The 57671-nt window shown below is 36.5% G+C and carries 55 protein-coding genes (2 of these 55 running past the window's edge); 50 read left to right on the top strand and 5 right to left on the bottom strand.

The window, feature by feature from the left end:
- On the bottom strand, positions 1–68 hold the 5' portion of the coding sequence (locus KHA87_RS12965) for a YigZ family protein (RefSeq protein ID WP_213094584.1). 565 nt of this gene lie to the left of the window's left edge; 68 of the gene's 633 nt are visible here — the first part of the coding sequence; its start codon is at positions 66–68; its stop codon lies off the left edge, out of view.
- Between the two features lie 352 nt (positions 69–420).
- On the opposite strand from KHA87_RS12965, the gene KHA87_RS12960 reads away from it, so the two are divergent.
- The 35 genes from KHA87_RS12960 to KHA87_RS12790 all read left to right on the top strand — a co-directional run bounded on the left by KHA87_RS12960 (position 421) and on the right by KHA87_RS12790 (position 36562).
- On the top strand, positions 421–1566 hold the full coding sequence (locus KHA87_RS12960) for a sensor histidine kinase (RefSeq protein WP_213094583.1): 1146 nt from the start codon (positions 421–423) through the stop codon (positions 1564–1566).
- A gap of 27 nt (positions 1567–1593) precedes the next feature.
- On the top strand, positions 1594–2274 hold the full coding sequence (locus KHA87_RS12955) for a response regulator (protein WP_213094582.1): 681 nt from the start codon (positions 1594–1596) through the stop codon (positions 2272–2274).
- Positions 2275–2689: 415 nt separating this feature from the next.
- Positions 2690–3667 carry an HD-GYP domain-containing protein gene (locus KHA87_RS12950; RefSeq protein ID WP_213094581.1) on the top strand — a complete coding sequence of 326 codons (978 nt, stop codon included), beginning with the start codon at positions 2690–2692 and terminating at the stop codon, positions 3665–3667.
- Positions 3668–3930: 263 nt separating this feature from the next.
- Positions 3931–5334, top strand: a complete 1404-nt coding sequence (gene treP / locus KHA87_RS12945) for a PTS system trehalose-specific EIIBC component (RefSeq protein WP_213094580.1) — start codon at positions 3931–3933, stop codon at positions 5332–5334.
- Positions 5335–6417: 1083 nt separating this feature from the next.
- A complete protein-coding gene (treC, locus tag KHA87_RS12940; protein ID WP_213094579.1) occupies positions 6418–8085 on the top strand; it encodes an alpha,alpha-phosphotrehalase in 1668 nt (555 codons plus the stop codon).
- Between the two features lie 67 nt (positions 8086–8152).
- Entirely contained in the window at positions 8153–8869 is a 717-nt protein-coding gene (gene treR / locus KHA87_RS12935) for a trehalose operon repressor (protein ID WP_213094578.1), read from the top strand.
- Positions 8870–9055: 186 nt separating this feature from the next.
- Entirely contained in the window at positions 9056–9592 is a 537-nt protein-coding gene (locus tag KHA87_RS12930; protein WP_213094577.1) for a nuclear transport factor 2 family protein, read from the top strand.
- Positions 9593–9702: 110 nt separating this feature from the next.
- Positions 9703–10599, top strand: coding sequence for a phosphogluconate dehydrogenase (NAD(+)-dependent, decarboxylating) (gene gnd, locus KHA87_RS12925; protein WP_213094576.1), 897 nt, complete (start codon positions 9703–9705; stop codon positions 10597–10599).
- 558 nt (positions 10600–11157) lie between these two features.
- Positions 11158–12000, top strand: coding sequence for a DegV family protein (locus KHA87_RS12920; RefSeq protein WP_213095162.1), 843 nt, complete (start codon positions 11158–11160; stop codon positions 11998–12000).
- A gap of 59 nt (positions 12001–12059) precedes the next feature.
- Positions 12060–13421, top strand: coding sequence for an ATP-dependent helicase ComFA (locus KHA87_RS12915; protein ID WP_249310383.1), 1362 nt, complete (start codon positions 12060–12062; stop codon positions 13419–13421).
- A complete protein-coding gene (locus tag KHA87_RS12910; protein ID WP_213094575.1) occupies positions 13414–14115 on the top strand; it encodes a ComF family protein in 702 nt (233 codons plus the stop codon). The genes KHA87_RS12915 and KHA87_RS12910 overlap by 8 nt, the downstream gene beginning before the upstream one ends.
- A 57-nt stretch (positions 14116–14172) precedes the next feature.
- A complete protein-coding gene (locus KHA87_RS12905) occupies positions 14173–14571 on the top strand; it encodes a TIGR03826 family flagellar region protein (protein ID WP_213094574.1) in 399 nt (132 codons plus the stop codon).
- 83 nt (positions 14572–14654) lie between these two features.
- On the top strand, positions 14655–14918 hold the full coding sequence (flgM, locus tag KHA87_RS12900; protein WP_213094573.1) for a flagellar biosynthesis anti-sigma factor FlgM: 264 nt from the start codon (positions 14655–14657) through the stop codon (positions 14916–14918).
- Between the two features lie 15 nt (positions 14919–14933).
- Positions 14934–15413, top strand: coding sequence for a flagellar protein FlgN (locus KHA87_RS12895; protein ID WP_213094572.1), 480 nt, complete (start codon positions 14934–14936; stop codon positions 15411–15413).
- Positions 15414–15513: 100 nt separating this feature from the next.
- A complete protein-coding gene (flgK, locus tag KHA87_RS12890; RefSeq protein ID WP_213094571.1) occupies positions 15514–17124 on the top strand; it encodes a flagellar hook-associated protein FlgK in 1611 nt (536 codons plus the stop codon).
- A 20-nt stretch (positions 17125–17144) separates the two neighbouring features.
- On the top strand, positions 17145–18023 hold the full coding sequence (gene flgL, locus KHA87_RS12885; RefSeq protein WP_213095160.1) for a flagellar hook-associated protein FlgL: 879 nt from the start codon (positions 17145–17147) through the stop codon (positions 18021–18023).
- A 45-nt stretch (positions 18024–18068) separates the two neighbouring features.
- Positions 18069–18659, top strand: coding sequence for a DUF6470 family protein (locus tag KHA87_RS12880; protein ID WP_213094570.1), 591 nt, complete (start codon positions 18069–18071; stop codon positions 18657–18659).
- A gap of 11 nt (positions 18660–18670) precedes the next feature.
- Positions 18671–19108: a flagellar assembly protein FliW gene (gene fliW, locus KHA87_RS12875; protein ID WP_213094569.1), complete on the top strand. Its 438-nt coding sequence runs from the start codon at positions 18671–18673 to the stop codon at positions 19106–19108.
- Positions 19108–19335, top strand: a complete 228-nt coding sequence (gene csrA / locus KHA87_RS12870) for a carbon storage regulator CsrA (RefSeq protein ID WP_213094568.1) — start codon at positions 19108–19110, stop codon at positions 19333–19335. Before fliW ends, csrA begins: the two co-directional genes overlap by 1 nt.
- Positions 19336–19486: 151 nt before the next feature.
- Entirely contained in the window at positions 19487–20302 is an 816-nt protein-coding gene (locus tag KHA87_RS12865) for a flagellin N-terminal helical domain-containing protein (protein ID WP_213094567.1), read from the top strand.
- A 95-nt stretch (positions 20303–20397) separates the two neighbouring features.
- Entirely contained in the window at positions 20398–22320 is a 1923-nt protein-coding gene (locus tag KHA87_RS12860; RefSeq protein WP_213094566.1) for a tetratricopeptide repeat-containing glycosyltransferase family 2 protein, read from the top strand.
- Positions 22321–22358: 38 nt separating this feature from the next.
- Complete coding sequence (locus tag KHA87_RS12855) at positions 22359–23417, top strand: glycosyltransferase family 2 protein (protein WP_213094565.1); 1059 nt, start codon at positions 22359–22361, stop codon at positions 23415–23417.
- 99 nt (positions 23418–23516) lie between these two features.
- Positions 23517–24998 carry a hypothetical protein gene (locus KHA87_RS12850; RefSeq protein ID WP_213094564.1) on the top strand — a complete coding sequence of 494 codons (1482 nt, stop codon included), beginning with the start codon at positions 23517–23519 and terminating at the stop codon, positions 24996–24998.
- A gap of 145 nt (positions 24999–25143) precedes the next feature.
- Positions 25144–26115 carry a glycosyltransferase gene (locus KHA87_RS12845; protein WP_213094563.1) on the top strand — a complete coding sequence of 324 codons (972 nt, stop codon included), beginning with the start codon at positions 25144–25146 and terminating at the stop codon, positions 26113–26115.
- A 117-nt stretch (positions 26116–26232) separates the two neighbouring features.
- A complete protein-coding gene (locus KHA87_RS12840) occupies positions 26233–27375 on the top strand; it encodes an ATP-grasp domain-containing protein (protein ID WP_213094562.1) in 1143 nt (380 codons plus the stop codon).
- Positions 27359–28129: a class I SAM-dependent methyltransferase gene (locus KHA87_RS12835; RefSeq protein WP_213094561.1), complete on the top strand. Its 771-nt coding sequence runs from the start codon at positions 27359–27361 to the stop codon at positions 28127–28129. The genes KHA87_RS12840 and KHA87_RS12835 overlap by 17 nt, the downstream gene beginning before the upstream one ends.
- Before the next feature lie 6 nt (positions 28130–28135).
- Positions 28136–29071, top strand: coding sequence for a glycoside hydrolase family protein (locus tag KHA87_RS12830; protein ID WP_213094560.1), 936 nt, complete (start codon positions 28136–28138; stop codon positions 29069–29071).
- Between the two features lie 201 nt (positions 29072–29272).
- On the top strand, positions 29273–30406 hold the full coding sequence (locus KHA87_RS12825) for a DegT/DnrJ/EryC1/StrS family aminotransferase (protein WP_213094559.1): 1134 nt from the start codon (positions 29273–29275) through the stop codon (positions 30404–30406).
- A 34-nt stretch (positions 30407–30440) separates the two neighbouring features.
- Positions 30441–31334 (top strand): glucose-1-phosphate thymidylyltransferase RfbA, encoded by an 894-nt coding sequence (gene rfbA / locus KHA87_RS12820; RefSeq protein WP_213094558.1) that lies wholly within the window; start codon positions 30441–30443, stop codon positions 31332–31334.
- A 51-nt stretch (positions 31335–31385) separates the two neighbouring features.
- Positions 31386–32375, top strand: a complete 990-nt coding sequence (gene rfbB, locus KHA87_RS12815; RefSeq protein ID WP_213094557.1) for a dTDP-glucose 4,6-dehydratase — start codon at positions 31386–31388, stop codon at positions 32373–32375.
- A gap of 560 nt (positions 32376–32935) precedes the next feature.
- Positions 32936–33298, top strand: a complete 363-nt coding sequence (gene flaG, locus KHA87_RS12810; protein WP_213094556.1) for a flagellar protein FlaG — start codon at positions 32936–32938, stop codon at positions 33296–33298.
- 15 nt (positions 33299–33313) lie between these two features.
- Entirely contained in the window at positions 33314–35389 is a 2076-nt protein-coding gene (fliD, locus tag KHA87_RS12805) for a flagellar filament capping protein FliD (protein ID WP_213094555.1), read from the top strand.
- A gap of 19 nt (positions 35390–35408) precedes the next feature.
- A complete protein-coding gene (gene fliS / locus KHA87_RS12800; protein ID WP_213094554.1) occupies positions 35409–35813 on the top strand; it encodes a flagellar export chaperone FliS in 405 nt (134 codons plus the stop codon).
- Positions 35813–36160 (top strand): flagellar protein FliT, encoded by a 348-nt coding sequence (gene fliT / locus KHA87_RS12795; RefSeq protein ID WP_213094553.1) that lies wholly within the window; start codon positions 35813–35815, stop codon positions 36158–36160. Before fliS ends, fliT begins: the two co-directional genes overlap by 1 nt.
- Before the next feature lie 126 nt (positions 36161–36286).
- Complete coding sequence (locus KHA87_RS12790; protein WP_213094552.1) at positions 36287–36562, top strand: late competence development ComFB family protein; 276 nt, start codon at positions 36287–36289, stop codon at positions 36560–36562.
- Positions 36563–36724: 162 nt separating this feature from the next.
- On the opposite strand, the gene KHA87_RS12785 is transcribed toward KHA87_RS12790, so the two are convergent.
- Entirely contained in the window at positions 36725–38419 is a 1695-nt protein-coding gene (locus tag KHA87_RS12785) for a PAS domain S-box protein (RefSeq protein WP_213094551.1), read from the bottom strand.
- A gap of 361 nt (positions 38420–38780) precedes the next feature.
- Here KHA87_RS12785 and KHA87_RS12780 point away from each other — a divergent pair, with 361 nt between their 5' ends.
- Both KHA87_RS12780 and KHA87_RS12775 read left to right on the top strand, forming a co-directional pair.
- On the top strand, positions 38781–39092 hold the full coding sequence (locus KHA87_RS12780) for a hypothetical protein (RefSeq protein WP_213094550.1): 312 nt from the start codon (positions 38781–38783) through the stop codon (positions 39090–39092).
- A gap of 430 nt (positions 39093–39522) precedes the next feature.
- Complete coding sequence (locus tag KHA87_RS12775) at positions 39523–40521, top strand: phosphotransferase enzyme family protein (RefSeq protein WP_213094549.1); 999 nt, start codon at positions 39523–39525, stop codon at positions 40519–40521.
- Positions 40522–40605: 84 nt separating this feature from the next.
- Here the strand turns inward: KHA87_RS12775 and KHA87_RS12770 are convergent, their stop codons facing one another.
- Positions 40606–40872, bottom strand: a complete 267-nt coding sequence (locus tag KHA87_RS12770) for a hypothetical protein (RefSeq protein WP_249310382.1) — start codon at positions 40870–40872, stop codon at positions 40606–40608.
- 412 nt (positions 40873–41284) lie between these two features.
- Between KHA87_RS12770 and hpf the strand changes: the two genes are divergently transcribed.
- From hpf to KHA87_RS12705, 13 genes are all read left to right on the top strand, one after another.
- The gene (gene hpf / locus KHA87_RS12765; protein WP_283249448.1) at positions 41285–41839 is read left to right on the top strand and encodes a ribosome hibernation-promoting factor, HPF/YfiA family; all 555 of its coding nucleotides are present in this window, start codon (positions 41285–41287) and stop codon (positions 41837–41839) included.
- 128 nt (positions 41840–41967) lie between these two features.
- On the top strand, positions 41968–42417 hold the full coding sequence (locus tag KHA87_RS12760; RefSeq protein WP_213094548.1) for an Lrp/AsnC family transcriptional regulator: 450 nt from the start codon (positions 41968–41970) through the stop codon (positions 42415–42417).
- Positions 42418–42685: 268 nt separating this feature from the next.
- Positions 42686–44296, top strand: coding sequence for a gamma-glutamyltransferase family protein (locus KHA87_RS12755; protein ID WP_349305584.1), 1611 nt, complete (start codon positions 42686–42688; stop codon positions 44294–44296).
- 266 nt (positions 44297–44562) lie between these two features.
- Positions 44563–45123, top strand: a complete 561-nt coding sequence (locus KHA87_RS12750) for a chromate transporter (protein ID WP_213094546.1) — start codon at positions 44563–44565, stop codon at positions 45121–45123.
- On the top strand, positions 45120–45653 hold the full coding sequence (locus KHA87_RS12745) for a chromate transporter (protein ID WP_213094545.1): 534 nt from the start codon (positions 45120–45122) through the stop codon (positions 45651–45653). The genes KHA87_RS12750 and KHA87_RS12745 overlap by 4 nt, the downstream gene beginning before the upstream one ends.
- Positions 45654–45669: 16 nt before the next feature.
- Complete coding sequence (locus KHA87_RS12740) at positions 45670–46503, top strand: DUF1028 domain-containing protein (RefSeq protein WP_213094544.1); 834 nt, start codon at positions 45670–45672, stop codon at positions 46501–46503.
- A 564-nt stretch (positions 46504–47067) separates the two neighbouring features.
- On the top strand, positions 47068–49581 hold the full coding sequence (secA, locus tag KHA87_RS12735; RefSeq protein ID WP_213094543.1) for a preprotein translocase subunit SecA: 2514 nt from the start codon (positions 47068–47070) through the stop codon (positions 49579–49581).
- Between the two features lie 299 nt (positions 49582–49880).
- A protein-coding gene (gene prfB / locus KHA87_RS12730) for a peptide chain release factor 2 (RefSeq protein ID WP_213094542.1) occupies positions 49881–50982 on the top strand; the annotation gives its coding sequence in 2 pieces (ribosomal slippage) (positions 49881–49952 and positions 49954–50982; 1101 coding nt in all).
- A 188-nt stretch (positions 50983–51170) separates the two neighbouring features.
- On the top strand, positions 51171–52037 hold the full coding sequence (locus KHA87_RS12725; RefSeq protein ID WP_213094541.1) for a YitT family protein: 867 nt from the start codon (positions 51171–51173) through the stop codon (positions 52035–52037).
- A gap of 54 nt (positions 52038–52091) precedes the next feature.
- On the top strand, positions 52092–52436 hold the full coding sequence (gene cccB / locus KHA87_RS12720) for a cytochrome c551 (RefSeq protein ID WP_213094540.1): 345 nt from the start codon (positions 52092–52094) through the stop codon (positions 52434–52436).
- A gap of 448 nt (positions 52437–52884) precedes the next feature.
- Positions 52885–53571, top strand: coding sequence for a cell division ATP-binding protein FtsE (gene ftsE, locus KHA87_RS12715; protein ID WP_213094539.1), 687 nt, complete (start codon positions 52885–52887; stop codon positions 53569–53571).
- The gene (ftsX, locus tag KHA87_RS12710; RefSeq protein WP_213094538.1) at positions 53561–54445 is read left to right on the top strand and encodes a permease-like cell division protein FtsX; all 885 of its coding nucleotides are present in this window, start codon (positions 53561–53563) and stop codon (positions 54443–54445) included. The genes ftsE and ftsX overlap by 11 nt, the downstream gene beginning before the upstream one ends.
- Before the next feature lie 195 nt (positions 54446–54640).
- Positions 54641–55906 carry a murein hydrolase activator EnvC family protein gene (locus KHA87_RS12705; protein ID WP_213094537.1) on the top strand — a complete coding sequence of 422 codons (1266 nt, stop codon included), beginning with the start codon at positions 54641–54643 and terminating at the stop codon, positions 55904–55906.
- Between the two features lie 343 nt (positions 55907–56249).
- Here the strand turns inward: KHA87_RS12705 and KHA87_RS12700 are convergent, their stop codons facing one another.
- Complete coding sequence (locus tag KHA87_RS12700) at positions 56250–57266, bottom strand: FecCD family ABC transporter permease (protein WP_213094536.1); 1017 nt, start codon at positions 57264–57266, stop codon at positions 56250–56252.
- Positions 57263–57671, bottom strand: the end of a protein-coding gene (locus KHA87_RS12695) for a FecCD family ABC transporter permease (RefSeq protein ID WP_213094535.1). The gene runs 578 nt beyond the window's last position; the window shows 409 of its 987 coding nt (coding positions 579–987); its start codon lies off the right edge, out of view; the stop codon is at positions 57263–57265. The genes KHA87_RS12700 and KHA87_RS12695 overlap by 4 nt, the downstream gene beginning before the upstream one ends.

Raw genomic sequence — 57671 nt, 5'->3', positions numbered from 1 at the left:
AATCTTGACTTTTGGATTACTATTTCATGGCTTCCACGCTCTTTTATCGTAAAGTATTGCTTTAACATATGTATCCCTCCGAAATTGTCTATGTATATGGTAGCAAAAAATAGATGATATCTCCAAAAAATTGCAATAATGCTAATGAAAATGTAATAAAACAAATATATTTGTGATAGGTTATTTTGGTATAATATATAGAGAAAAATACTTTTTTTTACAATCGTAAAACTAGCAGGGAAATGTAGTATTTTAATCGAATATTATATATAGCATTTATGACTAGGTCATAGGACACAGAAAATAGATTAGGAGTTTTCTCCTGATTTTATTTTACTAATGATTCCAAATAGTTTTATTGGCTTGAATAGAGTTAAAATAATTTTAACCCAAAGGGAGAAAACCCTGGAGGTATGTTCCATGTCGTTAAAGAAAATTGATACGAAGGCTCTCGACGATATTCTTGAGAAAATGATTTCCACTGTTGACAGCAGTAAATCGGAGATTTTTCGAATTGGTGAACAATGCCGCCAAGATTATGACTCTCTTTCGCATGAATTAAAAGAGATAAAGGAAATGGTCGGCAAGATCATCGAAGAAGGCGATGACTTAGAGGGAAAGACGCGTTATTCGAGACGAAGGCTTTCCGAAGTCAGCATGAATTTTCGTGAATATTCCGAGGAACAAGTCCGTAATGCTTACGAAGTGGCTCACAACCTGCAAATGAAGCTCTCTATGAATCGTGAATTAGAGAAAAATTTGCGGAGAAGGCGAGATGAACTGGAACGAAGGCTCATTAATCTACAAGAAACGATTGAACGAGCAGATCTCTTAGTCTCGCAAACAAGCGTTGTATTAAACTATTTAACAAAGGATCTGAAGCAGATAGGCAGTGCATTGGAGGATGCAAAGGAAAAGCAGGATTTCGGCTTGCGGGTTATTGAAGCGCAAGAGGAGGAACGAAAACGTCTTTCCAGAGAAATACATGATGGTCCTGCTCAAATGCTTGCCAATATGCTAATAAGATCTGATTTAATTGAAAAAATTTACCGGGAAAGAGGTGCGCGGGAAGCAATTAATGAAGTGTCTGATTTAAAACGTATGGTTAGATCTTCATTATCTGAAGTCCGCCGCATCATTTATGATTTACGCCCGATGGCATTGGATGATTTAGGTCTAGTGCCTACCCTCAGAAAATATTTGGGTAGAACCGAAGAATATAACAATGGGGCACCTCATATTCAGTTTTTTAATGTCGGAGAGGAATTGAGGCTCGACTCGAATTATGAAGTAGCATTGTTCAGACTCGTTCAGGAATCTGTACAAAATGCATTGAAGCATGCCGACGCATCGGTAATCCAGGTAAAGTTGGAAATGAAGAAGGACCGCATTACTGTCATTATTAAAGACAATGGGAAAGGCTTTGATGTAAGAGCAAAGAAAGAGGGCTCTTTCGGCATTGTCGGCATGAAGGAAAGAATTGAACTTTTAGATGGTAATATCACCATTGATTCTAAAACAGGACTAGGCACTATCGTAACGATTCAAGTTCCTATTAAAGATTGATGTATCCGACAAAGGAGGCCAAGGCAAATGACTACAAAAATTGCTATAATTGATGATCACCAGTTATTTCGTGAAGGGGTAAAACGTATTTTAGAATTTGAAAAATCATTTGAAATTGTTGCTGAAGGTGATGACGGTGATTCAGCTCTAAAAATTATTGAAGAACACAAACCAGATGTGGTTCTGATGGATATAAATATGCCGAACAAAAACGGAATTGAAGCTACAAGACTGCTGGTAGAAACTTACCCTGATACTAAAGTAATCATTCTTTCCATTCATGATGATGAAAACTATGTTACACATGCTTTAAAAACAGGTGCAACAGGATATCTTTTAAAGGAAATGGATTCTGATGCTTTAATCGAAGCGGTAAAAGTAGTAGCAGACGGCGGATCCTACCTGCATCCAAAAATCACTCATAATCTAGTAACCGAATATCGCCGCCTGGCAAACAGACAAAACACCGGGAAAGGCTACCAACAGCCAGAGGTAGTAAGACCGCTTCATTTATTAACACCACGTGAGTGCGAGGTATTACAGCTGTTAGCCGATGGAAAAAGCAACCGTGTAATCGGAGAAGCTTTGTATATCAGCGAAAAAACAGTCAAAAACCACGTCTCCAATATCTTGCAAAAAATGAGCGCGAACGACCGTACTCAAGCCGTTGTAACAGCAATTAAAAATGGCTGGGTAGAGGTACGCTAATAATATAAGATTGGCCTTCTCCTGCGGGGGAGGGTTTTTCTTTTGGATTGAGGGAATCTCGCAGAAAAATGCTTTTGACTGAAATATTTGGAGAAGTGCTTGAATTAATTGGAGAAGTGCCTTAATTATTTAAAGAAGTGCTTGAATTATTTAAAGAAGTGCCTGAATTATATGGTAGAGCTTGCCTGAGTATGTCTTGTTTGGCAGGTTATATTTCAAAACCGCGGGATTAACTTAGAGTCACTTGATTAACCCGTAGAAATAAGACTGAATCACTTAAATTATTGTAAAAAATCTTACTTCTAATGGACGCGATTGTGGAGAATTTTTACACAACTTCCGTTTTTCTTACATTGGTTTTGGGCTTTAAATCATGTATACTGATAAAATAATTGCTGTAAAGAAGGTTTTTTTTATGCGTTTTATCCAAATAGAAGAATACGATCATCACACGATGCAGCTCGCAAGACCTATTTATGACAGAATGAAAAGGGTATTGCTTGCAGCTGGTCGGACAATCCACCCGAAATATTTAGAGCGGATCAAACAGATGAATATTTCCACCTTAATAGTAGAGGATGCGGAATCCCACGGAATTACGATGGAAGAGCTATTAGATATGCCTACTTGGATGGATGCGATTGAAGTCGTTCAAAAAGCATATGAACTGGCGAAGCAGAACAAACAACTGAATGTTTTTGACCTACAAGTAGCTATTAATAAAATTATTTTTGAAGTAACAAGGAGAAAAACAATCTTCTTAATTCCATCCTCCTCCGTTACGGAAGAGCTGAAACCATATGCGCATGCCGTTAATGTTACATTGCTTGCTTTGCAAACCTCCAAACAGCTTGGGTATACGAATTCGCAGCAACGCGATCTTGCGATGGGAACAATGCTGCATGATATTGGGAAAATGAGAACAAATGATATTTCCTTACATCCTGAACAAGGGTTTCAATTAATCCGCAAAAATCGGGAAATTAGTTTGTTATCTGCACATGTTGCATTCCAACACCATGAACATTTTGATGGGACGGGCTTACCACGCAAATTGTCTGGGGCGGACATTCTTGAATTTCCGCAAATATGTGCTGTTTCAGACTTCTATGAACATCTTACATCGAACGGTGAGGCGTTGCCTCATTTAGCATTGGAAATGATCATGGCAAAAAATAGCCTGGATTATAATCCAAAAGTGGTACAAGCATTTATCGACAGCGTTCCTTCCTACATACCAGGTACGAAGGTCCGATTAAGCAGTGGGGAAGAAGCAATAGTAATCCGGATTGAAAATAATCTTCATCGTCCTGTTGTCCGAATCAAAAATACCGGTGCTGAGGTAGATTTAAGCGAAAATGTATCCATATTAATAAGTGAAATATTACAGTAAAACTACCCTTGTCTATTGGACAGGGGTTTTTTAGTGAAAAAATCAGTTGACATACTTGTATATACAAGTTAAGATGATGACATACGATTTATCTTGTATATACAAGTTTAAAAAGGTAATTGTTATAGTGATATAATTTTTTTGTATTCTAAAACTCTATAAATACCTTATTTAGGGTAAAAAATGAAAGCGTATCCAGGATACCTTTAGAAGTAAATTTTTTTCTAAATAAATGAAAACGGTAACAGAAAGATGGGGAGAATATGTCAACTATTAAAGAATCCGCAGAAAAAATAGTTCACGCGGTTGGTGGCAAAGAAAATATTGCAGCTGCTACACATTGTGTAACGCGCTTGCGATTTGCCCTTGTAGATGAAGCCAAAGTGAATAAAGAAGAACTGGAAAACATTGATCATGTTAAGGGATCCTTTTCAGCAAATGGTCAGTTTCAAGTTGTTATAGGTCAAGGTACTGTAGATAAGGTTTACAACGAAATGGTGAACCTTACAGGAATCGGAGAGGCAACTAAACAAGAAATTAAAGATGCTGCAGCTAAAAATCTCAATCCACTGCAGCGGGCAATTAAAACCTTGGCGGATATTTTTATCCCGATATTGCCAGCTATTGTAACAGCCGGTTTGTTAATGGGGATTAATAATATATTAACGGGACAAGGTATTTTCTTTGATAAAAAGTCATTAGTCGATGTTTATCCGCAATGGAAGGACTTTGCCAGCATCATAAACTTAATTGCTAATACGTCCTTTACTTTTTTACCGGCATTAATCGGATGGTCGGCAGTGAAAAAATTCGGTGGAAATCCACTGCTTGGTATAGTCCTCGGATTGATGCTGGTCCATCCGGATTTACTCAATGCATGGGCTTACGGTTCTACAAAGGAAGTCCCGGTATGGCACTTATTTGGTCTTGATATTCAGAAAATCGGTTATCAGGGTCAAGTGTTACCAGTGCTTGTAGCATCATGGGTATTAGCGAAGCTCGAGATATTTTTGAAAAAACGTATTGCAGATGCATTTCAGTTATTACTTGTTGCACCAATCGCTTTATTAATTACCGGATTTTTATCCTTTATCGTAATTGGACCAGTTACATTTGTCATTGCGAATTGGATTACAGACGGAGTGGTTGGCATTTTCCATACTGCACCTGCACTTGGCGGCTTAATCTACGGATTGCTGTACGCACCGCTTGTTATCACAGGAATGCATCACACATTCCTCGCAGTCGATTTGCAATTAATCGGTAGCACCGGAACCACTTTCCTATGGCCAATGCTAGCGTTATCCAATATTGCTCAAGGCTCCGCAGCTTTAGGAATGATGTTTGCAACTCGTGATGAAAAATTGAAGGGACTATCATTTACATCTGCTGTCTCTGCCTACTTGGGAATTACCGAGCCTGCCATGTTCGGGGTGAACTTGCGTTTCCGTTTCGCGTTTATTGCGGCAATCATTGGATCTGCTATTGCAGGAATGTTCATTACACTTAATCATGTGCTAGCACCGTCTGTTGGTGTCGGCGGTCTCCCAGCATTTTTATCCATTAGAGCGCAAAACTGGGGATCATTCTTTATCGGAATGGCCATTGCAATCATAATACCTTTCGTATTAACGCTGGTCATCGGTAAATTACGCAAGAACAAATAATGCAATGAGAGACGATACCACCGGCAAGAAGGTGGTATCGTGTCTTGCTTTTGTGGTGGATGGGAAAACTAGGTTGTTGTTTAACTAAGAGGGACTTGCGGAAAAATTAGGATGGATTGCGGAACTTTAAAAGTAGCGCCGAAAAACTTAATTCAAACGCCGAAAAAAGTAGAAGCATTGCCGAAATAAAGAGGGAAGTAGCCGTATTTTAGCTGGAATGCCGAAAACCTCGGTATAAACGGCGGAAAAATAGGGTGAAACGCCGAAATAAGTGGAAGCAGTGCCGAAATAAAGTGGGAAACAGCCGAATAATAACGGGAATGCCGAAAACCTCAGTAAAAACGCCGAAAAAATAGGCTGAAACGCCGAAATAAGTGGAGCAGTCCGAAATAAAGAGGGAAACAGCCGAATTATAAAGGGAATGCCGAAAACTTCAGTAAAAACGCCGTAAAAATAAGGTAAAACGCCGAAATAAAGTGGAAAGCAGCCGAAATATAACGGGAAAGCCGAAAACTTCGGTATAAACGCCGAAAAAATAGGGTGAAACGCCGAAAAAATTGGAAGCAGTGCCGAAATAAAGAGGGAAACAGCCGAATTTTAGCGGGAATGCCGAAAACTTCAGTATAAACGCCGGAAAAATAGGGTGAAACGCCGAAAAAAGCGGAAGTATTGCCGAAATAAAGTGGGAAGCAGCCGAATTATAACGAGAATGCCGAAAACTTCAGTATAAACGGCGAAAAAATAGGCTGAAACGCCGAAAAAAGCGGAAGTAGTGCCGAAATAAAGTGGGAAACTGCCGAATTATAACGAGAACGCCGAAAACTTCAGTATAAACGCCGAAAAAAGCGGAAGTAGTGCCGAAATAAAGTGGGAAACTGCCGAATTATAACGAGAATGCCGAAAACCACAGTATAAACGCCGAAAAAGGTGGAAGCAGTGCTGAATTTAAATAACAAGATATCAAACTCTCAAAAAAAACAGTTCTAGAAACAAAAATAACCGGCAAATCTCAAAATAACCAAACTACCTACCTCATATACAAACATTAAGAATCAATCAAAAAATAAAAAGCGGTGATATAAGATGACACATCCTTGGTGGAAAAAGGCAACAGTATATCAGATTTACCCGAAAAGCTTTTATGATACTACCGGAAACGGTGTTGGGGATCTACAAGGGGTAATCCAAAAGCTAGATTATCTAAAAAAACTAGGTATTGATGTGATTTGGTTAACCCCGATTTACCAATCTCCACAGCGTGATAACGGTTATGATATTAGCGATTATTACAAAATCTACGAAGAGTTTGGCACAATGGAGGATTTTGAAGCACTCCTCAAAGAGGCACATCTGCGCGATTTCAAAATCATAATGGATATTGTCGTCAATCATACGTCCACTGAGCATGAATGGTTCAAGCATGCTAGCTCCTCTAAAAACAATCCATATCGTGATTTTTATATATGGAAGGATTCTAAGCCTGACGGCAGCGAGCCAACTAACTGGCAATCGAAATTTGGCGGTAGTGCCTGGAAGCTCGACGAAAAAACTGGACAATATTATTTGCATCTATTTGATGTCACTCAGGCAGATTTGAATTGGGAGAATGAAGAGCTTCGCAAAAAACTATATGAAATGATGCATTTCTGGTTTGATAAGGGGGTGGATGGATTCCGTTTGGACGTTATCAACTTGATATCGAAGGACCAGTGTTACCTAAACGATTCTACAGGAGATGGCCGCAAATATTACACTGATGGTCCAAGGGTTCATGAATTCTTGAAGGAAATGAATAACGAGGTTTTTTCCCAATATAATGCGATGACTGTGGGGGAAATGTCCTCCACCACGATTGATCATTGTATTAAGTACACAAATCCTGCTGAGAAGGAACTAAGTATGACCTTCAACTTTCATCACTTAAAAGTAGATTATGCCAATGGTGAAAAATGGTCGAAAGCGGATTTTGATTTTCTTGCTTTAAAAAGGATTTTATCGGAATGGCAGGTTAGAATGAATCAGGGTTGCGGTTGGAATGCATTATTTTGGTGTAATCATGATCAGCCACGTGTTGTCAGCCGATATGGAAATGACCGTGAATACTTAATTGAATCTGCGAAAATGCTTGCTACTACCATCCATATGATGCAAGGAACACCGTATATCTATCAAGGTGAAGAAATCGGGATGACCAATCCATTTTTCGACACTATCGAGGATTATCGCGATGTTGAATCTCTAAATATGTATCAGTTGATGCTGGAGCAAGGTAAAAGCAAAGAGGAAGTAATCGAGATTTTAAAGCAAAAGTCACGTGATAATTCACGGACACCTGTCCAATGGGATGAAAGTGAGAATGCGGGTTTTACAAAGGGCACTCCGTGGATAAAAGTAGCTCCTAACTATAAGGAAATTAATGTTGAAAAATCGTTGCTAGATGCTAATTCTGTTTTCTATCATTACCAAAAGCTGATTCAGCTCCGTAAGCAATACGATATTATTACAGATGGTGATTACGAACTTATTTTAAAAGACCATCCGGAAATCTTCGCCTATATTCGAAATAATGATAATGAAAAGCTTTTGGTCGTAAATAATTTTTATGGCACGGAAGTAGAATTTGAATGCCCGATTAATCTAGCTAATTATGCAATTGAAATTCTTACTTCGAACTACTCGGATTCAAGTGAAAATGCTCAAAGCTTTACCTTGCGACCTTATGAATCCGTTGTTTATCATTTGAAAAAATAGAGTAATTGTGGATACTGTAAAATATCGCTACAATAGAAGTATCGATATTTTGAAAGGATTCCAAGGCATGAGGGGAAACAAATTTTTAACAATTTATGAAGAAATCGCAGGACAAATTCAGTCTGGGAAGCTAAAGCCTAATGAGAAGCTACTATCAGAGAATGAACTAGTCGAAAAATACGACACGTCTCGCGAAACAATCCGCAAGGCCCTGAACTTACTTTCCCAAAATGGGTATATTCAAAAAATAAAAGGAAAGGGCTCATTTGTTTTAGATGTCGGCCGCTTTGATTTTCCGGTCTCCGGCCTCGTCAGCTTTAAGGAAATCGCTGAAAAAACCGGAAAGCCGTGGAGGACGATTGTATATGAGCTTGAGGATATTAAGCCTGATGAGTATATACAGAATCAGCTGCAAATATCCAGCAAGGAGCGGGTATGGAAGCTAATTCGTGCTCGGGAATTAGATAACGAACGCATCATTCTCGACAAGGATTTTATTTTGAAAAAGACAGTCCCATCCTTGACGAAGGAAATTTGCGAGGATTCGCTTTACAAATATATAGAAGGCGAGCTCGGCCTCACTATCAGCTTTGCGAAAAAAGAAATCTCCGTCGATGAACCAACAGAGGAAGATCGAAAGTACCTGGATTTAAAACATTATGAACATGTCGTAGTAGTGAAAAATTACGTATATCTAGAAGACGCAAGTCTATTTCAATACACGGAATCCCGTCATCGCCTCGACAAATTTAAATTTGTTGATTTCGCACGACGTGGAAGGTAAGGAGCATTTGCCCTAGAGGCAGGTGCTTTTTTCCTATTCCAGCGTTCCAGCTGGCTTAATTCATTAGATACCCATTGGCGAAAGGGAAAATTCACAATCTGTTAACATTAATCGAGGTTTACTATTTGTATGAACTGCCTAAAATCAATAAAATGGAGGTATGGAACCATTAGGAGGTATACATAAATGAAGTGGAAAACAACATTGGGAATATTATTCACAAGCGTTTTTTTACTTGCTGCATGCGGCAATAATGATAAGGCTGACAAATCAACACCAAAAACTACGGAGAAGCAAACAGAAACAGCGACATCTAATAACACAGTCAAAACCGATAAGCCTTCTCTAAAGGAAGTAAAAAACATCCCTGCTGACGAGAAAAAAGCATTGCTCGCTGTTACGAACCAATATATAAAGGCATTTAATGAAAAAAATTTAGATGCGTATATGGCTACCATTTCGAAAAATCCAAGCTCATTTAAATATGAGGAAGAAAAAGCATATACAAAAAAGGTTTTTGAGACCATGAATATAATAATGAAACCGTTGAAAATAGCGGTGATTGGCTATAAGACAGGTAACGCCAATGTTTATCTAGAATTAAAAACAATCGTAACGGAAAAAGGTGAACATGCCGTTAGAACAACTAGACAAATCAATACTTATCAAAAAGAAGATGGGAATTGGAAACTGACATCAATCATGGCGATGGAAACGAAATAAGTTTTTAAAATAGGGTAACCTATACAGGTCAGATAAAAAATGTTGCGTGAAAATTTTTTTCTTCTATAATGAAGATATTGTGAAAAAAAGTTCGAAAGGTGGCAAATACTATGCAAATCGGTATGGTTGGACTAGGAAAAATGGGTTATCAGCTTTCCTTAAACCTAATGGAAAAAGGGTACCAAGTAGGTGCGTTCGATGTTAATAAGGAAGCCGTTCAAAATATAACTAATGAAGGTGCTCAAGGGGCGGAAACTTTGAAGGACCTTGTGGCAAAGCTCGACCGTCCTCGGAAAATTTGGATGATGGTTCCGGCTGGCGATATTACGGAGCAAGTCTTCCAAGAACTTTTACCATTGTTGGACGAGAATGATATCGTAATTGATGGAGGAAACGCTCATTACAAGGATTCACTGCGTCGTTATGATTCCTGTAAAGAAAAAGGCGTCTATTTCCTTGATTGCGGTACAAGCGGCGGTGTGGAAGGTGCACGCCACGGAGCATGTACGATGATCGGCGGAGATTCCGAAGCATTCGAACAAGTAGAAAAAGTATTTAAAGATATTTCTGTTGAAAAAGGATATCTATACACAGGTAAAGCTGGCAGCGGCCACTTCTTGAAAATGGTACATAACGGAATTGAATACGGTATGATGGCAGCAATCGCAGAGGGCTTTGAAATCCTAGAAAAAAGTCCATTCGATTATGATTACGAAAAGGTTTCTACCGTTTGGAACAACGGCTCTGTTATTCGTTCCTGGTTAATGGAACTGATGGAAAATGCCTTCTCGAAGGATGCGAAGCTAGATAAAATCAAAGGTGTTATGCATTCATCTGGAGAAGGAAAATGGACCGTTGAAGCAGCGCTCGATTTCCAAACCGCTGCACCGATTATCGCACTGTCCTTAATGATGCGCTATCGCTCGCTGGAGGATGACACTTTTACTGGTAAAGTCGTTGCGGCACTGCGCAATGAATTCGGTGGTCATGCAGTGGTGGGAAAATAAGAAAAGCAGGCGGGATTCCCGTCTGTTTTTTTATTTTCTATTAGTGGATTCACTATTTTTACTAATTTCATCCTAAGAAAAGCCAATTATATTAACTAGACTCAATCTGGAAAAAATTATAAAATTGGTGGCGAAAGAGGTGAACATTATGAATAAAAAATGATAAATCAATGTTTGTAGCAAGTATCAAGGGTTGATGCAGTTGATCAGGGAATTGATGCAGTTGACCAAGCAATTGATACAATAGGTCAAAAAATTGATGCAATTGAACCGAAATCTGATGTAGTTCACCAGAACTGGAGCAAGAAATGGAATCCTGCTTTCAAAGATTCGAGAAACATTATAGCGTAACTACTAAGATAAAGGAGCTAAAAATAACAAAAGGTATAATTATATGAAAGAAATGAGGATTATGGGTCTCCATCAGAACTAACATTGAAATAATATCTCCATATACATTCCACCAATATCCATTATTCTTCATTCATATTTAGTTATAGATTTTATGGATAATCTCTTATAAAATGGAAGCAAATAAGTATTAAGGATGAGTGAATGATGAAAACTGCCATTGTCACAGACAGTACTGCATATATTCCAAAGGAAATTCGCGAAAAGCTACATATACATATGATTCCGCTGAGTGTTGTAATGAAGGGGGAAACTTATGAAGAAGAGGTAGACTTATTCGCAGACCAATTTTTTGAAGAAATAAAGAACTTAGAAACTCTTCCAACCTCGTCCCAGCCGTCAACTGGTCGATTTGTTGAATTGTTTGAAAGCCTTGCAAAGGACTATGATGAGATTATTAGCATTCACTTATCAAGCGGCATCAGCGGAACGTTCCAAGGAGCTGTTACAGCCGGCACAATGGTGGAGGGCGTCAAGGTATATCCATATGATTCTGAAATAAGCTGTATGGCTCAAGGATTTTATGCGATTGACGCAGCGAAAATGGCTCTAGAAGGAAAGACGACAGAGGAAATTCTACAAAGATTGGACGAGCTTAAGGCATCTACACGAGCTTATTTCATGGCCGATGACCTTTCTCATCTCCAACGCGGAGGTCGTTTGTCTAGTGCTCAAGCCTTGATCGGAAGCCTTTTGAAAATTAAGCCACTGCTCCACTTTGTGGACAAGAAAATTGCCCCATTTGAAAAAATACGAACAAGAAAAAAGGCGATGAATCGTATTGGCGAATTAATCGGAGAAGATGCTGCGAAAGGAACTCCATTAAAAGCTTCCATCATCCATGCAAATCGTGAAGAAGAGGCGAAGGAATGGAAATCAGAGCTTGAACAATTATATCCAAATGTCGATTTTTCCATCAGCTATTTTGGTCCCGTTATTGCTACTCACATCGGAGAAGGCGGAATGGGATTGACGTGGATGCTGAAATAAAGAACGGAGCGCTATTCCCGAGGGAGTAGCGTAATTTTTTATAAAGGAGTGAACGTAATTTGTCCTCAGCGATACAGTCCTATCTAGCCGGCCGCAAATTGCTTCAAACAGAAATCCCCCCAGAACTACTTTCAACAGATAACATCCAAATTTCTTACCAAGATGGCATTATAAAAGAAAAAAATCAATGGAAGTGTGCCAGATGCGGTAACACGAACCAACATTTATTCGCCACTTATCCGTGTTCTCGGTGCATGCAAGAGTGCACCTATTGCCGAAACTGCATCATGATGGGCCGCGTGTCTACCTGTACCCCATTGCTCGGATGGGAAGGACCAGATCCTGAAATATCCCAGCCGGAACGACCTCTTCAATGGGATGGTCACCTTTCCGATGGCCAGCAGCATGCATCCAAGGCTGTTGTAAAAGCAATTCAAAACAAATCAGACATCTTAGTATGGGCAGTGTGCGGAGCCGGAAAAACAGAGGTCTTGTTTGCCGGAATAAATGAAGCATTAAAAGCTGGGTCGAGTGTCTGTATCGCTACTCCGAGAACGGATGTGGTCCTCGAATTAGCTCCTCGCTTTCGTAAAGTATTTCCTGATACCACTGTTGCAGCTCTGTATGGTGGAAGCGAAGACCGTCACCAATATGCAGAACTGGTAATCTCCACTACCCATCAGCTATTCCGCTTTGAAAATGCCTTTGATGTCATGATTGTCGATGAAGTCGACGCCTTCCCCTATACATTTGATAAGACACTGCAATGGGCTGTGGAAAAAGCAGCACGAACACTCTCCGCACAAATTCATCTGACCGCCACTCCAAGCACAGCATGGCAACAAGAATGCATCACTGGAAAACGAGCACATGTCACCATCCCAGCGCGCTTCCACAGACATGCGCTACCTGTTCCAGAGTTTAAATGGTGTGGCAACTGGCGGAAACCCATTGAAAAAGGCAAGCTTCCAAGGATAGTGGAAAGATGGGTTTCTGACCGGCTTCATGCGAACAAACAAGCCCTCGTCTTTTTACCGAATATAAAACTGATGGAAAAAGCAGCACCTCTTTTTCAAAAGCTTCATCCAAAAATAGAATCTGTTCATGCAGAGGACCCGAATCGCAAGGAAAAAGTGGAAAGAATGCGGGCGCAGGAAACACCGATATTATTGACCACCACTATTTTAGAGCGGGGAGTTACTTTTCCTAATATCGATGTCGCGGTAGTCGGAGCAGAGGACCGCATTTTTACCGAAGCGGCCCTTGTGCAAATTTCCGGTCGAGTCGGCAGGAGTGCGGATTATCCCACTGGTGTGATTACATTTTTCCACTATGGACAGTCAAAGGAAATGCAAAAAGCATTCCATCACATCATTCGAATGAATCGCGAAGCAAAGAAGAGGGGGCTAATTGGTGGCTAATTATTGCTTGCTTTGTTCCACCTATCTGGTGCCAACTATTTCATGGAGTATTTTCACTTTTACACACGAAGAGAAATACCTATGCAGAGATTGCCGGAAAAAGCTGTCTGTCATTAAAGGTGAAATATGCATAAAATGTAGCCGTTCACTCGATAAGCTTGATCCCGAATATGTGCAAAATACCACTTGTTTAGACTGTATTCGCTGGGAAGAGGATCTAAAGTGGAGGGGAATTTTAGAAAAAAATATTTCTATTTATAACTATAATGATTTTTTCAAGGAGCTTTTATCCCAATTCAAATTTAGAGGAGATTATGTCCTTGCAAAAGTTTTCGCAAAGGATATCCGCAAAACCATCCAATCTATCCCTCATGACCTGATCGTTCCAATACCGCTTAGTGACGAACGCCTCTTAGAAAGGGGGTTCTGCCAAGCGGAAGCGCTCGTTATGGAAGCAGGACTTGAACCATACCATGCGCTATCCAGAATTCATACCGAAAAACAGTCAAAAAAATCCCGACAAGAACGAATCCATATAGAGAATGTGTTTCAAGCAGTGGAAAATTTGGAGAATAAATCCATACTGCTTCTTGACGATATTTACACAACAGGCTCCACCATTCGACACGCAGCCAAGACATTAAGACAAGCGGGCGCGAAATCTGTCGTATCTTTTACCGTCGCTAGGGGATAAACTTTTTGTAAAACATGACGATATATGAAATAGAGATTGTGTAATGGAGGAATACCAATGGCTGGATTAGAAAATTGTCCTAATTGCGGAAGTCTATTTGTGAAAAATAATCTTCGAGATGTATGCGACAAATGCTATAGAGAAGAAGAGAAAAAATATGAAGCGGTAACCAAGTTTTTAAGAAAACGCGAAAATAGAGCGGCGAAAATCGAAGCAATTGTAGAAGCAACTAAAGTAGAGGAAGAGCTTATTCATAAATGGGTGAGAAAAGGCAGGCTGCAACCGACACTTTTTCCAAACATAGGATATCCGTGCAGCAAATGTGGAACACTTATTAATACAGGTACGATATGTAAATCCTGCATATCGGACATTAATAAAGAATTGAGCCACTTTGAAGAAACGGAAAAATTAAAAACAAATGATTCTAAGCATCCAACCTATTATCGTAAATAGACTTTAAATCACCTATAAAACATTCAGAAAATCTGCCGATATAAAATAAAGAGGTAATACGTTCGAACGAAAGGAGCGTAAATATGAAAATCAATAATTACGGAACATCCGGCATCAATCCATATAAACAACAAATGAACAAAATAAATCAAATGAAAAATATAAATAAACCAAATGATAAAGTAGAAATCTCGACAACTGCAAAGGAAATGCAGCAAGTCTCCAGCATCGAAAAAGAACGCCAAGCAAAGGTCGAGCAATTGAAGATTCAAGTGGAGAATGGGCAGTATAAGGTAGATTCGAAAGCTATTGCGAACGGCATTGCGAAATTTTATCTTGGGAAATAGAAAGGAGGAACCTTCATGTCAGAACCAATCATTACAGTCCTTGAAAAATTGTACAAGCTGCACGAAAGCTTATATAAATTATCTCTAGACAAGGCCACTATCATCAAGGAAAATGACATGGAGAAACTCCAGCAAATGTTAAAGGATGAGCAATCCCATGTTGCAGCTATCAATACTTTAGAAGTGGAACGCCAAAAACTGGCAAAGCAATTACTAGGAACAGATAAGGACGTTACCATTTCGGAATGTATCGAGGCAGCCCCATCAGAAATGAAGGGAAAACTAATATCCTTGCAAACTAAGATTTCTGATATTGTAGAAAAACTTAAAGATCAAAACGAATTGAATCAATCACTCATTTATTTGTCTCTACAATACGTCAACATGACACTTGATATGCTTCAGCCAAAGCCTGAAAGCTTCACATACGGAAGACCTAACCAACAAAAAAGTCCTAAAAAGCCTTCATTTACAGCATTTGATTCGAAGGCATAAAGAAGATTAGGCTGTTTTCTTGTAAATTGTTCCTTTTCGTTATTTGCTTTAAATATAAGAAAAGAGCCATAGATCAAAACATGTTAATGGAGGATTACACATGACTTCAACATTTTTCGGCCTGGAAACCGCCAAACGCGGCATGACAACCCAACAAAATGCCTTATTCGTAACAGGGCAAAACATTTCAAACGCCAACACACCAGGCTACACAAGACAACGAATTAACTTCGAGGCAACAGAACCTTTTCCACCTGCATCCATGAACCGCCCGCAAATCCCGGGTCAAATGGGTACTGGTGTACAAGCAGGATCTGTACAACGTGTTCGTGAAGCGTTCCTGGATCAGCAATATCGTGGTGAAAATAATAAACTAGGCTACTGGAGTACTAGGGCTGACTCTCTGTCTAAAATGGAAGATATAATGAATGAACCTAGTGATACTGGGCTTTCGGCTGCATTAGGGCAGTTCTGGCAGTCCTTGCAGGATTTGAGCGTAAATCCGGAAAATGATGGAGCTCGTTCCGTTGTTATTCAACGCGGACTAGCTGTAACAGAAACATTTCATTATTTAAGTGATTCCATTACTAGTATTCAACAAAATATAGGGAATCAAATTGGCGTCTCTGTAAAAGACATTAATTCTATTCTGAAGCAAATTAGTGAAGTAAATAAACAAATCGCTTCAGTAGAGCCACATGGATATTTGCCTAATGATTTATATGATGAACGTGATCGATTAGTAGATCAACTATCATCCTATGTAAATATTAAAGTAGAAACTACTAAAAGCGGTGGAACTCCATCACCTTTAGCAGATGGTATTTATAATATTAAAATGGTTGGCGCAAATGGCCAAGAGGTAGCTCTAGTATCAGGTTCTAATTACAATAGTATTAGTATAAAAGGTGGGACATCCAGTAATAATGACGGCGTTCTCGATCAACCACCAAGCGATGCGATTGATGCATTTGTTGTAAGTGGAACAGAATTTAAGATAAGTGATTTCCCTCAAGGTAAATTAAAAGCCTTATCAGAAAGCTACGGATATAAAGATACAGATGGAAGTATAAAAGGGATATACCCGGATATGCTCGATCAGCTTGATAAATTAGCTTACACTTTTGCGACGGTATTTAATGAAGTTCATAAACAAGGATATACATTGGATTCATCGGTAAATGGTGGAAAGGGTGGCGATTTCTTTGATCTTAGCGCTCTTAACAATGGGTACAAGGGTGCTGCCAAACTAATCGAAATGGGAAATTTGGCAAATAAGGATATTGCTGCATCAACCGAGAAGGATAATGCAGGAAACGGTACGAATGCAATCAATCTTTCAAATGTACAAGGTGTTGAGCTATCTAAAATCTTTACATTAGAAGGATTTGATCCTAGCAATCCAGTAACGATTGACCTACCTAATTTAGGCCTACCGTTAACATCCGGATCTATTAATACAAATTATCAAAGTATTATCGGTAAGCTTGGGGTAGATGCTCAACAAGCGAACCGCCTAACGACTAATAGTAATACTCTGACACAGTCCGTAGATCAAAATCGTCAATCCGTTAGTTCTGTGTCTTTAGACGAAGAAATGATTAATATGATTAAATTCCAACAAGCTTATAACGCATCAGCTAGAAACATCACGATTTTAGATGAAATGCTAGATAAAATAATCAACGGCCTCGGTACAGGCGGTAGATAGGTTGGTGAAGAGAAATGACAATGCGTGTAACACAATCGATGTTATCCAATAATTTTTTGAAAAACTTAAATACTAGCTATGATAAAATGGGAAAATTACAAGATCAAGTGGCAAGTCAAAAGAAAATTAATCGTCCTTCTGATGATCCAGTTATTGCAATGAAGGGTGTTGGATATCGAACAAATTTACAGGAAGTAGAACAATATAAAAGAAACTTCTCAGAAGCGCATAACTGGATTGATAACACCGATTCAGCCCTTGATGAAGCAACTCAAGCAATGCAAAGAATTCGTGAATTGACAGTTGAAGCTTCAAACGGAACCTTGACTGATGATCAACGTGGTAACATTGCAAAGGAAATTAGCCAGTTAAAAGATCACTTGGTAGAAATCGCTAATACAAAAGTTGGAGACAAGTATATTTTTAATGGTACGGATACTACTAATAAACCTGTGGACTTAAAACAAAGTCCACCAAAGTACCCTGATAATTCTAACCCTGTAAAAATTGAGTTGTCAAAAGGTGTATATATTCAGGTTAATTCCGACCCTAATAATATTTTTTCAAAAGACTTTTTTGATGAATTAACTTCCTTAGAAGATACATTAAATTCCACCGAACCTACTGGTATAGATCAATACTTAGAAAAGCTAGATACTCATATTAATAACATTGTAAACGAACGTGCTACAATAGGTGCCCGCAGCAATCGAATTGATTTAATGGAAGACCGTGTAGGTCAACAGGAAGTTTCGGCAACGAAAATGATGTCCGATAATGAGGATGCGGATTTAGATAGAGTCATTACAGATCTTGTTAACCAAGAAAGTGTTCAACGTGCTGCCCTAGGAATTGGGGCAAGAATTATTCAGCCAACATTATTAGACTTTTTAAGATAGAAGCTATTCCAAATGGATAGCTTCTTTTAATAGAGGTGATGATATATGAATCTTCCACAAATAAGATTACAATCAACCGCTGCTCAAATTGAAATTAATACTACTCCTGCTCAACAATCCATGGAACAGCCTGGTCCCGATTTAGATATTCAGCAGCCGCCGGCTGAGCTTCATATTGATCGGACACCTGGACAACTGACAATTGATCAATCACAAGCACGAGCAGATATGGATTTAAAATCAATCTCACAGCGCTGGAGAGATATTGCGCAAAAAGGCCATCAAGATTCGTTGAATGGAATTGCGCGAAGAGCACAAGAAGGCAATGAACTGATGAAAATCGAGAATAAAGGCAATACTATTGTTAATATTTCTAAGCGAAACAGTGAAAGACCTACATATGATATTAACATCGGTTTCATCCCATCAGCAGGAAGTGTAAAAGAGCATTTTGAACCAGCGAAAGTTGACATTCAATGGGATTTGAAAAAGCCTATTAATAACTCTAAGCCAAGAAAACCAATTATAGATTACAAACCTGGAAATGTGAATGTTTCTATGAAACAGTATCAAGAGTTAAAAATTGACTTTGTGAACTTGAAATATGTGGGTATTCATTATGAACAAGAAATTTAGGAGTGTGTAAGATGAAGATAAGAACTAAATATCACGGGGAAATAGAAATAAAGAATGAGGAAATTTGGCTGTTTAATAATGGCATACCAGGATTCCCGGCTGAAAAGGAATTTATTCTTTTACCATTACCCGATAACGATGTATTTACCATTCTTCAATCTGTTAAAACAGCAGAAATTGCTTTTGTAATTACGGATCCATTCTCTTTTTTTCAAAACTATGAGTTTTCAATCGATGATCAAACACTCGAACAATTGAAACTACAAAATGAAGAGGATGTACAGGTATCAGTTATCTTAACAGTGCAGGATCCATTTGAAAAAACGACGGCAAATCTACAAGCGCCTGTTATATTTAATGTAAATAATAAAGAAGCAAAGCAAATGATTCTAAATGATAAACAGTATACAACTAAGCAATCACTTTTCGGTCCAAGTGGGGTGAAATAATGCTTGTCCTTACACGAAAAAAAGGTGAATCCATCCAAATTGGAGATGAAATTGAAATTACTGTTTCTGCTATAAAAGGAGACCAAGTTAAGATTGCTATAAACGCTCCAAAAAATATCGAAATACATCGTAAAGAAATATATATTGAAATTCAAAAGGAAAATGCAGAAGCAACAAAGGAAATTAAGAATTTATTCGGAATTTTAACTCCATCAAAAAAAGATTAAAAAAATATCAAAAAACTATTAAACCTCCTCGAATCCTGTCGATATAAAGTATGTAAGAGATAAAGGAGAGACCGGCCGGATCTCTTTTATCGAATATACTAAAACAATGGTTCACAAGGATGTGAACCAACAATTCAAGGAGGAAAATAAAATGCAAATTAATCACAATCTTGCAGCTTTAAACACACTTAACAAATTAAACGTTGCTTCAAATGCACAGTCTAAATCTATGGAGAAATTATCTTCAGGTCTTCGTATTAACCGTGCTGGAGATGATGCAGCTGGTCTTGCAATCTCTGAAAAAATGCGTGGACAAATCCGTGGTTTAGACATGGCTGCTAAAAACTCTCAAGATGGTATCTCTTTAATTCAAACTGCTGAAGGTGCATTAAATGAAACACATTCAATCCTTCAACGTATGCGTGAATTGGCAGTTCAAGGTGCAAACGATACTAACGTAACAGCTGACCGTGATGCAATTCAAGATGAATTAAATCAATTAATGTCTGAAATTGATAGAATTGCTAATACAACTGAATTTAACACTCAAAACTTATTAAAAGGAAAATTCTCCGGAACTTTCCAAATTGGTGCAAATAAAGACCAAGTTATTAATGTAGCAATTTCAGGTATGGGTGCTGGTTCTTTAGGACTTGACGCTACAAAAATCTCAGTAGGAACAAACAAAGCAGCTAATTCTGCTATCAGTGCGCTGGATAAAGCAATTGAAAATGTATCTAAACAACGTTCAAAACTGGGTGCATACCAAAATCGTTTAGAGCACACTATTAATAACCTTAGTACTTCTAGTGAAAACTTAACAGCTGCTGAGTCTCGCGTTCGCGATGTAGATATGGCTAAAGAAATGATGGAACAAACTAAAAACTCTATCCTTTCTCAAGCTGCACAAGCAATGCTTGCTCAAGCTAATCAACAACCACAAGGAGTACTTCAATTACTTCGTTAATTATAATTTAATTAGTGATTCTATAGAAATATCGTGCTTGTATTTTTTAAGCACGATGTTTTTATTAGAATCATTACACTATGGGGGTACAGATTATGAAGCAAATTTTATCTTTATGTATGATAGTAAAAAATGAAGAAAAAGTTATCGAGCGATGTTTATCATCGGTAGGTAGTTTAATAGATGAAATAATAATTGTAGATACAGGTTCAACCGATAGGACAAAGGAGTTAGCTTCTAAATATACCACTAAAATATATGATTTTGAATGGATAAATGATTTCTCTGCGGCAAGAAATTATGCAGCTTCAAAAGCAAGTGGGGAGTGGATTTTGGTTTTAGATGCTGATGAGTATGTTGATGAAGAGAACCTTAAAAGTTTTATTGATGATTTAAAGGGAAATAGAGAAAATGTTGATGCTTTTTCTGCAAAAATTATTAATTTTACTGGAAATTTTGGTGAAAATTTATTACAAAATTATCATGATAGAATTTATAAAAATAATGGAGAAATTAGCTATTATCGACAAATTCATGAACAATTTAAAAATAATAATGATAAACCGATTAATATTAAACATTCAAGATTGGTGATTTTTCATTCTGGATATTTAAATCAAACAGTAAGTGAAAAGGACAAGAATTCACGCAACAAAAATTTGCTTGATCAAGAAATGAAAAATGGTCCTATCAATGCATTTGATTATTTTAATTATGGAAATGAATACTGCTCAATTGGTGAATATTCCAAGGCATTGGAAGCCTATTTAGAGGCATATAAACAAAAAGTAGACTTTAATTTATCTTGGGTTTCAACAACATTAATTCAAATTGTAATTTGCTTGATAAATTTAAAAAGATACAATGATGCATTGAATGTAATTGAAGATGCAGAAAATATTTATGATAATTCACCGGAATTTCCTTATTTAAAAGGAGAGATATTTTTCTTAAGAGGTCAATTAGAAGATGCTAAAACTGTATTCCTTCAACTTACAAATAATGGTGAGAATTATAACCATATAATTTTTAGACCAGATTTAAAAGATCAAAGACCACATCTTCGTCTTGGAGAGATATTCCTTCAACAACAGAATTTTAGTGGTGCTATTTTCCACTATACTAGTGTATTAAATATAAATAATAATCATAAAGAGAGCATTTCAAAGGTCATTTATATTTTGAACAAATTTCATACAGTGGAAGAAATTACTGATTTTCTGTATTCAAATAATTTGCTTGGTGCAAATAATATTAATGATTATGTAAGAGCATGCTTTGAAGCAGGAAATCCCGCATTAGCATCTAGATTAATAGATAACGATTCTGTAGAACACAAACTATTAAATAAATTAGCTATTTTAAAAGATATTGTCATAAATAATAGAGGTAATATAAATAATGTCAGTGAGGTTTTTGAGCTAGATTTATTCCGAAGTCTAATAAATTCTAACTGGATCAATATTGTTGATTTATTATTATTGAGCAATTTTAAAAACGAATGTGAAAAACTAACAATAGCATTAAAACCATATGAAGAAAATAATGAATATAATGCCTTACTTAAACTTATGAACGGAGAAACTTGGGATGAAACTATTGACGAGAGCTTAATTCAGTTACTAGTACAAAATCTTATTTTGTATAAAAAACATGACAATTGCTCTTCGGTTCTAAATAATATAAATCATCTTAAAGGAAAAGTAATCTCAAAGATTGCAGCAATTTTATATTCTAATGGCTTCAAGGTAGAAGCTTTACAATTATATGATAAGAGCGATTGGAATTATTTTGATGAACAAGATTTTATAAATATTATTAATAGTTTAATTGAGACTAAAAATATTGACAGTGCAATTGAAATAGCGAAGTACGCAATAATGACCTATGAAACTGACTTTAGATTTTACAAATATATCTTAGAACATTCAAGGGATCTATCGTTGGTTAAGTCAACTTATAAAAATGCGAATGAAGTTTTTATGGTAAGTCGTTATTTAAAGGAATTTATGATTTAAGCTTCATTAACATTTTGGAAATAGAAAGTAGTGGTCAATTGAAAATATCATTGGCAATGATAGTGAAAAATGAAGAAAAAAATATTAAAAGATGTCTAGAGAGAGTAATGGATCTAGTGGATGAAATGGTTATTGTGGATACAGGATCCACTGATAATACGATATCTATTCTACAACAATATTCTGATGTTAAAATACACCATTTTAATTGGGTGGATGATTTTGCAGTTGCTCGTAATTATTCAATTGAACAAACTACAGGAGATTATATATTAGTATTAGATGCAGATGAATACATCATTGAAGGGTCTAGGGAAGATTTAGAATCAATCATGCTTACAAACTCTATAGGTAGAATTCTCATTAAAAGTCATTTTAAAAAAGACAATCAAATTCATTATGCAAAAGCATATGTATCTAGATTTTTCCCTAGAAATATTCGTTATAGCGGAGCCGTTCATGAGCAACTTGAGAGTAATTATTCTAGGGTAGATGCTAATTTGAAAGTCATGCATAGTGGATATTTCGAAACAAATAAAAGCCAAAGAAATATTCCGTTACTATTTAAAGAAATAAAAAAAGATCCAATGGATGGATACTATTTATTTCAACTAGGCAAAGAATTAAGGATTAGTAAAAAATATAAAGAAGCATACCAATTTTTAAAAAGAGCTTATGAGTTAACAACAGAGACAGTTTCTTATTATGGTGAATTAGTTGTAGAACTAATTAATTGTGGTAAAGAATGTAATATTGAAGAATTATTTGAAATTATTAAGCAAAATGAAATTGTATTAAAAAATATCACTGATTTTCATTTTGCTAAAGGTTTATTTTACCTGGATTATAGCTTAGGTTATCAAAATAAATCACACGACCTGCTTCCTAAAATAGAAAGAAGTTTTTTAACATGCTTAGCATTAAAAGATCGGTTTCACATAGAGTATGTTCAAGGAACAAGTAGTTTTTTAGCTGCATATAACTTAGGTGTATTTTATGAAGTTACTGGTGATTTAAAAAAAGCTTCTAAGTACTATGGGCAATCTGCTGAACTTGGGTATGAAAGGGCAAAATATCGGTTAGGAATATTAGACTAAGATAAAATTGAGAATTAGAAACTTTTAAAATTATGATAGTCATTTTCTTTTATTGTATAATACAATTTTTGAACTTTAATATATAGGAGTCGATACAAGGTGTTTTTAAAAAAAAAGAAGAAAATAATTGATTTGATGGATACAGTTTCTGAAATGGTAGAAGTCTTATGTAAATTAAATAACCAGGTTAGCTATATAAAAGATTGTTTGATAGCTATGGATGCTATTTATTTCCAAATAGAAAAAGAAGAAACTCAACCCGAAGTTACAATGAGAATAATAAGAAATATCCAAAATTTATTAAATGAATTTTTGTTTAACATTAATCGAATAAATGAGGAGTCTGTATCAGATCTTAACACACAGATATTTTTATTAAAAAATACGTTTCAAGAAGAAGTGCCTACAAAATTGAATGTTGTTTTCTTCCCTTATAAAGTATCCATGTGGGATAGTTTAGAAACAATTTATTTAGCTGCAAAAGAAGACAAAGATTGTGTAACTCATGTTGTTCCAATTCCATATTATCAACTATCTCAAAATGAAGCGATACCAACATATGAAGGTGACCGTTTTCCTGAAAATATATCAATAACTCATTATCGAGAATACAATCTTGAAGAACAGGATCCTGATATAATATATGTCCACAATATATATGACAACTATAATACCCTTACTCGAGTTTATGAACAGTATTTTACATCTAATTTAAAAAAGTATACTGACATGCTAGTTTATGTCCCTTATCACACGCCTCATTTCATGTATCGTAATGAGGAAAGGAGATTATTAGGTTATAGTAGCCCCGCTGTGATAAATGTGGATAGGATTATTTTAGCTAATGAAATGGTGAAAGAAGCTGCCATTGAAGATGGATTACCGGAGGAAAAACTTTTGGTTCTCGGTTCTCCAAAACTTGATAAAATGGTATATGCTTTAAACGAGGAAATTACTTTTCCAATAGAATGGGGAGATAAAATAGAAGGAAAGACAGTCTATTTAATAAATACAGGATGTCTTTTTTTTGCTAATCGACCATTTTGGTCAATGGAAAAGCTCATAGATATCTTCAATATACCTAGATATATTGAAGAGAGTATTGTGATATGGCGTCCGCATCCACTTACTGATATATCAATAATAAAATATAAACCCGAATTCTATAATTACTATCTTGATTTAAAAGATAGATTTAAAAATGATAAAAACAACATCTATAGTGGTGTTATTATTGATGAAACAGACAATTATATTCCAGCTTTAAAAGCTGCCGATGTGTTAATTAGCACGGACGGTTCATTACTTCGTTCGTATTTGTTAACAGAGAAAAAAGTAATGTTCTGGGATGAAAATAAATGGCATAATTCTTCTCTTCCCAACTCTGTTCTGCCATCTGATGTGTTTTATTATACTTTTGACAATTCTGAACCGTGGTATGAACTCGCTAAAAAGTTTTCAAATGGGTATGATCCATTGGAAAAAAATCGAAAAGGAATGGCTTCTAAGATCTATGTAAATCTAGATGGATCTGCCGGTGAAAAAATACATTTTGCTATAAAGAAAAGCTTAGTATTTTGACAATATAGAGTTTCTGTACTATTAGTATCCATTCTAATTAAAAATGTAGGTTTAGTAGTTACCAGGTTTGGATATTCAAAATCAAGTAATCTTGAAATCAGAATCTCTGTTGAAATAATGGAATGGGTTACTTTGGAGGAAAAACATGAGCGATGTATTGGTAAGTATAAATTGTGTCTCGTATAATCACGAGGACTTTATAGCAGAGGCTATCGAAAGCTTCTTAATGCAAAAAACTAACTTTGAATATGAAATTCTTATTTACGATGATGCTTCAACCGATAGTACACAAGAAATAATAAGAAGATATGAAAAAAAATATCCCAATGTTATAAAACCGATATACGGAAAAGTGAATCAATACTCTAGGGGACTTAAAGTAATAGGAAGCATAAATAATAAAAGAGCTAGAGGTAAATATATTGCATTATGTGAGGGAGATGACTATTGGACAAATCCCTATAAACTTCAAAAACAAGTAGACTATATGGAAAATAATCCAGAATGTACTTTATGTGCTCACACTGTAGAAAAAGTGAGTGTTAAAAATGAGAAAATAGGGTATGAAAGACCATATGATAAAAGTACTGTATGTCCGATATCAGATATGATTCTTGGTGGGGGGTATTTTGTTGGAACTGTATCCTTATTATTTCCAAGAAAATTAATGGAAAATCCACCTGAATTTTATTATCAATCACCTGTAGGGGATTATCCATTACAGATAATTTTATCAAGTAAAGGATATACGTATTTTATTGATGAAGCGATGGCCGCTTACAGAGTAGGTGGAAAGGGAAGTTGGTCAAAAAAACAAAGTACTGGAAAAGATAAAAGAAACAAACAAATAAAACATGCAAATGAAGTAATTAGTATGTTAAAGCAATTCAATAATTATACAAATTATGAGTACTCCGAAGACATTAATAAAAAGATAAAATACTACGAATTCAAGAATGCTATAGTACAGAGAGATTATATAACTATAAGGTCAAATGATTTTTATAACATACTAGATATAAAAAAGAAGTTTTCTGTATTTATAAAGATGATATTTCCGAACTTTTACCAAAAAGTATATAAGGAATATATAAAATATTTATTATATAGTTCTTAATGTTGAACGATGAATTAAATAGTTCGTTTATAATTTATTTCATTTTTTATAGTTTTTTACTTACATTAATTATTTTATTTATGTAAATGCGGGAAAATCAAGCAAGGAGCTCAAAAAATGCAAAGTTATAAAAAGTTAATACTTGTATTTTCAGGTTATAATCAAAGAGCAATAATTGCTTTTTTACGTACATTAGAATATAAAAAAATTGATTATGCTATTATTGCAAAAGATAAACACGATGAAATATTTTTAACTGATTATAGTGATCATGTTTTTGCTATACGTAAATCTATTCCTCTAATATTAGATGATTTATTAATGTCAATTAATAAAGTAAGGCAAAAGTATAAAGAACATGAATTTATTATTGCCCCAACAACAGAAGCATTAAATAGGTTTTTACTCGAAAATAAGGAAGAATTCGAGCAGGCTGGGTGTACAATTCCTTTAGTTAATAAGGAGTTATACGAAAAAATATCAGATAAATACTCGTTTGGGAATATATGTAGGGATTATCTAATTGATACACCATATGAAATTGATATTGAGCAGAATATTTCATTTCCAATAGTAGCGAAGCCTAAACAATATTTTTCTTCTATTAAAAATAAGGTATTCTCACCAATTATATTAAACGATGCAAATGATTTCGACCTATTTAAAAGCAAATATCCTATTGATGATTTCTATTATCAAGAATTTATAAGAGGTAAAAGTATTTATTTATTATATTATTTTCATAGGGATGGAACAATTTATAAATTTTCTCAGGAGAACTTAATGCAACAACCAAAAGGTAAATCTATGTTAGCTGCTGTTTCTTCGAATTTCCATAATTCCCTAGAATCCGAGAAATTCGAGAGATTATTTAAAGATTTAAACTACTTTGGTTTAGTAATGGTGGAAATGAAACAATACGAGGAAAAGAATTATATGATAGAGGCAAATCCACGATTTTGGGGTCCTTCACAATTTTTTGTTGATGCAGGAATTAATTTTTTTGAAACATTTCTGCATGACTTTGGAATATTAGAAACAATCAATTTGCCTAAAAAACCAATAAATTCATCTGTAAAATATTTTTGGTTTGGAGGATTGTCCGAAGCACTTACAAATTATCATGAATTAGTCTACCATGCTTATACAGAAAATGAATTACTTCAAACATTACATGAATGGATGAAGTACGATATATATAGAAGAATTGATACGAAATCAATATTTGTAAAGGAGCTTTATGGTGATAGAGGAAATTAAAAGGTTAAAGAAACTATATTCCGAATCGAGTAAGCACTCAAATTATCAAATATTATCTAAAAAACTTTCCAAAATAATAGATGATAATGATATACAAGTTAAAACAAGATTTGAGGAAGAACGATTAGAATATATATTAGAATATATAAATATTAAAAATAAGTCTATATTAGATATTGGTGGGAATACGGGTTTTTTTTCCTTTGAAATGATAAATAATGGCGCAAATAATGTACATTATTATGAGGGGAATAAAGTACATTCTGACTTCGTAAGACTTTCAGCAGATATACTTAATATTAAAGATAATATTAAAATTTCAAATGAATACTTTAAATTTGATGAAGCAGGAAACTTAAATAAAAGGTATGATCTCATCCTTCTATTAAATGTATTACATCATGTTGGTGATGATTATGGAGATAAGGGATTAACGATTAAAAAAGCAAAAGAGTCTATTATAAGACAATTAAATAGTTTATGGGAAATGACAGAATATATTGCTTTTCAATTAGGTTTTAACTGGAAAGGAAATAAAGAGCTGGGGTTATTCAAAGAAGGTACAAAAGAGGAAATGATAAGGTTTATCAAAAAAGGAGTAATTGGGTACTGGGAAATAATTAAAATTGGTGTTGCGGAAAATCAAAATGGAATTATTAAATATTACGATCTGAATCGAGAGAATGTTAATAGAATTGATCAGTTAGGGGAATTTTTAAACAGACCAATTTTTATAATGAAATCCTTGAGGTGAATTATTATGCAATGGATAAAAAAAGGTCTTTTATTTAATGTAGAAAATATATCTGATTGGGCAAATAGCCACTGTCATAAACCAACTCCATTAATATTAGATGATAATACGCTAAGAGTTTATTTTGGTGTTAGGGATAGAAATAGTAAAACAAGAACAACGTTTGTTGACATAGATATTCAAAATATTGATGATTTCAAGGTGAAGTATTTTCATGATAAGCCAGTAATAGATTTAGGTAAAATTGGTGCATTTGATGACTCAGGGGCTAATGTCTGCTCCATTTTACGCGTAAATAATAGTATTTATATGTACTATATTGGATGGAATCCTAGTACTACTGTTCATACAAGAAATGCAATTGGAGTAGTGGTCAGTGATGATAATGGAATGACTTTTAGAAGATTATATGATGGTCCAATTCTTGACAGGAACAAAGAAGAACCATACTATACCGGTGCAGTCGATGTGATTAAGCAAGGAGATTTATGGAAAATGTATTATACTTCAGGTTCTGAATGGAAAATGATTAATGGAAAGCCTGAAATTAAATATCATATTAAATATGCAACTTCTCATAATGGTATAGATTGGACAAGAAATAATATTGATTGTATTTTACCTAATTATGATATGGAAGCTGTAGCACGTCCTTCTGTTATATATGATCAAGGTATTTATAAAATGTGGTTTAGCAAAAGGAATATAAATGGATTTAGATTAAACTCTGAAAAAAACTATAGAGGCGGATATGCGGAGTCTGATGATGGAAAAAGGTGGATACGTAAAGATGAATTATTTGGTTTACATTTATCAGAAAATGGTTGGGATTCTGAAGCAATAGCATATCCATATGTATTTAAAATTAAAAATAGGTTTGTGATGTTATATAACGGTAATGGATTTGGTAAATCAGGGTTTGGCTATGCTGTACTTGGTTAATCGATTATATTAATGTCTGCTAAATTGTAACATTTTTATTGTGATATTTAATTTCCATATATATGACTGTGTTTTATAAACTGTATAATTATCAATGGAGTAGATTCAAACCTTTATATTAATCTGAATATTATTATCTCATTTGTTATTATCTTGCTAAAATGCCACATATATAATTGTATGATGTTAATGGGGGATAATATGACTAGTAAATTTGATAACCCAATATATGTTACAAGACCTCTTCTTCCAACCTTACAAAATGTAAATAGTAGAATAGGTGAGATATTGGAAAGTAAATGGGTTACTAATAATGGTAACCAGGTAAAAGAATTAGAAAAGCAAATAAAGATATATCTTAACTTGAATAATATTTCTCTTTTCAATAATGGTACTTTAGCATTGTTACTGGGACTAAAGGCTTTGGATCTTAAAGGAGAAGTGATAACAACACCTTTTACTTTTCCAGCAACGGTGCAAGTTCTTGATTGGAATGGATTAACTCCGGTATTTTGTGACATAGATCCAATAACGCTGAATATTGATGCAAATAAGATTGAAGATTTGATTACAGAAAAAACAAGCGCTATTCTTGGAGTGCATGTCTTTGGAAATCCATGTAATGTTAACAAGATACAACAAATTGCAGATAAATATGATTTGAAAATAATATACGATGGTGCACATGTTTTTGGTACAAAGATCAATGGAGAACCTATTGGGAAATATGGGGATATGACGATGTTTAGTTTTCATGCAACCAAACTTTTCAATACTATTGAAGGAGGAGCCTTAACTTTTAAGAATGAAGACTTGAGTAGAAAGTTAGATCTGCTTAAAAATTTTGGTTTAACAAGCTCTGAGGAGGTTGTATTATCTGGTTTAAATGCAAAGATGAATGAAATACAAGCTGGTATGGGACTTGAGATATTAAAATTAGTCAATGATGAAAGAATTAAAAGGCATAAAATAAAAAAAATGTATGAAAATCAACTCCAGGGTTTACCTGGTATAAGGGTTATAACAAATTTGGAAAGTGAAAGTAGTAGCTATCAATATTTTGTTATTGAAATAGACGAATCTAAGTTTGGACGGTCAAGAGATTATATTTATAATGTTTTACAAGAAAATAATGTATTTGCGAGAAAGTATTTTAGTCATTTATGTAGCAATTATAATTGGTATAAAAGTATACCATCGGCAAATCCTGAAAATCTTCAATGTGCACATAAGGCTGTTAGAGAGGTGCTTTCGATGCCTTTTTATGGAGAATTAGAACTAAATGACGTAATTAAGATATGTGATATATTTAAGGAAATTTATTCAAATTCATAATATAAGAAATAACTCAAAAAATAGGTGATCTTTAATGAAAGGAATTATCTTAGCAGGTGGCTCCGGCACTCGTCTTTATCCATTAACTACAGCGATATCTAAGCAAATGCTACCAGTATATGACAAACCAATGATATACTACCCTCTTTCTGTATTGATGTTAGCAGGAATTAGAGAAATCTTAATCATTTCTACATTTAGAGATATAAATGGGTTTAAGGAACTTCTTGGTGATGGTAGCAAATTAGGTATGAAATTCGAGTATGCTATACAGGAGCAACCAAACGGTCTTGCAGAAGCGTTTATTATTGCTGAAGAATTTATTGGTGATTCTACAGTATCTCTTGTATTAGGTGACAACATCTTTTATGGATCAAGTTTTGGAAATCGCTTAAAAAGGGCTTCTGCGTTAACTAATGGAGGAATAATATTTGGATGTTTTGTAAAAGATCCAAGTGCTTATGGCGTAGTAGAAGTCGATGAAAATATGAATGCAATTTCTATTGAGGAAAAACCAAAATTTCCGAAATCATCTTATGCTGTACCAGGTTTGTATTTTTTTGATAATCAAGTAGTTGAAATTGCAAAGAAAGTAATGCCCTCAAAACGAGGAGAACTAGAAATCACATCTATTATCGAGGAGTACCTTAAACGGGGAGAATTAAAAGTAGAACTTACAGGACGTGGATTAGCTTGGCTAGATACTGGTACACATGAATCCTTACTTCAAGCATCTAATTTTGTTGAAGCTATTCAAAAGCGTCAAGGTTTATATGTAGCATGTATTGAGGAAATTGCATTCAGAAAAGGATACATTTCAGGAGAACAGCTGCTTGATCTTGCTTTACCACTGATGAAAACAGATTACGGTCGTTATTTAGTAGAACTATTAAATTCAGTTGAAAATAAAGTATTATCAACGGTCTAGAATAAAAATGGTGAAAAAATTGTAGGATCAATGTTATTGAGGTGAAAATAATTGAGTAATAAAAAAGTACTAGTGACAGGTGGAGCTGGATTTATTGGAAGTAATTTTATTCAATATATGTTAAAAAAATATCCTAATTACGATATTTATAATTTGGATTTATTAACGTATGCTGGGGATTTATCAAAGCACGCTTCAATAGAATCGCTTGAAAATTACCACTTTATTAAAGCAGATATTGCAGATAGAATAAAAATTATTCCTCTCTTCGAGGCAGAACAATTTGACTATGTTATTCATTTTGCTGCCGAAAGTCATGTCGATCGCTCAATTACTGATCCAGAAATATTTGTGCGAACAAATGTATTAGGAACACAGGTGCTGTTGGATGCATCAAGAAAAGTAGGAGTTGAAAAATTCATTCATATTTCAACAGATGAAGTGTATGGTGAATTGGATTTTGATCCTTTGACTTTATTTACAGAAGAAAATGCTTTACTACCCAATAGTCCCTACAGTGCAAGTAAAGCTTCTTCAGATTTATTAGTACGCTCATATTACGAAACTTATGGCCTACCAGTTAATATTACCCGTTGTTCAAACAATTACGGTCCATATCAATTTCCAGAGAAATTAATCCCGTTAACAATATCACGAGTTTTGAACAATCAAAAGGTTCCAGTCTATGGAAATGGTGGAAACATCCGTGATTGGTTACATGTGGAGGATCATTGTGTAGCAATCGATATAGTATTGCATACTGGAATAATTGGTGAGGTATATAATATTGGAAGTCACAATGAAAGAACAAATATACAAGTTGTAAATTCTATTATTAACGCTCTAGGAAGATCAGAAAACTTGATAGAATTTGTTGATGATCGTCTTGGACATGATAAGCGATATGCTATAGATGCTACAAAAATAAAAAATTTAGGCTGGCAGCCATCCTACACTTTTGAAATGGGAATTGCTCAGACAATTCAGTGGTATCTTCGTAACAAAGATTGGTGGCAAAAACTATTAAAATCAAAAAACTAAATAAAAATAAAATATAACCATGTTATTTCTTTTTTCATTCACTAATACACTAAAAAATCTGTTGCCTCACCTATATTAGTAAATTGAATTATTAATCCATTAGTGTACGTCTATAAGCAGATATTCTACATAGAACGACGTAGATTTTTTTAATAAATTTAAAAAAGAGAATGACCCTCTATGCCCACAATGCAATTACAATCGCATAGTATAGTGTTAGAACAATTTGAGTTTAGTAATTTGGATAAAATTATTTTAGTCCATTGATGAGGGTAAGATTATCGATTAATCATTATAAAAAAACGATTTCCTTATAGTTAATAGAGAAATCGATACTGGTATTCAAACATTCATGTTTTTATTGTATTACCTAGATAGTAAATAAAAAATTTCTTTTTTAAAAATTTACTATTATGAATCGTATTTGCTATTCTGACAAATAGAATGAGTGTAAGCATTGTATCTCTACCCTCCTAAACTCAAAATTGTAACGACTCTCCTCTTAACTTTTCCAAACTATATCCGATATTAAAAATAGAATACTAAAAGGAGCGAAAAAAATGATCGACCGAATCACTGGGGGACAAACAACTACAGTAGCTACCATTCCGTCAAATTCTGGTCAAGGAGATACCATCAATGTTAAGTCATCTGAACCAATTAATTTAAGTCCTGATAAGAAGGACGAACACTCAATTCTGAAAGCAAAGCTTCAAAAAGTTATAGATGGAATGAATGAATTTGTCCAAGCTTCAAATACCCATTTAAAATTTGAATTACATGATGAATTAAATGAATATTATGTTTCAATTATTGATGATAAAACGCAAGAAGTTATTAAGGAAATTCCATCAAAAAAAATGCTAGATATATATGCCGAGATGGAGAAACATTTAGGCATATTAGTTGATAAAAAGGTATAAAGGAGTTGTTTATATATGGTGCAAAGAATAATTGGTCTAGCGAGTGGAATGGATATCGACTCCATGGTGAAACAGCTTATGACAGCTGAAAGAGTTCCATTGGATAAAATGAAGCAGAAAAAACAAATTCTAGAATGGCAACGTGATGATTATCGGACATTGAATTCACTATTATTGGATTTTCAAAATAATACACTTTTTAATATGAAACTTTCAACACAGTTTCGAGTAAGAAATGTTGTATCATCCAATGACAATTATGTTACAGCTTCAGCTTCAGGTTCAGCATCGTTGTCCTCTACTACAATTCAAAATGTTAGTAAACTAGCAACCGCAGCTACCAAAATAAATAGTGGTTCAATTTCTGGAACAAGTAAAATTGATATTACTAAAAGCTTGGAAACTCAGAATTTTGCTGGAGGAGAAATTGATTGGCAAGTAGGTTCAGTTAAGTCACAATCTATTACTGCTAAAGCTACAAATACAGCGAAAATAGATTTGAAAGGTGAAACTCTAAATTTAGATCCCAAATATATGAACATTGAAGTAAATGGTAAACGTTATGATGTCATTACTTCGGGCGCTTCAGATCTAACCGACAACAATGTACTTGTAGATAGTGAAGGAAATCTTACCTTTAAAAATAATTTAACTGCAGGCAATGTGATTAAGGTTGATTACACAACAACAGAAAATATTACTAAGCAAACAGTGAAAAAAGATGCTACTGAAATGCAATTAAATTTGGGAAGCAATTCATTAGTTTCTATAAAAATTGGTTCTACAGTATATAAATTAAGTGGAAATGCACTGATAGATGAAAATGATGATACCAATATATTAGGGGGGATCGATAATACTGGGAAAATCACATTTTCCGCTCCCTTAGAAGAAGATACAACTTTTGAAATCCATTCTACTGAAAAATATGCAGCATTTAATATTCAAACTTTTACTACAAACAATCAACAACAAAGTAAGACTTTTTTATTCAGGGGTTCTGACAGTTTAAATAATGTGATAAATCAGGTAAATAATTCAAAAGTTGGAGTTACGATGTTTTATGATTCATTTAAAGATCAAGTGACAATGACTAGAACGGAAACGGGTGATTTTAATACAGATACATCTGGTCCCTCAAATGGTAGTGAAATTATTACTGACAACAGTGTTTTTCTGAAAAACATTTTAAAATTTGATGAAAACTCACAAGAAATCGGTGGAACTAATGCAACCTTTACTATAAATGGGCTTGAAACGCAAAGAAATTCAAATACATTTACAATAAACGGTGTTACATATACATTAAAACAAGTTTTTAACGTTCCCGACCCTAATAATAGTGGAGGAGTTCTAAATCCTGTAAATCCGGTAACACTTTCTATATCAAATGATATTGATACAGTATTTAATAATATTAAATCATTTGTTGATAAATATAATACATTAATAGACACCATCAATAAAAAGCTCACAGAAGAACGCTATCGAGATTATCAACCCTTAACAGATGATCAGCGGGAACAGCTTTCTGATAAACAGCAAGAACAGTGGGAAGAGAAAGCAAAGAGCGGATTATTAAAAGGGGATTCCATTTTATCTAGTGCATTAACCCAAATGAGAACTTTGTTATATCAACCAATACAAAATTCAAGCGTTTCTTCTAAATATAGTCAATTAGCTCAAATTGGAATTACTACTTCTCCGAACTTTTTAGACGGTGGAAAATTGGTAATTGACGAGGCGAAGTTGAAAAAAGCTCTTACAGATGATCCTTCTTCAGTGGAAAAAATGTTTACTGCAACTGGCGATAGTACATCTTCCCAAGGACTTGCTCAAAGATTATCCAAAGCGGTTTCTACAGTTATGAATCAAGTAAAGGATAAAGCAGGAAGCGCTACATCAACCAATAAACAATTTTCTATTGGGAAAAGCTTAGATAATTTGGCTACTCAAATACTCGATTTTAATAATCGTCTTACCCAAATAGAAAACCGATATTATAGTCAATTCACTGCAATGGAAAAAGCAATTCAGCAAGCAAATAGTCAAGGAACTTATGTACAGCAAATGTTTTCTAGTGGAAGGTAATAAAAAGGAGTGACTCTCTATGGCAGTAAATAACCCTTACCAGGCATATCAAAATAATTCCGTCACCACAGCAGCACCTGGTGAGCTAACATTAATGTTATATAACGGATGCATAAAGTTTATAAATCTAGGAAAAACCGCTATAGAAAAAAAGAATATTCAAGAAAAGAACACCAATATTCAAAAGGCACAAAATATTATACATGAGCTCATGGTTACATTAAAAATGGATTATGAAGTTTCCAAGAAAATGATGTCTCTATACGATTATATTAACAGGCGTTTAATTGAAGCGAATTTAAAAAATAATATTGCTATATTGGATGAAGTCGAGGAGCTTGTTATAGAATTCCGCGACACTTGGAAAGAAGTTATCCATCGTAACCGCCAGCAGCAATACGGCGGTAAAGGCGGACAAGCATAATGAATGCTGTTGAAGCGTGTTATGTATTAACAGAAGAATTAATTACTGTATTAAAAAAGGTAACATCCGACAGCCGCGATAAAACAATTGAAAGTATGCAAGAGTTGCTCGCCAAAAGAGAGCAGCTTCTGCCTTTAATTAAGCCTCCTTTTTCGGAACAGGAAGCTTTAGTTGGCAAAAAGTTAATTGTGCAGCAGCAAGAGCTTGACCGTCTACTATTAAATATAAAACAAGATATTCAAAAAGATATGAATGGGTTAACGAAGAAAAAGTCGTCGATGAAGAGATATATTAACCCATATGAAAATATGCAAACGGACGGATTCTTCCTAGACAAACGTAATTAAGTAAGTGTTTCAATAAAATCACCTGCAATGGGCTAGGTGATTTTTTGTATACAAATTCCATCTCTTACACTATAATTACATTTATATATTAAGCTATGGAACCCAAGTAATCCACGGAGGTAACCGATGCCTATCTACAATGTAATGGAAGAAATAGTGAAAAATGTCTTGGATGAAAATATTGAGCAGCTTCACTTACCTTGTACATGTGAAAGGTGCCGAGATGATATTCAGGCTATTGCTTTGAACCAATTGCCTCCGCATTATATCGCTAATCGGGAAAGAAGTCCGTATATTCGTGCCGGTTATACAGCTGATCGTCAAGGGGCAACGAATATTTTGAGTGCGATTATTAAAGCTTCTAAAATAGTTGGACAAAATAGAAGATGCCAAATAAGCTAAGTTCATAATATGTGATAGAAAAAAGCAAGAGTGTATCTCTTGCTTTTTTAGTTTGAGCATTTTTTACACTTTTCTTAAAAAAGTTTATTCCTTCATTATCAAAAATCGGGCAATTACTTAGTTTTTCGTTCGAAAAAGCAAAAAAGTTTATGAAAAGAGCTTTTACATATGACTATAAATCTGAAAATTATTTCTTCCTTTTTCTTTGGCTGCATACAGTGCCATGTCTGCGTGCTTCAGGAGCTCTTTATGATGTTGATGATACGGCGGATAAAATGCAATCCCGATACTTGAGGTGGTTTTAAAGATATGGTCCTCAATTTTCCAGTTTTTCTGTAAAGATTTGATTATTCTGTTGGCTATTTTGATGACATCCTGTTGATCTTGGATATTTGGGAGGAGGATAGCGAATTCATCCCCACCTAAACGGGCAAGAATATCATCATCCCGCAAACAATGTCTTACCCGAGCAGAAAAGCTTTTGAGCAGCTGGTCTCCCGTATCATGGCCCATCGTATCATTTATCCATTTAAATCGATCAATATCAAGAAGCAAAAGTGCCATTGTAGTTTGACTATGAAAGGCTTTATCCATCTCTTCCGTTAATTTATGGAAAAAATGCCTTCGATTCGGCTGTCCAGTAAGAAAATCCGATAATGCATCATTCTTTAGCTTTTCCTCGTATTTCTTGCTTTCCGTTATATTTCGAGCTATAAATAAAATCCGGTCGACCTCATTTTTTTCGTTCATAATTGGTGAAGCAATCGTATGCATCCATAAATACTCCCCATTTTGATTTTGTCTTTGATAGATAAATGAGGCAGGTTCAGCTGTATGAAGTATTTTCTGTATAGTATTTTTCAAAACTACTTTACTTTCCGGATGCATTCCGATAAAAATGGGTTTGTTCAAAGTGTCCTCAGGTCGAATCCCAAGTGTTTCAAAATGAGACGGTGAGCTATAAAGTACGATTCCTTCTGGATCAATAATCTTTATTAAATCAGATGTATGCTCTGTAATTAGCCGATACTTTTCTTCGCTTTCCTTTAATTCATTAAAAATTTGTTTTAGCTCGGTTATATCCTTATAGACAGCAACGCCACCATCCCAGTTGCCGTCATGATCACAAAGCGGAGAATAAGATGCGAGCACATCAATAATCTGTCCATCCTTTGTGAGCCGTTGAACCTCGTGGGAAGGGATGGTTTGTCCTGTTTTAAGAGCATGAATGATCATATTTTTTAATTCTTTTTTTCCCATGTCGGGTATGATGCTGATAGATGGATTTTCTAGGATTTCCTCCTGCTTCCACCCAAATAATTTTTCAAAAGCTAGATTCGCGCTCGTGAAATTTTCCTGTGCATCAAAGGTAAAGATAGCATCGGCCGTGCTATTAAAAAGTAGCTTGAAATGGTCTGTTGCCATTTTAAGCTCTTTTTCCTTTTGCTTTTGGAGTGTAATATCCCGAACAATAGCAAGAATGTGAGTAGATGCATTACTACTGTCAAACACTGGTGTAATAGTTGTTTCATAGTAGATTAATCTTTTACCGTTCGTGCCAATGATAGCCTCCTTTTCAGAAGGAATCTCGAATTTTTCAACATATTGAAGAGGGCTTTTTTTCTTTATCGCCTCGTCGTATTTTTCCTTAATGAATGAATACATTGGAGATGGGAGAACTTCATTCATCGTTTTTCCGTATACATCAGAAGTAAGGCCAGTAAAGGAACTGGCTGCTTCGTTTATAAACAAATAACGATAATCATCATTATTTTCTATTTGTGTGATGAACAACATATCGGACATACTGTTAAAAATGTGAAGAAATAAATCAAATATTTTCTTAACGTCATTCATAGGAATCGATACTTTCCTCTCCATTTTTGTCTTTTGTAATGATTTTAATATAAAACATTCGACAAATAAATACATACTTTTTGAATTAAAATGCAGTAGTTTGTAGATTTGTGTTAGATTAATTCAATTTATGTCGAATTTTGTATTATTTTATTTTGTGAAGGAATGGTGAATTGGGTCGAGTTTTCTCTTTATATGAAGTAGTATTTTTATAGATATTATAGGAATTAAAGTTTTTTTGATGGACTTTACTAAAACTGGAAGAATCATTTCAGTTTTGTTTTCATAAGGCCATTTCAATGCGCGTTAGTTGAAATGGTTTTTTATTTTGTAATTTTACTAAGAAGGGAGAAATAATTCCATGTTACAATTTGAGCAAGACCATTGGGAGGACTTCCCAGGCTTCTATGCAAAGGTTAGATTAAGTAATAATCAAATTAAAGAATTATTGCAGCAACATATAGAGCCGTTTTCGACCATTACAATCAGAATAAGTCAGCAGGAGAAAAAGGAACTGACTCGAGCAGAAGTGATTACGAAGCTAATGGAAGAGTTAAAAAGAAATGAAATCGTTGAAATGATCCACCACCTATACTTAATCAATAAGCGTAAATCGAACAACATTCCCTATGTGAAATTTATATTAAAAGGGCTTATTTCGAAGCTTAAATAAATAAGCACGAGTTAAAGATATGTAGAGATCAATAGAGAGATAACGATAAACCGCAGCAGTTTTCCCTCTTTAAAGCTTAGTGAGAAATCATCTTGTTCCCCAATACCGATTTCCTCCTTTTATACATTTTTGAAAGCGAATTCATTTCCGGGATATTAAAGGTTCTTTTCATTCCTTATTTAAACGAAAATAAATGGGATTTAAATCGAAAATCATCCATTAATACTGAACAGATTTGAAGTGGAATTCAATATTATATTCTGTTGCGAATATATCAAAATGAGTTCCCAGAGCATTTTAAATAATAGGTTGGATCGGAGTATATTTTTATATAAAGTTAACTCCCGCCATGATTTTTCAGCAGGTTAAATCTGTCCCAATGTCTAATATATATAGTTCGGCATTACATTTTGAACATTGGGGGGAAATCATGGAATATTCTGTAGAAAAACAATTTACATCTGATGTAATGAATAAAATATTATCGACATATCAATTGGATCCTGAATTCAAAAAGCTTGGAGCATTTGAAAATTATGCGTTTGAGGTGTATGAAAACGGCGAACCGAAGATTTTAAGGGTGACTCACAGCACTCATCGTTCCCCAAAGGAACTAGAGTCGGAACTGGATTGGATTCAATATCTACATAACTGTGGGATTAGCATTCCAGGGGTCTTTTTCTCTCCGAACGGAAAGGCTGTAGAAGCATTTGAGGCAGAGGATTCGTACTTCTATGCAAGTCTGTTTGAAAAAGCTCCTGGAAATCCAGTGAAGCAGGGGGACTTTAGTGATAAGCTTTATCGAATTTGGGGTAAAACAATCGGGAAAATGCATTATTTTACAAAGAAATATCAGCCGGGGGAGAAGGTCCAGCCTCGGTATCATTGGGATGAAAATGACTTACTGCAGCTAGAAGAATATTATCCGAAGAATGAACAAGAGGCCTTGGAAGCGGCTCGTAAAGTAGTAGAAGAAGTTGCAAAATTACCAAGGACGAAGGATTCCTATGGGCTTATTCACAGTGATATCCATCATGGAAACTTTTTTTACGATGGAGATTCGATTCATATTTTTGATTTCGATGATGCTAGTTATCATTTTTATGCATCTGATATCGCAATTCCATTGTACTATTCCGTAAATAGTAATCACTTTTATGGGACAAAAGAGGAACGGAATGAATTTGCGATGGGATTTCTGCAGGCATTTTTAGAAGGATATCGTGAGGAAAATGAGCTTTCGCAAGAATGCCTCGAAACTATACCACTGTTTTTGAAGCTGAGAGATGTTGACCTTTATTCCGTCTTTAGCAAGAAGGTGCCTGTGGAAGTGCGAAATGAGAGAGAAAAGCATTGGTTGAAAGAAATTAAGGAACGCATTGAAAAAAATGAGCCGATTGTGGATCTAAATTTGGTTGGTATATTGTAAGTCAGTAAGGATTGGCACTTTTTACAAACAGCAGACAATGAAGAGGCTTTTTCATATGAAAAAGCCTCCTTTTTATTTTTTAAATCACCAATAGAATCCTGGGTATCCAAATCCTCCGTACGGATATCCCCATCCGCCATATAATCCAGGTCCTAATAAAGCACCAGCTGCTAAACCGCCTGCAAGACCTCCTAAGAATGGAGCTCCGAATCCAAAGCCCCAAGGTCGACCCCAACCAAAGCCGGGTCTACCCCAACCGAAACCAGGCCTGCCCCAGCCAAAACCAGGTCTTCCCCATATTCTCTCATCTTGCATCGGTACACCATAATTATATTGAAAATCAGGATGCATCATTTTTCCTCCTCATAAATATTTTTATAATTAAGGCTCTTTTCTTTCATTTTGCTGTTTTTCCATCGAGTGTTATCCTTTTGAATGGCCCTTTTCAAGCCCTCGATGAAGAAAAACAACACTATTAGGAAAACAGCCTTGATAAAGAATATGAAAATGATGGGTAGGCGGTTTGGGTGTATGCCTTAAAGAACTGGAAAATATTTTGGGGTATTGTCCTTGGAAGGATGTGCATTTCGACATTTTTTTTATTTCCCGAGAAATTCGACAAATTTTTTTTAGGTTTAAGCAGGAATATAGACGTGTATAATAGAAATATATAATCATAGCAATAAAAAAAGGCAAAGTGTTACCTATGAAAGGGAAAGACAAGCCTTAGCAAAGGAACACAGCCAAAATAGGAGGAGTCCATATGATGAACTACAACATTCGTGGCGAAAACATTGAGGTAACTCCAGCAATAAGAGAATACGTTGAAAAGAAAGTCAGCAAGCTAGAACGTTATTTTATCGAGGTGCCTGACACCAATGTCCATGTGAACTTGAAAGTGTATCAAGGGAAGGCATCAAAGGTAGAAGTAACTATTCCAATGCCGCAACTAGTGTTAAGAGCAGAGGAAGTAAATGAGGATATGTATGCTGCTATTGATTTAATAACGGATAAATTGGAAAGACAAATTCGTAAACATAAGACAAAAGTAAACCGAAAGCTCCGAGAGCAAGGGAACCATAGAGAGTTTTTCGCAACCAACGTCAGCTCCAGCGTTCTAGTGGATGAGGAAGAAAATGATTTAGAGGTTGTGCGTACAAAACAATTTGACCTAAAACCGATGGATAGCGAGGAAGCGGTCTTACAAATGAACCTACTTGGCCATAACTTCTTTGTCTATACTGATTCTGAAACAAATCAAACTAATATTGTATACCGTCGCAAGGATGGAAAGTATGGCTTAATAGAAACAAAATAAAGAATGACAAATCCGTAGCTAATGTCGCTGCGGATTTTTTTTGCGACTGCAAATTCCCGTATGGGTTACGATATAATATAACTAGGAGTATGACTATGAAAAAATAGACTTTTACACGAGGTGTACCGATGAAAATAGATGATATTGATCGTAAAATCCTTCAGCTTTTAACAGATAATGGGCGATTATCCTATGCGGATATCGGAAAGCAATTAAATTTATCACGAGTGGCGGTTCGTGAGCGAGTTCAACATTTGATGAATAATGGGGTAATCGAAAAGTTTTCCGTCGTGATTAATTCGGAAAAAATCGGAAAGCATGTTTCCGCCTTTTTCGAGGTGGATTGCGAGCCGGCCTATTTGGTAGAGGTTGCCCAAAAATTAGCGGATAACCCTAGTGTGGCAAGCTGCTATCAAATGACAGGACCGAGTACACTACATATGCATGTGCTAGTCGATGATTTTACTAGCCTGGAACATTTTATCAACAATGAGCTTTACAACCTGGAGGGTATTACAAGAGTGGAGAGTAATATTTTATTACGGAGATTTAAGAGCAGGAATGGTTTGAAGCTATAAATTTCCTGTCTGTAGGTATAAAGATATAATTCGTGCCATTCTGCTTTGATTTCAGGACAATAAATACTCGTTTCGTGCCAATTCGTATGCAATTCGTGCCAATCGTTGGCTATTTCGTGCCTATATTCCCGGCTAAATCAAAAGATTAAGAAATTTGTAGAAAAATAGTGGTCATAAAGCTGTTTTTTTACTATAATCATAGATAATGATTACGTTTGTAAAACAAAAATGCTGATTTGCTTTACAAATGATAAAGGAGTGCGAAATTGTGAATCTTGATCACTTATATCAACCATATCCATCTACAAGAAATACCGTTTTTGCCAAAAACGGCATGGTTGCAACATCACAGCCGTTGGCAGCCCAGGCAGGTATTGAGATTCTCAAAAATGGCGGGAATGCTATCGATGCAGCAATTGCGACTGCTGCTGCACTAACGGTGGTGGAGCCGACATCGAATGGAATTGGTTCTGATTGCTTTGCGCTTGTTTGGACAGAAGGGAAGCTTCACGGATTAAATGCAAGCGGTCCCTCCCCAAAATCGATTTCCATTGAAGCATTACGGGAACGTGGCTATGAAAAAATGCCAGTCCACGGCGTGGTGCCTGTCACCGTCCCAGGAACTCCTTCCGGATGGGCAGAGCTTTCGAAAAAATTTGGACGCCTGTCTTTAAAGGAAGTATTAGAACCAGCCATTCGTTATGCAGAAGAGGGATATCCATTAACGCCGATTCTAGGGAAGTATTGGAAATCCGCGTATCGCATCTATAAGCAGAACATGACAGGGGAGGAATTCCGGTCGTGGTTTGAAACCTTCGCACCGGATGGAAGAGCACCGGAGATTGGGGAGATTTGGCGATCACCAGGACATGCGAGCACCTTACGGGAAATTGCTGAGACAGATGCAGAAAGCTTTTATCGCGGTCCATTAGCAGAAAAAATTGCTGATTATGTACAAGAACATAATGGCTTTTTATCGAAAGAAGATTTAGCGGATTATCGTGCAGAATGGGTGGAGCCGATCTCAACGTACTATAGAGGTTATGACGTTTGGGAAATCCCACCTAATGGGCAAGGCTTGGTAGCTCTTATGGCGCTTAACATTGCTAAAGGCTTTGATTTTACTGAAAAAGAAACCATCGATACTTATCATAAACAGATTGAAGCGATGAAGCTTGCCTTTACAGATGGAAAGGCACATATTTCTGATATCCGGCACATGAGAGTAGAAGTAGACCATCTTCTATCGGAGGAATATGCAGCGGAACGCCGCGCGCTTATCGGCGAAGAAGCGCTCACTCCTGAGCCATATACGCCTCCTAGTGGAGGAACCGTCTACCTGGCAGCTGCCGACGGAGAAGGCAATATGGTGTCCTTCATCCAGAGCAATTACATGGGGTTCGGATCTGGCATTGTGGTCCCTGGTACCGGTATTGCATTGCAGAATCGCGGGGCGGATTTCTCCTTGGAGGAGGATCATCCGAATGCATTGAAGCCAGGAAAGAAAACGTACCATACCATCATTCCAGGATTTTTAACAAAGGGAAATCAGGCTGTTGGACCTTTCGGTGTCATGGGCGGATATATGCAGCCGCAAGGACATTTTCAGGTGATTATGAATACCATCGATTTTCATTTGAATCCGCAGGCCGCACTGGATGCACCGAGGTGGCAATGGATCGAAGGGAAAAAGATTCAGGTAGAATCGCATTTTCCGCTTCACATTGCTCAAGCGTTGATACGTAAAGGACATCAAATTCAAATTGCAACAGATAACGGTGGTTTTGGCCGTGGGCAAGTGATTTGGCGCAATCCTGAAACAGGAGTTCTGATGGGTGGAACAGAATCTAGAACGGACGGATCTATTGCAGTATATTGATATGGAATTTTCTGAACATGGCTAATTAAAGAGTGAAAAAGTTAAAACTTGGTAGGTAAATCGTTTTTGAAGGTTGTATATGTGTGGATGGCAGGTTGCTTTTGTTCACGAAAACATTAGTTACCAGGTCATTAAAAAACATTCGAGAAGTAACCATATTTGCTTACATCAATAATTGGCTAAGTTTCAGGGCATCTTTTTCTTAATAAGGTGCAAAGTCTCAAACTAAAACAACCTTTGAAGACACAAAAAAGGAATGTGATATTGTGAAAACATGGGATATATTTGTGGCCTTTTTCCGGTCGGGAATGCTTGGATACGGGGGAGGACTTTCGGCTATTCCGTTGATGAAGCGGGAGGTCGTGGACATATACAAATGGATGGAAGATGAAGAATTCTCCGATATTTTAGCGTTAGCCAACACGCTTCCAGGTCCCATTAATACGAAAATGTCAGGCTACATCGGCTGGCGGGTAGGCGGCTTCTGGGGAATGCTTAGTGCACTTGCAGGTACTGTACTTCCGACTGTCGTTTTATTGATTGTTTTATTAACCGTTTTGCAAGCTTATAAGGATAAGCCTTGGGTGAACGGTATGTCAAAAGCAGTTATCCCGATAGCGGGTGTCATGCTAGGCTCTTTAACATGGGATTTTATAAAAAAATCGAATAATACTATGGGTTGGGTTGCAACCGTAATACTCGTTATTATTAGCATTGTAGTGATGCAAATATTAGGAATTCACCCGGCAATCTTAATTGCTGCCCTTCTCGTTTCCGCACTTCTTTCCAAAAATAAGAAGGAAGAAAAGCAGGTGAAGGCATCATGATTTACTGGAAAATTTTCTTAGCGAACTTCATGGCTAATCTTTTGGGCTATGGTGGAGGACCGGCAACGATTCCACTGCTCGAGCATGAGGTGGTGGATCGTTACCACTGGTTTACCGTTCATGAATTTAGTGAAATGGTTGCCCTCGGAAATGCTTTACCTGGTCCAATTGCAACGAAGATGGCGGGATACATCGGCTACTCACAAGGCGGGGTTCTTGGTGCTATTGTCGCTTTGATTGCCTGTGTAGCCCCATCTCTAATTTTAATCATTGCATTACTAGGCATATTAATGAAATATAAAGATACTGCCAAGGTGAAAAATATGACGAAGCTTGTACGCCCAGCGATTGCGGTTCTTTTGGGTGTCATGACGATTGATTTTTTCACGACCTCTTACAAAGGGGTTGGGATTCTTCAAACCGCAATCATTGGAATTGTTAGTTTATTGCTTTTAGAAAAATGGAAGGTAAGTCCTGTCTACGTAATTTGCGGGGCTTTAGTGTACGGAGCAATTTTTCTAGGAAATTAATATGGGGGTATGGGAGATGACATTTTCAATTGTTGGCTATGATCCTGTTGAAAAAGAGTGGGGGATAGCAGTACAATCCAAGTTTCTTGGTGTCGGAGCGGTTGTTCCGTTTGCGAAGGCAGGCGTCGGAGCGATTGCAACTCAATCGTATGCTAATACAGCCTACGGTCCTGAGGGGTTAGAGCTGTTAGAGCAAGGAAAGTCAGCAGCAGAAGTATTACAAATTTTAACGGATGCAGATGAAGATTGTGAGTATAGACAAGTGGGTGTCGTTGACTTCAAAGGTGGTGCCGCAACCTTTACGGGAAGCAAGTGCTATGACTGGGCCGGCGGTGTAACCGGTGAATACTTTGCTGCTCAGGGAAATATTTTAGTCGATGAAAATACGGTAGACGCAATGGCACGAACTTTTACTGAAACAAAAGGGACACTTGCAGAACGATTATTGAAAGCATTGAATGCAGGGCAAGCAGCTGGCGGGGACTCCCGCGGTATGCAATCAGCAGCTCTCTTAGTAGTAAAAGAAAAAGGTGGCTACGGTGGTTACAATGATAGATTTATTGATCTTCGGGTAGACGAACATCCGGATCCAATAAACGAACTCATCCGAATCTACTATCTCCAGCAACTTTATTTTGCAAAATCAAAGCCAGAACGGGTCGTAGAGATAAGCGGAGTGGTTGAAAGCCAGCTAAAAGATCAGCTTGCGAGACATGGATATTTGAACGGTAATGACTCACTATCTTCTGCATTGAAAAAATACATTCACACCGAAAATTTTGAAATGCGCGAGCAGGAAGACGGAAAAATTGATTTGGACATATTGGATTATATGATGGGCAAGCGCTGATTAGGCGGCTTGTCTTTTTTTGTTTGGAGATATTAAAATGTAGGCCTAAAGTACCGATTCGCGAGAATAAACCTAAATTTCGCGAGATTAAGTGTCATTTTCGCGAGAATAGGGAGTAATTTAGCGAGAATATATGCTATTTTCGCGAGAATAATGGAATGATTGCCTGTTTTGAAAAAGAAAGCTTGTCCACCTCATCTTAAAATGTAACATTTGACCCCAATTTCCACATCTGAACCCATGTTATAATCGAAAACTAGAAAAATTTCCGCACTTTCCAAAGAAATTTCATCAGTTTTAACCCAAAATTCAACGGTGAATACTAATTGTCCATTTTATAATCGGAAACCAATCTACACAGAAATACCACCAACTTCACCATTTTTCCAATCGAGGAACAATTCCTCTTCACCACTTTTGTTGTCACTACATAGGTTTAAATGTTAAAATTTATAAAGTAGTATAATAGAACTGCCGTGTGAGAGGATTTTTTCCACTTCATACAGAATATGTACTTAGATAGGCGAAAGGCTCTCACAGTTGAAGATAAAAGGAGCGTTATAGATGGTTGCATTTTTAGAAAAAGTATTTGATGCAAATAAACGCGAAATTAAGCGTCTTGATAAGCTAGCAAACCAAATTGAAGAATTAGCCTCTGAAATGGAGAAGCTTTCGGATGATCAGCTTCGGGAAAAAACAGAGGAATTTAAAGAACGTTATCAAAAAGGTGAAACATTAGATGATTTACTTACAGAAGCATTTGCAGTTGTACGTGAAGGAGCACGACGTGTGCTTGGATTATATCCATATCATGTACAGTTAATGGGTGGTATCTCCTTGCATGAGGGTAACATCTCCGAAATGAAGACCGGGGAAGGTAAAACCTTAACTGCTACGATGCCTGTGTATTTAAATGCTATATCTGGAAAAGGAGTTCATGTTGTAACAGTCAACGAATACTTGGCGAGCCGTGACGCGACAGAAATGGGAGCGTTATATGAATTTCTTGGCCTTACAGTTGGCTTAAACTTGAACAGCATGTCCAGTGAAGAGAAGCAGGAAGCGTATGCTGCAGATATCACATACGGAACAAACAATGAGTTTGGCTTCGATTATTTACGTGACAATATGGTTCTATATAAAGAGCAGCGCGTACAGAGACCTCTTCATTTTGCCGTTATCGATGAGGTTGACTCCATCTTGATTGATGAGGCTCGTACACCGTTAATCATCTCCGGACAGGCACAGAAATCGGCTAATCTTTATATTCAAGCGAATGCATTTGTTCGCACATTGAAAAAAGAGGAAGACTACACATATGATGAAAAAACAAAAAGTGTGCAATTAACAGAGGAAGGGATCAGTAAGGCTGAGCGATCCTTTGGCATTGATAATCTTTTTGATATTTCACATGTTACCTTGAACCATCATATCAACCAGGCATTGAAAGCCATTGTATCGATGCACATTGATGTGGACTATGTGGTTCAGGATGGCGAAATCGTCATTGTTGACCAATTCACTGGCCGTCTGATGAAAGGACGCCGTTTCAGTGACGGTTTGCATCAGGCTATTGAAGCAAAAGAAGCGGTTGAAATTCAAAATGAAAGTATGACAATGGCTACCATTACGTTCCAAAACTACTTCCGTATGTACGAAAAGCTTTCCGGTATGACTGGTACAGCGAAAACGGAAGAAGAGGAATTCCGTAATATTTATAATATGAGGGTTATTGTTATTCCTACAAATAAGCCGATTGCCCGTGATGATCGTCCGGATTTAATCTATGCTACGATGGATGGCAAATTCCGTGCGGTAGTAGAGGACATTGCGGAACGAAATCAAAAGGGTCAGCCTGTTCTAGTAGGTACTGTCGCAATCGAAACCTCTGAATTAATTTCGAAGTATTTATCGAAAAAAGGAATTCGCCACAATGTCTTAAATGCGAAAAACCATGAGCGCGAAGCCGAAATTATTGCACTTGCTGGTGAAAAAGGCTCTGTAACCATTGCAACGAACATGGCCGGTCGTGGTACTGACATTAAGCTTGGTGAAGGTGTTGTGGAGCTTGGCGGTCTTGCTGTTATAGGTACGGAGCGTCATGAATCCCGTCGTATTGATAATCAGCTTCGTGGTCGTTCTGGTCGTCAGGGAGATCCAGGGGTTACCCAATTCTATCTATCGATGGAAGATGAATTGATGCGCCGCTTTGGTTCCGATAATATGAAAGCCATGATGCAGCGACTTGGAATGGACGATTCTCAGCCTATTCAAAGTAAAATGGTATCTAGAGCCGTTGAATCTGCGCAAAAACGTGTGGAAGGAAATAACTTCGATGCACGGAAGCAGCTTTTACAATATGATGATGTCCTTCGTCAACAACGTGAAATTATTTATAATCAACGAAACGAAGTAATCGACTCCGAAAACCTTCGTGAAATCGTTGAAAATATGATCAAACGAGTAGTTGAACGCGCAGTAGAGCTTCATACTCCAAGAAATGAGGATGAAGAAAACTGGAATCTGCAAGGACTAGTTGACTTTGTTCATGGCAATCTTTTACAAGAAGGTGCAGTATCTGTTAATGATTTCCAAGGTAAGGATCCGGAGGAAATGATGGAGCTCATCTTTGAAAAAGCGAAAAAGGATTATGATGAAAAAGAAGAATCCTTAGGTACTGAGCAAATGCGCGAGTTTGAAAAGGTTATCCTTCTTCGTGCAGTCGATACAAAATGGATTGATCATATCGATGCGATGGATCATCTTCGCCAAGGTATCCATTTACGTGCATACGGTCAAGTTGATCCGCTTCGTGAGTACCAAAGCGAGGGCTTTGCGATGTTTGAAGGTATGGTCATGGCTATTGAAGAGGATGCAGCGAAGTATATTATGAAGGCTGAAATTCGCAATAATCTTCAACGCGAAGAAGTAGCGAAGGGGCAAGCGGTTAATCCGAAAGAGGATGGAGAAACCGTTAAGAAAAAACCGGTTAGAAAAAAACAAGACATTGGTCGTAACGCCCTTTGCCCATGTGGAAGCGGCAAAAAGTATAAGCAATGTCACGGAAAAAATGTTTAATAAACCGAATCGTTTTTGGTTTTGATATACTAAAAGGAATGAATCGGAATCGCCTCAACTATCCGGAGGCGATTTTCGATTTCTTAATGCGCGAAAGTATAGATTTATAAATTTTTATTATGTTAATGACACGAAAAGTTAAGGTTGTCTAGCTACAAGTGAAATTGGCACTTGAAATTTTACCAACGGCTAGCGGATTTCTACGTCTTTTCCTTACGATTAGTCAAAGACTCCAAAATCCGTACGCCGATGGGAAGGGCGCCTGTACTTTCAAAATTCAACACGAGGTGAAATAGAACATGGAGTTATTTGAAATTCGTTCTGAGCTTGAAAAAACGGCTAAAACATTAGCGGACTTTAGGGGGTCTCTTTGACCTCGAAAATAAAGAGGCTCGTATTGCAGAATTAGATGAAATTATGCTCGATCCAAACTTCTGGAATGACCAGCAAAGTGCGCAGAAAATCATTAATGAGGCTAACGGGTTAAAGGATCAAGTTAATGAGTATAAAGAGCTTGTGGATACTCAGGAAAATCTAGAGCTTACTCATGATTTGGTGAAGGAAGAAGAGGATTCGGAACTGCATGCAGAACTCGAGTCAGAACTTCAGGAATTAGTTTCAAGACTTAATCAGTTTGAATTGCAGCTTTTATTAAGCGAACCATATGATAAAAACAACGCCATCCTGGAACTTCACCCTGGTGCAGGAGGAACCGAATCACAGGATTGGGGCTCCATGCTTTTAAGAATGTATACACGGTGGGCGGAAAAAAAAGGCTTTAAAGTCGAGACGCTAGATTATCTTGCTGGAGACGAGGCTGGAATTAAGAGTGTTACATTGCTGATTAAAGGCCACAATGCTTATGGATATTTAAAAGCGGAAAAGGGAGTTCATCGTCTTGTCCGGATTTCTCCGTTTGATTCATCAGGTCGCCGTCATACCTCCTTCGTATCCTGCGAGGTTATGCCGGAATTCAATGATGACATTGCAATTGAAATTCGCACGGAGGACATAAAAGTGGATACCTACCGTGCCAGCGGTGCCGGCGGTCAGCATATTAATACGACCGACTCTGCTGTGCGTATCACCCACTTACCAACAGGTGTCGTTGTAACATGTCAATCAGAGCGCTCGCAAATTAAAAACCGCGAGCAAGCGATGAATATGTTAAAAGCAAAACTATATCAACGTCAAATTGAAGAAAAGGAAAAGGAATTGGCGGAAATCCGCGGGGAACAAAAGGAAATCGGCTGGGGAAGCCAAATTCGCTCCTATGTATTCCATCCTTATTCTATGGTAAAGGATCATCGTACCAATACGGAAAGCGGAAATGTGCAAGGGGTAATGGATGGAGACATTGATCCATTTATCAACGCTTATTTGCGCTCACGCCTTTCGTAATCCCATTTCGGTGACAAAGAATAAAACCCTTATGCAAAGGTACACTATGCATAAGGGTTTTTTTGTGGAAACAGCTACCCCCATTGGAATCTACTAACCCAATTTTAACATCCGTTATAGACACCCCTATCACTGCCATGCTATACTCTCTGTCGAAAGTCTAACAACATAGAAGGGGATTTAGCAAAATGAAGAAACGAAGAGGAGAATCTGCTACAAGCTTTTTCCAAACAAAAAGCATGGAATACATATATATACTTATTGGATCCGCCATCATCGCCATTTCTTTTAACGTATTTTTACTTCCAAATGAAATTGCATCCGGAGGGGTAAGCGGAATAAGTACTATTTTACACGGGGTATTTGGGTGGAAGCCTGCATATGTTCAATGGGCTTTTAACATCCCGCTATTTATCGCTGGCTTAATCTTTTTAGGCTTCCATTTTGGAGTTAAGACCTTAGTTGGAACGATCTTTTTACCATTGGTTGTTTTCTTAACAGAACATTTGGAACCATGGACACATAATCCATTATTAGGTGCTTTATTTGGTGGTGTCGGAGTAGGACTTGGCCTTGGCATTGTGTTTCGTGGAAAAGCATCCACAGGTGGAACCGATTTGGCAGCTCAAATTATTCATAAATATACAGGATTAACTCTAGGAACTTGCGTTATTATTATCGACGGGCTCGTTGTGTTATCCGCTGCGATAGTATTTGATATTGAAAAAGCTCTCTATGCGCTAATTGGTCTTTATGTAACAAGTAAGACGATTGATCTTGTTCAGGTTGGAATCAGTCGGTCTAAAACGGCGTTAATTATCACTGATAAACAGCAAGAAGTTCGTGAAGGAATTTTGAATAAAATTGACCGAGGTGTGACAAAACTATCTGCATATGGGGGATTTACAGAAAGTGAAAGACCAGTCCTCATGTGTGTGGTGGATCAGACAGAATTCATAAAGTTGAAACAATTGGTGAAAAGCCTTGATCCATCTGCATTTGTCGTCGTTATGGACGCATTTGAAGTGCTTGGGGAAGGTTTCAAAAAGGATTAGGATTGCTATAATGGAAATGCAAGAAACATTTCCCATTCCTAAGGAGGAAAAAGGATGAAAAGAAAATTAGCTGCTGCAGTGATGGTAGTAATGTTAGCTCTTGCGATGGTTGCTTGTGGAAATAAAAATGATACAAGCAAGTCCAACAATAACAATGCTACTTCAACAGCAAGTGCCGGAGATGCTCAAAAACTATTCGAAGCAAAATGCTCTGCTTGCCATGGTAAAGACTTGGGTGGATTAAACGGTCCTAAGCTTCAAAAGATTGGATCCAAATACAGTAAAGATCAAATTCTAGATATTATTAAAAATGGTAAAGGTAACGGTGCAATGCCTGCTGGATTATATAGCGGTAAGGATGCAGATGCCGTTGCAACTTGGTTATCCAATAAAAAATAGTATTGCCGAAAAGGCCTGATGGGATTGCCATCAGGTCTTTCTTCATATAGGAAAGAAAAATTGAATTCTCAAAAGTGAAAACGGGACTTTTATCCTAATTCATGCTATTTTTCTTATATTTCGTGACGATCATACTTGGTTTTATGCAATTCAAGATATGATTCGTGCCATTTGTGCAATATTTCGTGCTAATAGCACCAATTTTTTACAAAAATTGCACAATCCTTCTAGCAAAACTTAACTCCATACCCATTAACTTTCGGCTAAAAATAAGGATTGAAACATAATTGTAATATGATAAACGGAATATGGATGTTATAATGATTCTGTGATTTATTTCGATTTTTTACGATGTTTTTTGCTATTTTTTGATAGAAATATAAAATTTGACGGAAAATAGTTAATCACTAGCTCAGAAAAGAAGATAACAGTAAAGACGGGTGATTAGATGATAGAAATGCAAAATGTCTATAAAAAGTATCCGAATGGAGTTATTGCAGCCAACGGATTGAATGTTCATATAAAACAAGGAGAATTCGTCTATGTCGTTGGACCTAGTGGTGCTGGAAAATCTACTTTTATCAAGATGATGTACCGGGAAGAAAAAGCGACGGACGGCAGCATTGTGGTAAATGGAATCAATCTTTCCAAGCTGAAAAATAGTCGAATTCCTTATTTCAGAAGACAAATTGGCGTTGTGTTCCAGGATTTTAAATTACTTCCGACTCTAACTGTTTTTGAAAATGTTGCCTTTGCTCTCGAAGTAATTGAGGAACAGCCGAAAGTAATTAAAAAACGTGTCATGGATGTTTTGAATCTAGTAGGGCTAAAGCATAAGGCAAGAATGCTTCCTACCGAGCTTTCCGGAGGAGAGCAGCAGCGTATTTCCATCGCACGCTCGATCGTAAATAGACCAAGAGTTATGATTGCGGACGAGCCTACAGGAAATCTAGATCCGGAAACCTCCTGGGAAATTATGAGGATTTTTGATGAAATTAATAATCGCGGTACGACGATTGTAATGGCAACTCATAACCGTGATATCGTGAATACAATGAGGCATCGGGTAATTGCTATAGAAGGCGGAAAAATCGTTCGTGATGAGCATCGGGGGGAATACGGATATGAAAGCTAGAACATTACAGCGCCATTTCCGCGAAAGTCTGAAAAGCCTTGGCCGTAACGGATGGATGATGTTTGCCTCTGCAAGTGCCGTGACGATTACATTATTATTAGTAGGCGTATTCTTCGTTATTATGATGAATATGAACAAGATTGCGTCTGATATTGAAAATGACGTGGAAATTCGCGTTCATATTGATTTGACCGCAAACAAACAAGATCAAACGATTTTGCATAACCAAATTCAAAATTTAACCCAGGTGAAGTCCATTACGTACTCTTCCAAGGAACAAGAACTAAAGGACTTAGTTAAGAAAATGGGGAAGGATTTCGAATTATTCAAGCAGGATAATCCTTTATATGACGTATATGTAGTAAAAACAAAGAATCCAACCGATACACCTAAGGTTGCCAAACAGATTGAGCAAATGGATCATGTCGAATCGGCTATTTACGGTAAGGGCAAAGTAGAAAGACTTTTTAGTGTGCTAAAAGTAAGTAGAAATGTTGGCTTAGTGTTAGTAATCGGTTTGCTTTTTACGGCCATGTTCTTAATCTCCAATACTATTAAAATCACAATTTTTGCAAGAAGAAAAGAAATTGAGATTATGAAATTAGTAGGGGCAACGAACTGGTTTATTCGCTGGCCATTAGTGATGGAAGGAATTTGGCTCGGTGTGCTAGGGTCTATATTGCCGATATTGATTATTTCTGTCGGTTACTATTACGCACATAAGATTATTGCTCCAAGATTAGCGGGCCAATTTATACAAATCCTGAATTTCAATCCGTTTGTGTTTGAAATAAGCAGCTTATTATTACTAATTGGTATCTTCATCGGTATTTGGGGAAGTGCGATGTCCATTCGCCGCTTCTTGAAGGTATAAAAAACGGTTTATACACTTTTTAAAGTAGTGGTTGGACATGTCGGCAACTGAAAATAGACGATCATGCCTTGGTTTGAAAATTTTATAACATATATTTCAAGTAAGACAGTCAACATGGGCGGAAAGTACGGTCGCAAGCTACTTTTCGTCCAGATATATACATATAGCTTGGAAAGAGTGAAAGGGGAATATTCATTGAAAAAACGTTCATTGCTTTCTATTGCATTGGTTTTACCATTAGTTTTAACCTATCATACAGATGCTTTTGCTTCTAAGCTTAACGAGCTTAAGAACCAACAACAGCAAGTAGAAAACAAAAGCTCCAAAATTAACTCCAGCATCAAAAAGAAGGACTCGCAAATTTCGGAAATCAACGGTCAACAGGCGGATTTGGAAACGCAAATGAAACAAATTGAAGCCGAGATTGAAAGCACCGATAAGAAAATTGGCGAGAAACAGGTTCAAATTAGTGATACGCAAAAGCAAATTTCTAGTCTGAAGAACAGCATTGATGCATTAACAAAGCGTATTAACGAACGCGACCAGCTTCTAAAGCAGCGTGCACGTGCGATGCAAACAAGCGGTGGTTCTGTCGACTATATTGATGTTATTTTGGATTCCCAAAGTATCAGTGACTTAATTGACCGTCTAACCGCAGTGCAAACTCTTATGAATGCGGATAAAGAAATAATGGAGCAGCAAAAACGCGATCAAGATGATTTAAAGCAAAAGAAAGTGGAAGTAGAGAAAAAATTAAGTTCACTACAAGGAATGCTCAGTGACTTAAAGGGAATGAAAGTTCAATTAAATCAGCAAGAAAATAAAAAGAAAGATATAATGAAAGCTCTTGCCGCACAGAAAAAAGATTTAGAAGAAGATAAAATTTCTCTCCAAGAGCAACAAGAAATATTGGCTGCTCAAAAGAAATCGATTCAAAAAGCTATTGAATTAGAAAAACAACGCATTGCGGAAGAAAAGAGAAGGCAGGAACAGCAAAAACATCAGAATGGTGGAAATTCTGGTTCCAATGATCTTCCTCCAGTTTCATCTGGCTCCTTTACAAGGCCAGCAGCAGGATATATCTCTTCCGAATTTGGTTATCGTTCCGGCACATATAGTGGATTCCATCCAGGCATCGATATTGCGAACAGTGGAAGCAATGTACCAATTGTCGCTGCTGGAGATGGGGTAGTGTTCCGAGCATATCATTCTTCAAGCTATGGAAATTGTGTCATGATTACACATATAATAGACGGCAAAACCTATACTACTGTTTATGCTCATATGAAGTATTACACCGTAGGCGACGGACAGGTTGTTCGTAAGGGGCAGCAAATCGGAGTGATGGGAAGCACTGGGGAATCTACCGGACAGCATCTTCATTTCGAATTTTATGTAGGATATTGGACAGGACCTCCACATCCAGGAGCAGTGAATCCAAGAAGCTATGTGAACTTCTAATATAGAAAAATACCACATCGTTATAGATGTGGTATTTTTTTAGTTAAAATCGAACTTGTTTCCGGGACTATAGTCCTAATTCGCGAGAATATGGCCGAAATTCGCGAGAATAAGTTACATTTTCGCGAGAATAAAAACGAATTTCGCGAGATTAGAAAAAAATTCACGAGAATAGATAATATATTTCCAAGATAACTAGTAAATGAGCAAAATATCTCCTCTAATTACAACGAATATCCCCAGGAGTAAGCAACATTCTCCTAAGTTACGTATAAAAATCACGTAAAATCTGTTAAATTATCATGGGAAAATAGCGGGACACTTATCATGCCCTGCCATTCCACTAAACTCTTTTTTCCCTCATTAATAAATACACAAAATAAGGTGCTCCGATTAATGCTGTTATAATACCGGCCGGGATACCATCCGGATCCGCAAGATTTCGCCCAATTGTATCTGAAAGGAGTAAAATCCATCCTCCCATCAGAATGACAACGGGCATATATAATTGACTTCTTGGACCAATAAGGGACTTCGCTATATGCGGAGCGAGAAGACCGATGAAAGCAATTCCCCCAGTAACAGAAACGGCAGATGCCGCAAGTGCTACAGCCGCAAGGAGTAATATAAATCTCTCCTTTTTAAGATTCAGCCCTACACCAATAGCTGATTGCTCGGAGAGTGCCAGGATATTTAAACGATTAGATTTATATAAGGTAAAGGGAATAAGAATTAATATCCAAGGTAAAATCGCCCATATAAAAGGCCAATCTGTACCCCATATGTTCCCGGAGAGCCATTTGCTAATGAAGTCCACTTTCTGTCTTTCCGCACCAGAAATGAATAAAATCATGGCACCTGACAGAGCCATAGCAAATCCTATCCCAACGATGACTAATTTGACAGGCTCAAAGCCAACTTTTTTATTATAGGAAAAAATATAGATGAATATCGCTGTCAGTAAAGCCCCGATAAAAGCGACTGCCGGTAGGACATAGGCAAAATAATGAGCTTCAATAGGAACAAATAAATAGAAAATAGCAATTCCAACACCAGCTCCGGAATTAATCCCGATAATTCCAGGGTCCGCTAAATCATTTCTCGTTAACCCTTGCAAAATGGCACCTGAAACAGCCAAAGCCATCCCTGATAATATCGTAATGATGATACGGGGTAATCGGATGGAAAACAGTACAAAATTTTCTTTAAAGGTTCCATGCCCAGTTAATATAGGCAATATCCGGTCAAAAGCAATGGAAGAGAATCCAGTGCTCATACCGATCATAATGGTCATGATAATAAGACACACGAGAATGAAAAGAATTACTCGCTGCTTTTTAATAACAGAAGGATGGATCATGATAATACTTTCCCTCCTTTATGAACAATAAAAAGAAAGAAGGGCAATCCGATAATCGATACAATGGCCGCGATGGGGGTCTCATAAGGTGCATTAATAGTACGGGCAATGGTATCTGCCAAAGACATGAAGGCAGCGCCAAAAATTGCTGACATCGGCAAAATAAAACGGTAATCTGTCCCGACAATTTGCCGTACGATATGTGGCACCATTAATCCAACAAATGCTAGATTTCCTACAAGTGCAACAGCTGCACCAGCAAGTAAGACAATGACAATATATAAAATAAATTTAATGCGACCTATATTTTGTCCCAAACCAATTGCTACATCCTCATTCAAGCTAAGCACTGTTAATTGTCTGGACAAAAAGATAGAAACAATGATACCAATCAGAATAAAAGGC

It is taken from the genome of Bacillus sp. FJAT-49736, assembly GCF_018343615.1.
Classification (GTDB): Bacteria; Bacillota; Bacilli; order Bacillales; family Bacillaceae_C; genus Margalitia.
Note: the sequence above shows the minus strand (reverse complement) of the source record. Positions and strands in the feature narration are given on the sequence as shown.

What these genes read in the sequence shown, in the direction of transcription:
- ftsX (WP_213094538.1), top strand. Translation starts at nt 53,561, where the DNA reads ATGAAAGCTAGAACATTACAGCGCCATTTCCGCGAAAGTCTGAAAAGC.
- fliW (WP_213094569.1), top strand. Translation starts at nt 18,671, where the DNA reads ATGAAGATAAGAACTAAATATCACGGGGAAATAGAAATAAAGAATGAG.
- KHA87_RS12825 (WP_213094559.1), top strand. Translation starts at nt 29,273, where the DNA reads ATGACTAGTAAATTTGATAACCCAATATATGTTACAAGACCTCTTCTT.
- treP (WP_213094580.1), top strand. Translation starts at nt 3,931, where the DNA reads ATGTCAACTATTAAAGAATCCGCAGAAAAAATAGTTCACGCGGTTGGT.
- KHA87_RS12930 (WP_213094577.1), top strand. Translation starts at nt 9,056, where the DNA reads ATGAAGTGGAAAACAACATTGGGAATATTATTCACAAGCGTTTTTTTA.
- KHA87_RS12905 (WP_213094574.1), top strand. Translation starts at nt 14,173, where the DNA reads ATGGCTGGATTAGAAAATTGTCCTAATTGCGGAAGTCTATTTGTGAAA.
- KHA87_RS12860 (WP_213094566.1), top strand. Translation starts at nt 20,398, where the DNA reads ATGAAGCAAATTTTATCTTTATGTATGATAGTAAAAAATGAAGAAAAA.
- secA (WP_213094543.1), top strand. Translation starts at nt 47,068, where the DNA reads ATGGTTGCATTTTTAGAAAAAGTATTTGATGCAAATAAACGCGAAATT.
- KHA87_RS12865 (WP_213094567.1), top strand. Translation starts at nt 19,487, where the DNA reads ATGCAAATTAATCACAATCTTGCAGCTTTAAACACACTTAACAAATTA.
- KHA87_RS12725 (WP_213094541.1), top strand. Translation starts at nt 51,171, where the DNA reads ATGAAGAAACGAAGAGGAGAATCTGCTACAAGCTTTTTCCAAACAAAA.
- gnd (WP_213094576.1), top strand. Translation starts at nt 9,703, where the DNA reads ATGCAAATCGGTATGGTTGGACTAGGAAAAATGGGTTATCAGCTTTCC.
- fliS (WP_213094554.1), top strand. Translation starts at nt 35,409, where the DNA reads ATGGCAGTAAATAACCCTTACCAGGCATATCAAAATAATTCCGTCACC.
- flaG (WP_213094556.1), top strand. Translation starts at nt 32,936, where the DNA reads ATGATCGACCGAATCACTGGGGGACAAACAACTACAGTAGCTACCATT.
- KHA87_RS12840 (WP_213094562.1), top strand. Translation starts at nt 26,233, where the DNA reads ATGCAAAGTTATAAAAAGTTAATACTTGTATTTTCAGGTTATAATCAA.
- KHA87_RS12895 (WP_213094572.1), top strand. Translation starts at nt 14,934, where the DNA reads ATGTCAGAACCAATCATTACAGTCCTTGAAAAATTGTACAAGCTGCAC.
- cccB (WP_213094540.1), top strand. Translation starts at nt 52,092, where the DNA reads ATGAAAAGAAAATTAGCTGCTGCAGTGATGGTAGTAATGTTAGCTCTT.
- KHA87_RS12845 (WP_213094563.1), top strand. Translation starts at nt 25,144, where the DNA reads ATGAGCGATGTATTGGTAAGTATAAATTGTGTCTCGTATAATCACGAG.
- ftsE (WP_213094539.1), top strand. Translation starts at nt 52,885, where the DNA reads ATGATAGAAATGCAAAATGTCTATAAAAAGTATCCGAATGGAGTTATT.
- KHA87_RS12830 (WP_213094560.1), top strand. Translation starts at nt 28,136, where the DNA reads ATGCAATGGATAAAAAAAGGTCTTTTATTTAATGTAGAAAATATATCT.
- flgM (WP_213094573.1), top strand. Translation starts at nt 14,655, where the DNA reads ATGAAAATCAATAATTACGGAACATCCGGCATCAATCCATATAAACAA.
- KHA87_RS12790 (WP_213094552.1), top strand. Translation starts at nt 36,287, where the DNA reads ATGCCTATCTACAATGTAATGGAAGAAATAGTGAAAAATGTCTTGGAT.
- KHA87_RS12960 (WP_213094583.1), top strand. Translation starts at nt 421, where the DNA reads ATGTCGTTAAAGAAAATTGATACGAAGGCTCTCGACGATATTCTTGAG.
- KHA87_RS12920 (WP_213095162.1), top strand. Translation starts at nt 11,158, where the DNA reads ATGAAAACTGCCATTGTCACAGACAGTACTGCATATATTCCAAAGGAA.
- csrA (WP_213094568.1), top strand. Translation starts at nt 19,108, where the DNA reads ATGCTTGTCCTTACACGAAAAAAAGGTGAATCCATCCAAATTGGAGAT.
- KHA87_RS12880 (WP_213094570.1), top strand. Translation starts at nt 18,069, where the DNA reads ATGAATCTTCCACAAATAAGATTACAATCAACCGCTGCTCAAATTGAA.
- rfbA (WP_213094558.1), top strand. Translation starts at nt 30,441, where the DNA reads ATGAAAGGAATTATCTTAGCAGGTGGCTCCGGCACTCGTCTTTATCCA.
- KHA87_RS12760 (WP_213094548.1), top strand. Translation starts at nt 41,968, where the DNA reads ATGAAAATAGATGATATTGATCGTAAAATCCTTCAGCTTTTAACAGAT.
- fliD (WP_213094555.1), top strand. Translation starts at nt 33,314, where the DNA reads ATGGTGCAAAGAATAATTGGTCTAGCGAGTGGAATGGATATCGACTCC.
- KHA87_RS12740 (WP_213094544.1), top strand. Translation starts at nt 45,670, where the DNA reads ATGACATTTTCAATTGTTGGCTATGATCCTGTTGAAAAAGAGTGGGGG.
- KHA87_RS12770 (WP_249310382.1), bottom strand. Translation starts at nt 40,872, where the DNA reads ATGCATCCTGATTTTCAATATAATTATGGTGTACCGATGCAAGATGAG.
- treR (WP_213094578.1), top strand. Translation starts at nt 8,153, where the DNA reads ATGAGGGGAAACAAATTTTTAACAATTTATGAAGAAATCGCAGGACAA.
- flgL (WP_213095160.1), top strand. Translation starts at nt 17,145, where the DNA reads ATGCGTGTAACACAATCGATGTTATCCAATAATTTTTTGAAAAACTTA.
- KHA87_RS12785 (WP_213094551.1), bottom strand. Translation starts at nt 38,419, where the DNA reads ATGAATGACGTTAAGAAAATATTTGATTTATTTCTTCACATTTTTAAC.
- KHA87_RS12955 (WP_213094582.1), top strand. Translation starts at nt 1,594, where the DNA reads ATGACTACAAAAATTGCTATAATTGATGATCACCAGTTATTTCGTGAA.
- flgK (WP_213094571.1), top strand. Translation starts at nt 15,514, where the DNA reads ATGACTTCAACATTTTTCGGCCTGGAAACCGCCAAACGCGGCATGACA.
- KHA87_RS12700 (WP_213094536.1), bottom strand. Translation starts at nt 57,266, where the DNA reads ATGATCCATCCTTCTGTTATTAAAAAGCAGCGAGTAATTCTTTTCATT.
- KHA87_RS12950 (WP_213094581.1), top strand. Translation starts at nt 2,690, where the DNA reads ATGCGTTTTATCCAAATAGAAGAATACGATCATCACACGATGCAGCTC.
- KHA87_RS12745 (WP_213094545.1), top strand. Translation starts at nt 45,120, where the DNA reads ATGATTTACTGGAAAATTTTCTTAGCGAACTTCATGGCTAATCTTTTG.
- KHA87_RS12780 (WP_213094550.1), top strand. Translation starts at nt 38,781, where the DNA reads ATGTTACAATTTGAGCAAGACCATTGGGAGGACTTCCCAGGCTTCTAT.
- fliT (WP_213094553.1), top strand. Translation starts at nt 35,813, where the DNA reads ATGAATGCTGTTGAAGCGTGTTATGTATTAACAGAAGAATTAATTACT.
- hpf (WP_283249448.1), top strand. Translation starts at nt 41,285, where the DNA reads ATGATGAACTACAACATTCGTGGCGAAAACATTGAGGTAACTCCAGCA.
- KHA87_RS12775 (WP_213094549.1), top strand. Translation starts at nt 39,523, where the DNA reads ATGGAATATTCTGTAGAAAAACAATTTACATCTGATGTAATGAATAAA.
- treC (WP_213094579.1), top strand. Translation starts at nt 6,418, where the DNA reads ATGACACATCCTTGGTGGAAAAAGGCAACAGTATATCAGATTTACCCG.